The sequence below is a fragment of the Cohnella phaseoli genome, from assembly GCF_003386235.1.
In the GTDB taxonomy this organism is placed as follows: Bacteria; Bacillota; Bacilli; order Paenibacillales; family Paenibacillaceae; genus Cohnella; species Cohnella phaseoli.
In genome coordinates this window covers 173,015-230,685 of sequence record NZ_QRDZ01000009.1, presented here as the reverse complement: position 1 = coordinate 230,685, position 57,671 = coordinate 173,015, and the positions used below count along the sequence as shown (strand labels likewise).

At 53.6% G+C, this 57,671-nt stretch carries 50 protein-coding genes and 1 pseudogene (1 of these 51 cut by a window edge); 10 read left to right on the top strand and 41 right to left on the bottom strand.

Annotated elements, in window-relative coordinates:
• Positions 1–351, top strand: the 3' portion of a protein-coding gene (locus tag DFP98_RS13910) for a lytic polysaccharide monooxygenase (protein WP_246016524.1). It extends 993 nt beyond the left edge of the window; 351 of the gene's 1,344 nt are visible here — the last part of the coding sequence; the start codon falls outside the window, past its left edge; the stop codon is at positions 349–351.
• A 72-nt stretch (positions 352–423) separates the two neighbouring features.
• On the opposite strand, the gene DFP98_RS13905 is transcribed toward DFP98_RS13910, so the two are convergent.
• The 6 genes from DFP98_RS13905 to DFP98_RS13880 form a co-directional block, all read right to left on the bottom strand.
• Positions 424–1,095, bottom strand: coding sequence for a response regulator transcription factor (locus DFP98_RS13905; protein WP_181917675.1), 672 nt, complete (start codon positions 1,093–1,095; stop codon positions 424–426).
• On the bottom strand, positions 1,088–2,644 hold the full coding sequence (locus tag DFP98_RS13900; RefSeq protein WP_116061199.1) for a sensor histidine kinase: 1,557 nt from the start codon (positions 2,642–2,644) through the stop codon (positions 1,088–1,090). Before DFP98_RS13900 ends, DFP98_RS13905 begins: the two co-directional genes overlap by 8 nt.
• A 55-nt stretch (positions 2,645–2,699) precedes the next feature.
• Positions 2,700–3,548 (bottom strand): carbohydrate ABC transporter permease, encoded by an 849-nt coding sequence (locus tag DFP98_RS13895; protein WP_116061198.1) that lies wholly within the window; start codon positions 3,546–3,548, stop codon positions 2,700–2,702.
• Positions 3,549–3,563: 15 nt separating this feature from the next.
• Positions 3,564–4,532 (bottom strand): carbohydrate ABC transporter permease, encoded by a 969-nt coding sequence (locus DFP98_RS13890; RefSeq protein WP_220377095.1) that lies wholly within the window; start codon positions 4,530–4,532, stop codon positions 3,564–3,566.
• A 61-nt stretch (positions 4,533–4,593) separates the two neighbouring features.
• Complete coding sequence (locus DFP98_RS13885) at positions 4,594–6,000, bottom strand: ABC transporter substrate-binding protein (RefSeq protein WP_116061197.1); 1,407 nt, start codon at positions 5,998–6,000, stop codon at positions 4,594–4,596.
• 150 nt (positions 6,001–6,150) lie between these two features.
• Positions 6,151–10,230 carry a CBM96 family carbohydrate-binding protein gene (locus DFP98_RS13880; RefSeq protein ID WP_116061196.1) on the bottom strand — a complete coding sequence of 1,360 codons (4,080 nt, stop codon included), beginning with the start codon at positions 10,228–10,230 and terminating at the stop codon, positions 6,151–6,153.
• 245 nt (positions 10,231–10,475) lie between these two features.
• Between DFP98_RS13880 and dgoD the strand changes: the two genes are divergently transcribed.
• The 3 genes from dgoD to DFP98_RS13865 are packed head-to-tail and all read left to right on the top strand — an operon-like array spanning position 10,476 to position 14,418.
• Positions 10,476–11,636, top strand: coding sequence for a galactonate dehydratase (dgoD, locus tag DFP98_RS13875; protein ID WP_116061195.1), 1,161 nt, complete (start codon positions 10,476–10,478; stop codon positions 11,634–11,636).
• A gap of 30 nt (positions 11,637–11,666) precedes the next feature.
• The gene (locus DFP98_RS13870) at positions 11,667–12,419 is read left to right on the top strand and encodes an SDR family NAD(P)-dependent oxidoreductase (protein WP_116061194.1); all 753 of its coding nucleotides are present in this window, start codon (positions 11,667–11,669) and stop codon (positions 12,417–12,419) included.
• A 19-nt stretch (positions 12,420–12,438) separates the two neighbouring features.
• Positions 12,439–14,418: a DUF6259 domain-containing protein gene (locus DFP98_RS13865; protein WP_116061193.1), complete on the top strand. Its 1,980-nt coding sequence runs from the start codon at positions 12,439–12,441 to the stop codon at positions 14,416–14,418.
• 94 nt (positions 14,419–14,512) lie between these two features.
• Here the strand turns inward: DFP98_RS13865 and DFP98_RS39750 are convergent.
• The 17 genes and pseudogenes from DFP98_RS39750 to DFP98_RS13780 all read right to left on the bottom strand — a co-directional run.
• Positions 14,513–14,725 (bottom strand): annotated as a pseudogene (locus DFP98_RS39750) (hypothetical protein); the annotation flags it as partial.
• A 57-nt stretch (positions 14,726–14,782) separates the two neighbouring features.
• Positions 14,783–15,148, bottom strand: a complete 366-nt coding sequence (locus tag DFP98_RS13855; RefSeq protein ID WP_116061191.1) for a GntR family transcriptional regulator — start codon at positions 15,146–15,148, stop codon at positions 14,783–14,785.
• The gene (locus DFP98_RS13850) at positions 15,145–15,801 is read right to left on the bottom strand and encodes an ABC-2 transporter permease (RefSeq protein ID WP_116061190.1); all 657 of its coding nucleotides are present in this window, start codon (positions 15,799–15,801) and stop codon (positions 15,145–15,147) included. Before DFP98_RS13850 ends, DFP98_RS13855 begins: the two co-directional genes overlap by 4 nt.
• On the bottom strand, positions 15,794–16,648 hold the full coding sequence (locus tag DFP98_RS13845) for an ABC transporter ATP-binding protein (protein ID WP_116061189.1): 855 nt from the start codon (positions 16,646–16,648) through the stop codon (positions 15,794–15,796). The genes DFP98_RS13850 and DFP98_RS13845 overlap by 8 nt, the downstream gene beginning before the upstream one ends.
• A gap of 145 nt (positions 16,649–16,793) precedes the next feature.
• Positions 16,794–17,759: a class 1b ribonucleoside-diphosphate reductase subunit beta gene (gene nrdF, locus DFP98_RS13840; protein WP_181917681.1), complete on the bottom strand. Its 966-nt coding sequence runs from the start codon at positions 17,757–17,759 to the stop codon at positions 16,794–16,796.
• Complete coding sequence (gene nrdE / locus DFP98_RS13835) at positions 17,747–19,840, bottom strand: class 1b ribonucleoside-diphosphate reductase subunit alpha (RefSeq protein ID WP_116061187.1); 2,094 nt, start codon at positions 19,838–19,840, stop codon at positions 17,747–17,749. The genes nrdF and nrdE overlap by 13 nt, the downstream gene beginning before the upstream one ends.
• Positions 19,815–20,210, bottom strand: coding sequence for a class Ib ribonucleoside-diphosphate reductase assembly flavoprotein NrdI (gene nrdI / locus DFP98_RS13830; RefSeq protein ID WP_116061186.1), 396 nt, complete (start codon positions 20,208–20,210; stop codon positions 19,815–19,817). Before nrdI ends, nrdE begins: the two co-directional genes overlap by 26 nt.
• The gene (locus tag DFP98_RS13825; protein ID WP_116061185.1) at positions 20,207–20,431 is read right to left on the bottom strand and encodes a glutaredoxin family protein; all 225 of its coding nucleotides are present in this window, start codon (positions 20,429–20,431) and stop codon (positions 20,207–20,209) included. Before DFP98_RS13825 ends, nrdI begins: the two co-directional genes overlap by 4 nt.
• 213 nt (positions 20,432–20,644) lie before the next feature.
• Positions 20,645–21,292 carry a hypothetical protein gene (locus DFP98_RS13820; protein WP_116061184.1) on the bottom strand — a complete coding sequence of 216 codons (648 nt, stop codon included), beginning with the start codon at positions 21,290–21,292 and terminating at the stop codon, positions 20,645–20,647.
• A gap of 146 nt (positions 21,293–21,438) precedes the next feature.
• Positions 21,439–22,029: a YdeI/OmpD-associated family protein gene (locus DFP98_RS13815; RefSeq protein ID WP_116061183.1), complete on the bottom strand. Its 591-nt coding sequence runs from the start codon at positions 22,027–22,029 to the stop codon at positions 21,439–21,441.
• Between the two features lie 113 nt (positions 22,030–22,142).
• Entirely contained in the window at positions 22,143–23,969 is a 1,827-nt protein-coding gene (locus tag DFP98_RS13810; RefSeq protein WP_116061182.1) for an APC family permease, read from the bottom strand.
• A gap of 444 nt (positions 23,970–24,413) precedes the next feature.
• Positions 24,414–28,517 (bottom strand): S-layer homology domain-containing protein, encoded by a 4,104-nt coding sequence (locus DFP98_RS13805; RefSeq protein ID WP_116061181.1) that lies wholly within the window; start codon positions 28,515–28,517, stop codon positions 24,414–24,416.
• 161 nt (positions 28,518–28,678) lie between these two features.
• Complete coding sequence (locus DFP98_RS13800; RefSeq protein ID WP_246016523.1) at positions 28,679–29,821, bottom strand: cysteine desulfurase family protein; 1,143 nt, start codon at positions 29,819–29,821, stop codon at positions 28,679–28,681.
• 49 nt (positions 29,822–29,870) lie between these two features.
• Positions 29,871–30,578, bottom strand: coding sequence for an FAD-dependent oxidoreductase (locus DFP98_RS13795; RefSeq protein WP_116061179.1), 708 nt, complete (start codon positions 30,576–30,578; stop codon positions 29,871–29,873).
• Positions 30,579–30,594: 16 nt separating this feature from the next.
• Complete coding sequence (locus DFP98_RS13790; protein WP_116061178.1) at positions 30,595–32,850, bottom strand: ATP-binding cassette domain-containing protein; 2,256 nt, start codon at positions 32,848–32,850, stop codon at positions 30,595–30,597.
• Positions 32,851–32,978: 128 nt separating this feature from the next.
• Complete coding sequence (locus tag DFP98_RS13785) at positions 32,979–33,377, bottom strand: SRPBCC family protein (protein ID WP_116061177.1); 399 nt, start codon at positions 33,375–33,377, stop codon at positions 32,979–32,981.
• Positions 33,374–33,703 (bottom strand): ArsR/SmtB family transcription factor, encoded by a 330-nt coding sequence (locus DFP98_RS13780; protein ID WP_116061176.1) that lies wholly within the window; start codon positions 33,701–33,703, stop codon positions 33,374–33,376. The genes DFP98_RS13785 and DFP98_RS13780 overlap by 4 nt, the downstream gene beginning before the upstream one ends.
• Before the next feature lie 317 nt (positions 33,704–34,020).
• Here DFP98_RS13780 and DFP98_RS13775 point away from each other — a divergent pair, with 317 nt between their 5' ends.
• On the top strand, positions 34,021–34,413 hold the full coding sequence (locus DFP98_RS13775) for a RidA family protein (protein ID WP_116061175.1): 393 nt from the start codon (positions 34,021–34,023) through the stop codon (positions 34,411–34,413).
• Positions 34,414–35,892, top strand: coding sequence for a M81 family metallopeptidase (locus DFP98_RS13770; protein ID WP_116061174.1), 1,479 nt, complete (start codon positions 34,414–34,416; stop codon positions 35,890–35,892).
• A gap of 86 nt (positions 35,893–35,978) precedes the next feature.
• Here the strand turns inward: DFP98_RS13770 and DFP98_RS13765 are convergent, their stop codons facing one another.
• From DFP98_RS13765 to DFP98_RS13740, 6 genes are all read right to left on the bottom strand, one after another.
• A complete protein-coding gene (locus DFP98_RS13765) occupies positions 35,979–37,718 on the bottom strand; it encodes a helix-turn-helix domain-containing protein (RefSeq protein WP_220377094.1) in 1,740 nt (579 codons plus the stop codon).
• Between the two features lie 213 nt (positions 37,719–37,931).
• Entirely contained in the window at positions 37,932–38,681 is a 750-nt protein-coding gene (locus DFP98_RS13760; RefSeq protein ID WP_116061172.1) for a ferric iron reductase, read from the bottom strand.
• Between the two features lie 3 nt (positions 38,682–38,684).
• The gene (locus DFP98_RS13755; RefSeq protein WP_116061171.1) at positions 38,685–39,716 is read right to left on the bottom strand and encodes an ABC transporter substrate-binding protein; all 1,032 of its coding nucleotides are present in this window, start codon (positions 39,714–39,716) and stop codon (positions 38,685–38,687) included.
• A gap of 153 nt (positions 39,717–39,869) precedes the next feature.
• Positions 39,870–40,538, bottom strand: coding sequence for a response regulator transcription factor (locus tag DFP98_RS13750; protein ID WP_116061170.1), 669 nt, complete (start codon positions 40,536–40,538; stop codon positions 39,870–39,872).
• Positions 40,538–41,698, bottom strand: a complete 1,161-nt coding sequence (locus tag DFP98_RS13745; RefSeq protein WP_116061169.1) for a sensor histidine kinase — start codon at positions 41,696–41,698, stop codon at positions 40,538–40,540. Before DFP98_RS13745 ends, DFP98_RS13750 begins: the two co-directional genes overlap by 1 nt.
• Before the next feature lie 32 nt (positions 41,699–41,730).
• Positions 41,731–42,507 carry a CPBP family intramembrane glutamic endopeptidase gene (locus DFP98_RS13740; RefSeq protein WP_116061168.1) on the bottom strand — a complete coding sequence of 259 codons (777 nt, stop codon included), beginning with the start codon at positions 42,505–42,507 and terminating at the stop codon, positions 41,731–41,733.
• A 182-nt stretch (positions 42,508–42,689) separates the two neighbouring features.
• On the opposite strand from DFP98_RS13740, the gene DFP98_RS13735 reads away from it, so the two are divergent.
• Complete coding sequence (locus DFP98_RS13735) at positions 42,690–42,929, top strand: hypothetical protein (protein ID WP_116061167.1); 240 nt, start codon at positions 42,690–42,692, stop codon at positions 42,927–42,929.
• On the opposite strand, the gene DFP98_RS13730 is transcribed toward DFP98_RS13735, so the two are convergent.
• Positions 42,926–43,132 carry a hypothetical protein gene (locus DFP98_RS13730; protein WP_116061166.1) on the bottom strand — a complete coding sequence of 69 codons (207 nt, stop codon included), beginning with the start codon at positions 43,130–43,132 and terminating at the stop codon, positions 42,926–42,928. The two genes, DFP98_RS13735 and DFP98_RS13730, sit on opposite strands and share 4 nt — an antisense overlap.
• A 216-nt stretch (positions 43,133–43,348) precedes the next feature.
• Here DFP98_RS13730 and DFP98_RS13725 point away from each other — a divergent pair, with 216 nt between their 5' ends.
• Both DFP98_RS13725 and DFP98_RS13720 read left to right on the top strand, forming a co-directional pair.
• Positions 43,349–44,140 (top strand): TetR/AcrR family transcriptional regulator, encoded by a 792-nt coding sequence (locus DFP98_RS13725; RefSeq protein WP_116061165.1) that lies wholly within the window; start codon positions 43,349–43,351, stop codon positions 44,138–44,140.
• An 80-nt stretch (positions 44,141–44,220) separates the two neighbouring features.
• On the top strand, positions 44,221–45,201 hold the full coding sequence (locus tag DFP98_RS13720; protein ID WP_116061164.1) for an alpha/beta fold hydrolase: 981 nt from the start codon (positions 44,221–44,223) through the stop codon (positions 45,199–45,201).
• A 20-nt stretch (positions 45,202–45,221) separates the two neighbouring features.
• Here the strand turns inward: DFP98_RS13720 and DFP98_RS13715 are convergent, their stop codons facing one another.
• The 11 genes from DFP98_RS13715 to glpX form a co-directional block, all read right to left on the bottom strand.
• Complete coding sequence (locus DFP98_RS13715) at positions 45,222–45,929, bottom strand: FadR/GntR family transcriptional regulator (RefSeq protein ID WP_116061163.1); 708 nt, start codon at positions 45,927–45,929, stop codon at positions 45,222–45,224.
• A gap of 19 nt (positions 45,930–45,948) precedes the next feature.
• Entirely contained in the window at positions 45,949–46,680 is a 732-nt protein-coding gene (locus tag DFP98_RS13710; RefSeq protein ID WP_116061162.1) for a LutC/YkgG family protein, read from the bottom strand.
• Positions 46,667–48,190: a LutB/LldF family L-lactate oxidation iron-sulfur protein gene (locus DFP98_RS13705; RefSeq protein ID WP_116061161.1), complete on the bottom strand. Its 1,524-nt coding sequence runs from the start codon at positions 48,188–48,190 to the stop codon at positions 46,667–46,669. Before DFP98_RS13705 ends, DFP98_RS13710 begins: the two co-directional genes overlap by 14 nt.
• 1 nt (position 48,191) lies before the next feature.
• Entirely contained in the window at positions 48,192–48,914 is a 723-nt protein-coding gene (locus DFP98_RS13700) for a (Fe-S)-binding protein (RefSeq protein WP_116061160.1), read from the bottom strand.
• Between the two features lie 173 nt (positions 48,915–49,087).
• Positions 49,088–49,855 (bottom strand): DeoR/GlpR family DNA-binding transcription regulator, encoded by a 768-nt coding sequence (locus DFP98_RS13695; protein ID WP_116061159.1) that lies wholly within the window; start codon positions 49,853–49,855, stop codon positions 49,088–49,090.
• A gap of 25 nt (positions 49,856–49,880) precedes the next feature.
• Positions 49,881–51,356 (bottom strand): rhamnulokinase, encoded by a 1,476-nt coding sequence (locus tag DFP98_RS13690; RefSeq protein ID WP_116061158.1) that lies wholly within the window; start codon positions 51,354–51,356, stop codon positions 49,881–49,883.
• 20 nt (positions 51,357–51,376) lie between these two features.
• The gene (gene rhaA / locus DFP98_RS13685) at positions 51,377–52,639 is read right to left on the bottom strand and encodes an L-rhamnose isomerase (protein ID WP_116061157.1); all 1,263 of its coding nucleotides are present in this window, start codon (positions 52,637–52,639) and stop codon (positions 51,377–51,379) included.
• A gap of 25 nt (positions 52,640–52,664) precedes the next feature.
• Positions 52,665–53,036, bottom strand: coding sequence for a sensory rhodopsin transducer (locus tag DFP98_RS13680; protein WP_116061156.1), 372 nt, complete (start codon positions 53,034–53,036; stop codon positions 52,665–52,667).
• A gap of 22 nt (positions 53,037–53,058) precedes the next feature.
• Positions 53,059–55,128 (bottom strand): bifunctional aldolase/short-chain dehydrogenase, encoded by a 2,070-nt coding sequence (locus DFP98_RS13675; protein WP_116061155.1) that lies wholly within the window; start codon positions 55,126–55,128, stop codon positions 53,059–53,061.
• A 78-nt stretch (positions 55,129–55,206) separates the two neighbouring features.
• Positions 55,207–55,536 (bottom strand): hypothetical protein, encoded by a 330-nt coding sequence (locus DFP98_RS38645; protein WP_220377093.1) that lies wholly within the window; start codon positions 55,534–55,536, stop codon positions 55,207–55,209.
• A gap of 121 nt (positions 55,537–55,657) precedes the next feature.
• A complete protein-coding gene (gene glpX, locus DFP98_RS13670) occupies positions 55,658–56,623 on the bottom strand; it encodes a class II fructose-bisphosphatase (RefSeq protein ID WP_116061154.1) in 966 nt (321 codons plus the stop codon).
• Between the two features lie 343 nt (positions 56,624–56,966).
• Between glpX and DFP98_RS13665 the strand changes: the two genes are divergently transcribed.
• Positions 56,967–57,638, top strand: coding sequence for a stalk domain-containing protein (locus DFP98_RS13665; RefSeq protein WP_116061153.1), 672 nt, complete (start codon positions 56,967–56,969; stop codon positions 57,636–57,638).
• Positions 57,639–57,671 lie beyond the last annotated feature (33 nt).

The window sequence follows — 57,671 nt, the reverse complement described above, 5'->3', positions numbered from 1 at the left end:
TCGACAGACAATGTCGGGGTGAAAGAATATCAAATCTTTAATGGCGGCGCTTACGTAGCAACGGTGCCTGCACCGTCCGTACAGCATACTGTGACGAACTTGACGCCCAATACTGCGTACGCCTTCATAGTAAAAGCCGTTGACGATGCAGGCAATATTTCGGCGGCAAGCAATACGCTGAACGTGACAACGCCTTCTGCCCCTACCACCTATCCGGCATGGAGCTCGACAACTGTCTATGTCGCAGGCGATAAAGTCACCTACAACAACGCCAACTATGAAGCGAAATGGTGGACGCTTAACGAAAAACCAGGCACATCGGCCGCTACTGTGTGGAAGGCGATTCCTTAACCTTATGTGATCCAGAGAAACGGCCAAACCGTATTTGAGTCGGTCTCGGACTGTCGAGCAAGTTTCGACAGTCTATTTTTTGTACACATCGAAAATTTTCAGCTCCCTGAGATTGGCGACAACCTCCTTCATGCTGCTTTGGTTGAATTTCTTCAGAATCTTGTTGACCTGCGTCCGGATCGTCACCTCTTCGACGGAGCGTTCCTTGGCGATATTCCGGTAGGTCAACCCGTTATAGATCGAACGGACGATCTCAAACTCCGAGGTCGTCAGCTTGGATACGATGTTCAGCGTGTAGATCAGACTGTCCTTCTCGTTACGCAGCTTGGCGAATTCGCCCAATATTTTTTCGGCGATCTCGGGCCGCATGAACAAGCTGTTGCGGTGCGCGCTGCGGATCGAATTGACAATGTCGGCGATCGAGCTTGTCTTCACGATAAAATCCAACGCTCCGGCTCCATACGCCTTAAACATGACATCGTCTTCCTCGTGGATCGTAAGCACGATAATTTTAATTTCGGGCAGTTCCCCTTTGATTCTCTGGATCGCACGAATGCCCGCATCCTCCGTCTCCATTTCGATATCCATCAGCATGATGTCCGGACGGACCTCGCGCGCCAGTTGCACTGCTTCTTCCCCGTCGGACGCGACGCCAACCGCCTCCATGTCCTGCTCCCGATCGATGATCATGCGAAAATAATCGCGAATATCCTCAATATCGTCAGTCACCGCTACCTTAATCATGTCTGCTCCCTCCCCATCCTGTATACCCACCATTCAGGCTCGTCGAGCCTTCTCCGTCAACGGGCAGCAAGATACGAAACGTCGTATATTTTCCTTTCTCGCTCGTTACGGTAATGAAGCCAAGATGCGCTTTGACGATCCGATTCACGTACGAGAGCCCGATCCCCCAGTTTTCGTGTTTGGATTTGGTCGTATAGAAAGCATTAAAGATTTGCTTCCGCGCTTTCTTCTCGATTCCCGTTCCGTTGTCTGTGACCGCAATCGTCGCCCAGTCGCCCTCCGCATCGATCTCGATGCGGATTTCGCCCTCTTCCCTTCGGGCAGCCTGAATCGCTTCGACCGCATTGTTCAACAGATTGGCGACCGCCTCCGTCATATGGTAGCTGTCAATATAAGAAGAAACTCCGAATTTCGCGTAACGCTTATCGATCCGAATCGCCTCTCCAACGTTCAACTTGCCCAGTGCATCCTCGACGACGTTCACGATTCGGCAGCGGCTGGGACGCACGTTAATCTCCTTGATCGCGTCGATCACTTTGGCCGACTGTGAGAGCGATGCCTCGCTGATCTGCTGCAGCCGTCGAATCGCCTTTAAGCCGTCCTCGGTTCCATAGGCGTGTTCCGCTTGTTCGGCCAATATTTTCACGGTAAACATCGTATTTTTGAAGGAATGAAAAACGCCCTTCAGATTATGATTCAAGCCGCCGACGTTGCGGTTGATCGAACGGATCTTGAATATCGTCGTCGCATCGATCCCCTTGAACAGAATCAGCGTAACCGCCGTGACCTGGACGGCAAGTAGCATGACGAGAGGCAGCAAGCGATAGTAGAACCCGGGCGCCTCGCGAGACGGAAACTGCAGCAGCCGAGCCGCATCCGAATACAAATAAAGCTGGTTGTACGGACCCAAAATAAAGATCGCGATAAACAATCCGTTCATGATCAGCAAGCTGATGACGAGAGAGAAAATTTGCTTCCTCTTAAATGAAATTCGCGAATGGCGATAATAGCTGAAGAGCAGCCAGACGGGCCAAAACAAGTAAAGCAATATCCAGGCAATATGCAACGCATCAGCCGCTTGCAGCGCCAACCTCAGCGTTCCTCCCCCATTGCCACTAGCCAGCCAAATGTAGAACGAGTATCTCGTTTCCGGTTCGTAAAACCAGACATAACCGATCGGCGGCAACGCAAGCAGGCCGGCGCGCAGCCACTGGCCGGCTCTCCCCTTGTTTCTTCTCCGGATGAATTCCAGAGCAAACAGAGGAAGCCCGACCAAGTAAACCGCGATTCCGACCAGTTGCAATCGCACTGTATCGTAGTAATTGATTTTCCAATGGCTTAAATAGAGATAGATTCGATAGTCCAGCGCATACAGGGCATGCGAAGGATACTGATAATTGCCGAGCTTCGCGACGTTGAGAATCATGCCGAGAAAGGATAGACTCATCCCGGTAATCATCAGCACGAACAACCAGGAATAGCGGTTGCGATAATTCCGCACAAGCATGAAAATGGATAGAACGGTTAGCAGCAAAATGGTGTAGATCATAGCTAGTCCCTCCCGGCCGTCCTTCTTCCAATGTAGCAGAGGAACAGCGCCGTTGTCACCCCTTAATCGCGCCGCTGGTTAGCCCCGCTACGAAATACCGGTTCAAGATCAAATAGACCGCAAGCATCGGCACGACGGACAGCATCGTTCCCGCCAGCATCAGGTTCCACGAGCTTGCCGCCTCTCCGGCGCTGCGAAGCGCCACAATGCCTACCGACAAAGGACGCTGATCGGGATTGCTTAGCGTAAACACCATAGGCAGCAGGAACTCGTTCCACGCGTATTTAAAGGTAATAATTCCGATTGTAGCGATTACCGGCTTCATCAGCGGTAGAATAATATTCCAGAACGTCCGGAAAAAGCTGCAGCCGTCAATGATCGCGGCCTCGTCCACCTCGTAGGGAATCGAGTTCACAAAGCTCCGGATGATAAAAATATTGGCGATATGCATCCCGAATATGCTAATGACGATAACGCCCCATAGCGATGTATTGAGATGCAGAATCTTGGCGATCTGCAGTAGCGGATACAAAGTGATGCTGCCGAACGACAGAAACATCGTCGCAGTGAAGGCTGCGAACAGCGTCGCCTTGCCAGGGAAACGACCTCTGGCGAATACGTAGCCGGCCATCGTCGACACGAGCAGCGTGCCGAATACGATAAACGCTGTCATGTAGACGCTGTTCCACGTATAACGCTTAAAGTTGGCCAGCGTCCACGCTTCCTTATAGTTCTGAAATGTCCATTCGATCGGCAGCAACCTCGAGGCGTGAGCGAGTATCTCTTGATTGGACTTGAACGATGCAAACAGAACGAAAACGAGAGGCATGAGCGCGAAGACAAGAACGATACAAAGAAAAGCGTACATCGCGAGTGTGGAAATTCGATTAACGGTCGTGTGCATGGATGCTGCCCTCTTTTAATAGATTTTGCTCATGCGACGGGTCATCCAGAAATAGGCGGCCGTGATCAGGCCGATCAGAACGGCGGTGACGAGCCCCATCGAAGCCGCGTAGCCGATCTGCAGCGCCTCCGGTCCTTCCCCGTAGCGGAAAAAGTATTTGAATATATACGTCATGACGACTTCTGTGGAGCCGCCTGGCTGTCCGTTCGTCAGCACAAGCACAAGATCCGTTACCTTTAAACTGCCGATAATCGCCAGCATAAGTACGACTTGAATGACGGGAGCGAGCATGGGCAGCGTAATTCTCGTGAATTGCTGAACGCGGCTGGCGCCGTCGATCTCCGCGGCCTCGTACAGATCCTTCGGTACGCTCTGCAGACCGGCCAGAAAAAACAGCATGTTGATGCCGAAATTCTCCCACACGGATGCGGTTGCAATGACAAACATGGACGTCCATTTGCCGCCGAACCAGTTGACCGACTCGCTGATCGCCCTCAGATCGAGCAATACATTGTTGACGATGCCCTCGAACGTCGCGAACAGAAAATAGAATAGCAAGCCGATCACCGCTACGCTGACAATATTCGGCATGAAAAATACGGTGCGGAACAGGTTGCGTCCACGCACCTTGCCGTTCAGAAGCACCGCCAGCAGCAGCGCCAGCGGAATTTCCACCGTCAACTTGCCGAACGCGAGCACGACGGTGTTGAGCAGACTTTGCCAATAGCGCTCGTCCCTCATAAAGATACGTTCGAAATTGCCGAAGCCGATGAATGTCGCTTGCACGCTGTCATAGTCGTACCATGCCCAACGGAGCACCCAGAACACGGGATAAATCGTAAATACGAGAAACCCGAGCAGCTGCGGCGAGAGCATGAGGTACGATTGAACGGCGATTCTGGTCATTTGGGAGGCGCGGCTGCGTCGGTTTCTGTTTGTGCCGGCGGATAAACCCTCCGTGTACGCATTCGAGCTTGGGTTCATCTTTCTGTCCTCCTTTAAGAAATCGGCGGAGCCAGGTCGCTGACCCGCCCCGCCAATCGTTTTACTTCACGCGAAAATCGAAATCCGGGTTCAAGAATGCGGAAGGATCGACTGTGCCGTCCTGGATGCCGGCCTCCAGCGCTTCGCTGTAACGCTTGTCCAGATCGGCCAGCGCTTCGTCGATGCTGACGCTGCCCATCCAGAGCTTCAAGAGCACTTGCGCATGAGTCTCGCCTTCAAGCTTAATCGTTGGCTGCCCGTGATGCATATAAATGTTTTCGTTGCGCCCGAATTCCGCCCAGCCTTTGGCTTCCGGCGCTTTGCTCGCCAGCTGGATAATGCGGTTGTCATAAGGCATATACTTGCCTTCCTCGTACATTCTGACAAGGAATTCATCGCTGTGCAGCCACTTGTAGACTTCCATCACTTTTGCGGAATTGGCGCTTTTCGCCGTCTTGGATACGCTGATGAAGTCGGAGACGGAAGCGAATTCTTTATACCGGTTCGCCGTGTCGAGAACCGGAATATCCGCTGCTCCCCACTCCATAGTCGCAGGGAATTGGTCGTTAAGTACGCCGACGTCCCAGGAAGCGCCCAGCTTCATGGCGACGCGGCCTTCCGCGAATTGCGCGCGGGCAGGGTCGTTGTCCAAGCCTTCCGGCCCCGGGAAGTAGCTCTTGTCCGCTTTAATGCCCATCAGCCATTCCAATGCCGGCTTAAAGCCGGCAAAATCGTACTTGCCCGTGAGCGTATTGTAATAGTTGTGTCCGATGCTCGACACCCACGGGAAGAACAGCTCCCAGTCGAAGTATGAGCCCCATTTCAACGGCAACGCGATGCCATATACTTTCTCTTGCGGATTCGTCAGCTTTTTCGCGTACTCGCGAACCTCCGCCCAAGTTTTCGGGGGCAGCGCCTCGCCGTTCGCGTCGACGATGCCCACTTTTTTGAACAGCTCCTTGTTGTACAACAGCTTTACGTTTGTGACGTTAAAAGGCACGGAGTATACTTTGCGCTCGACCGTGAAGGCCGGGTGACTCAGCATCCCTTCGTACTTGCCGAGGAATTCGGCGCCGCCTGGCAGCTCCTCGATCGGGATAATATCGCCGCGCTTAACGTAATCCACCTTGGGCCCGACAACATAGAACAGCTCGGGCGCTTGACCGGACGCCAGCGCAAGGTCGAGCGCCTGCTTGTAATCTCCGCCCTGCACGGTATATTCAATCTTGATTCCTTTTTCCTTGCCGATCGTATTATTGAATTCGCCGACCATCTCGGTCACAAGCTCTTTCGTATGTCCGCTGTTCGTCCATACTCGCACCGTCTCCATCTTCGTAGGCGCGGCCGATCCTGTCCCGGCCCCGGCGGATTCGCCGGCCTCTCCCGAGTCGCTGCCGCTGCAGCCAGCAAGCGCTGTCACCAGCATGGCGGATGACAGCACCGCTCCGATTTTTTTTAGCTTGTGCATGATTGTTTTGCTCCCCTCTAGTTTCTCTCTCACATTGTAAGCCAAGCTGCAGAGCCGGATAAGTATCAATTCATATACAACATTCGTTCCTTCCCCGCCTCTTCACAGAACAAAATGTTGTACAATTCCTATCCGGCCCCGCCGTTTATTTTATTTCACAAAAATATCGTCGAAGCTGGCCGGTTGGTTAGTTGTGCTCAGACCGATCGACCCGCTCCCGAACGTTGCATCCGTGACAGACGCAACGATGAGGCCGTTAAAGCTCAGTGTAAGCTGATCGCCTTCGACTTGGAAGCGCATACGGTGGTAGACGCCCGCAGTCGGATCGATCGAAGCCGATGTCGCCAGCACCGTGCTGACTCCGTTTACCCTCTTCAGAATGCGGAATCGATTGTCGCTGCGCGTGTAATAGGCGAAATAGTAGTTGGCCGCATCCGTATAGCGGGCATACATCGACACCCATGCGCCGGCATTCCACGAATCCACTCTAAAGCTCGTCTCGAAGCTGTAATCCCGCCATTCGCGGGAACCGTTCATCGAACGATTGGCGGACGGATCGCTCGCACGATAGGCATAGCCGCCTCCCGCGCCTCCGGACGATACGCTCCAATTCCCTCTGTCTCCCGTCCAGCCGTAAGCTTGGCTGTCCTCGAAGTCGTCGCGGAACCGATAGGGATTCGACACAGTCCAGTCGTCGATATATGCCGGCTGATCGCTTGTCGCTACCCCCGCCCTGCCGCTTGCCAACGAATCGTCGGTCGCCGCAAGCGCGCAGATATCGTCAATGCATCCTTGCAGCTTCTTCCCGTTCACAATCAGCCGGAGCTCGCGCAGTTCTCCTAGTTCCGGTGCAGGAACGAGGGATTCGGCAAGGATCGTTTCTGCGCCTTCGCGCCGTTTGACGAGACGGATTTTGGTTTCGGCCGGCGCGTATTCGAGTCGATAAAAGTTGTCTTCGTCCGTATATCGGGCGACGAGCGATACGACGCCCTCGGCGTTCCACGTTTCTGCGCCGATGCGCGCCGCAACCTCGAAGTCGGCCCATGCCGTGTGGCCGGTCACAACCAGGCTGCGCTGCGTATCCGTCAGCGACATGACGCTCTCGTACACGGCTTGCGTTACCGATGCCGCACCGGCAACGACGTTCCAGCCTGCGAGATTGCCATCGTTGAAGTCGTCCTTATGCAGCAGCTTATCGTACTCGTACACCCATGTGCCTGCCGAGGTGGCGATATAGACTTTGGCTGCCGTCGGATGAAATTTGACATGCCAGATGTCCGCTTTTCCGGGAATGTCCGGCACCTTCATCCAGGTTTGTCCGCCGTCGTACGTCTCGAAGAGTCCCGCCCCCTGCGCCCGTTCCACATAATCGGCGCCTCCGGCGACCAGATGGTTCGCGTTGAGCGGGTCCTGATCGATGCTGAACATCTCGATGTCTCCGTGCGGGTGCGCGAGCAGCCCGTTGCCCGCTGCAAACTTCGTCAACGTGGCACCGTCCAGCCGATATACGCCGTCATTGGCGGCAAGCCACACTCTGCCGGGCACGAATTTGTCGGCAAGCAGCTCGCGGATCATTAACCTGCCGGACGGATCCGAGGCCGGCAGGTCGGCGATCGCCGCCCAGGTTGCGCCGCGGTCGTCCGAACGGTACACGCGGTTCAGCACATTTCCGTTCTCGTCGTACTCCTTCTGGCTGTAAATCGTGTTCGCGGAATAGACGATATCTCCATTAAAAGGCGATACGGCCAGCACGTCCCGCGGCAGGAACGTCCAGGTCGCTCCGTTATCCAAGCTGATTCGGTCGTCCGCATAAATGATCTGAGATTGCTGCGGATGATAGGCGATCGAAGTCAGCAAATTGCCCGTTGTGCCGTTAAGCTGCTTAAACGATTGTCCGCCATCGCGGCTCTCGGCGATAAGCGACGAAGCATAGTTGCCCACCGAAATCCACAGATGATTGCGGTCATTCGGATCGCGCGTCATGGCGCTAACCGTCTTCGCGTTGGATAGCTCCGGCACGCGAATCTTGTTCGCCTGATCGGTCGTCAGCTCGTAGAACATCGGATACAGCGCCGACGAGCCGGGATCGACGGACTTGGCGATGCCAATGTCGGTCAGGCCGATCAGCACGTCGTTGTCGTTGGCCTCATCGAATAGAAACGCGCGGGCGCGAGCGCCGGAATAGCCTGAGTTGGAAATCTCGAACGTCAGCCCGCCGTCCGTCGATTTGAACAGCTGCGCCCGAAAGCTGACCCATACGGTGTCCGGATCGTGCGGATCAGTCGCCACCGCTTCGCCTTCCCAACCGCGCTCGCTCTGGTAAAATACCGGCTCCAGGCGCAAGGTCGGCTCGCCGCTCCAGGTTGCCCCCATGTCGTTGCTGACGCGAAACGGATACCGCATCGCATGCAGCGACAAATAGAGTCGCGAATGCCCTGCTGCATCCGGCGCGCCGAAGACGGCGCGCTTTAGCGAGCTGCCTGCCGGCAAACCCGCCGGAGGTGCGATCGGCTGCCAAGTAGCTCCGGCGTTATAGGTGACGTACATCGCGTTCGCCCCGGCGATTACGGCCCATGTGTCGCTATCGCTCGGCAATACCGCCAAGCTGCGAATATTGGCGGAGGACAATCCGGCGGATTTCAGCGTCCAGTTCGCTCCGCCGTCTTCGCTGGCGTACAGCCCGCCTCCGTAAGTGGCCGCGAGCAATCGGCCGCTGTCCGCATCGTAATTCAGTTCCGTGACGATCTCGCCGTCCAGTCCGATCGGCGTCCATGTCTCCCCGCTGTCGTCCGAGCGAAATACCCCTTCTTCATGAAAGGCCGCGTACACGATACGCTCGGAGCCCATCTTCGGACCGAACTGAATCAAGCTGCCGCTGGACCGAATCAAGTACCCGTCGGGCAGCCGCGAATAATATGCGCCCTGCAGCACCTGCCGCCAGCTGCGCCCGCCGTCTTCGCTCTTGTACAGTCCGGCTCCGGGCGTCACGACCGTCTCGTAGTCTGCGGAAGCGGCGGCGAACGCCAGCCTGTCGTTCTCCGGGTCGATCGCGGCGTCGATTACGCCTGTCGCGGAAATTCGGCTGCCGTCGTCGCTGATCCGCCAATTCGCCCCGCCGTCCTCGCTTCGCCAGACCGAATACGTATCGATCCCCATCAACATCAGATTGGGGTTGCTGCGAGACAGCTCCAGCGTCGTGATCAGCTGTGCGCCTTCTCCCCCTTTGATTCCTTGTGCGACCGATTCCGGGGAGGTCAGATGCAACTGCGCTAGCCAAGGCTTGTAGCTTGTCGTCGTCAAGCTGTCCTTCGCCTCCGGAGCAGTACGGAATGTTCGCACTACCTCCGCCGCCAGAGGACTTCCATCCGCATAACGAACCGTTGGCTTAATCGCGATTTTGTACGTTTTGCGATAGCTGAGCGGATCGGGAAGCGTAAACGTGTAGCTCCCCTGCTGCGCGGAGTACACCGTATACGGGACCGCCGTGTTGCCGGGCTCCCTGGTGACGACGATGCTGGACGGATTCATCGTTGCAGGGTCCATCGCTTTCTGAAACGAGATCGTGATCGTCCGTTCATTTACAGGCGTCTCCGGCGCTCCGTCGTTTGGCATGCTAGCCGCTACGACCGGCCAAGTTGCGACCAGCTCCGGCTTGTTCGCGGTATCCTCCCGCGAATTGAAATATACATCGTTGTTCCACGCCGTCGATTTCAGATAGAACGAATAGATGCCGTCCCCCTGTATCGCATTCGTCACATCAAACTCTATCCATGTGCCGCTGTGAGCGGGGTTGGTCACGGAGCCGATCGCCGCTCCGGGCGTCGGCCGTGTCTGCCATGTCACGGTCGACTCCGACCATACGCCGGGATCGGACATTTCGTACAAACTTGTCGTCCCGTTAGGCACTGTGCTGCCGGGATAGGTATAATACAAACGGAGTTTCACCGTATATCCCGGTCCTCGTTCGTTCATGCCCGAGACGTTAAACTTCAGCATCGATTCGCGAAAATCGACGCTGTTTTGCTTCACATGCAATCCCTTCACGGACGACCCGAAGTTCGTATTGGCGTTGCGCGATTCCACTCGCGCGTCTTCGGTCGGATACAGCTTTAAGGTGTCCGATATGCCCGAAGCGGCCTTCGACACCCCCGGAGGCCCCCCTACCGTCAGTATCGCCAACAATATGGCCCACACTGCCAACTTGCCGAACTTGCCCAAGAAGTCTCTCATAGTTAGCTTTTTACCCTCTTCCTCTCTTCGGATGATCGCGCTTTCATTCTTGGCGGGACGAACGCAAGCGGCGACGCCCCCATTATAGTCGCAGATTTGCGTTAAGGGAGGACGTATCTCTCATACATCTTTTCAGCGAAAAAACAGCCCGAAGCGGCGGCCATGATAGAAGAATTATCATACTACCCCGATTCCGGACAAGCCTTTAAGCTAATGAAGATACATGACGAAAAAGAGGTGCAGAGATGAAAATTACCGATATCCGCATTTTTGTCGTGGACGGCTATCGCACGAATTTTGTATTTGTCAAAGTATGCACGGATGAGGGGATCGACGGCATTGGCGAAGCGACGCTGGAATACAAGGAACAGGCCGTCGTTGGCGCCATCGAAGATTTGAAACGGTATTTGATCGGTCAGGACCCGTTCCGGATCGAGACGCACTACCATCGGATTTATCGCGATTCATACTGGCGCACCGGCCCTGTGCTGATGTCCGCGCTCAGCGCGGTTGAGATGGCGCTATGGGACATTAACGGCAAATCGCTCGGCGTGCCTGTACACCGTCTCTTCGGCGGCAAATACAACGACAAGGTCAAAGTCTACGCCAACGGCTGGTTTGCCGGAGCCAAGACGCCGGAGGAATTCGCCCGCAAGGCCGCAGAAGCGGTCGAACGAGGCTTCAGAGGCTTGAAATGGGATCCGTTCGGCAGCAGCTATATGGATATCGGCAATTGCGAGCTGGACGACGCCTTGGCCTGCATCGGGGCCGTCCGTGACGCCGTCGGCGGCGAGGTAGATTTGTTCATCGAAGGTCACGGCAGGTTTAACGTGCCGACCGCGATCCGCATCTCGAAGGAAATCGCCTGCTTTAAGCCGGTTTGGTTTGAAGAGCCTGTGCCGCCGGACAATCTCGACGCCATGCGTGAGGTAAGGAGCAAATCGCCTGTTGCGCTGGCCGGGGGAGAACGGCTATTCACGCGTTTTCCGTTTAAGGACGCGCTGGAACGAAGAGCGCTGGATTACGTTCAGCCAGATATCAGCCATGCCGGCGGGCTGTCCGAATGCCGTAAAATCGCCGCCTTGGCCGAGGCGCACTACGTGCCGTTCGCTCCGCACAATCCCAGCGGCCCGGTCGCCAATGCGGCTACGCTTCAGCTTGCGGCGTGCACGCCGAACTTCTTCTACCTGGAAATTATGGCGACCGACGTCCACTACCGCTCGGAGCTGACGGACGAAGCGCTTCGGTTTGAGGACGGGTATATGCTCATCCCCGACCGGCCCGGTCTGGGCATCGAGCTGAACGAAGAGGCCGCGGCCTCCTATCCTTACGCGCCGCACGATCTTCGCCATTACAGCGGCGAGTTGACCAACATCCGGCCCCCGCAATCGAAAGCATATTTCTGACGGGCGACAGCCCGGCAAGGAGGAATGAAGATGTTCGATTTAACCGGCAAGGTCGCGCTTGTAACCGGAGCGGCGCGCGGCATCGGCAGCGGAATTGCGATCGGACTGGCGCAAGCGGGAGCCGACATCGCAATCAACGATTTGTACGCCGACGGCGATGCCAAGGGACTGGCCGCGCAGATTCGCGGTCTTGGTCGCCGCGCGATTGTGCTTGCGGCCGACGTAAGCCGGGAAGCGCAGGTTCGGGCGATGTTCGAAGGGTTGGACGCCGCCTTCGGACGGCTGGACATTCTCGTCAACAACGCTGGACTGTCGCGTCCGGAGACAATTATGGAGACGTCGCTGGCCAGTTGGAACGAGCTGCTTGGCGTTAATCTGACCGGCTCCTTCCTATGCGCGAAGCTGGCGATGGAGCGGATGACGCGGCAGCGCTTCGGCCGCATCCTGCAGATCGCGTCGGTCGTCGCCCATCAAGGCGCGCTATACGGTCATGCGCACTATGCGGCCAGCAAGAGCGGTCAGCTCGGACTGACCAAGACGCTGGCGAGAACGGCCGCCGCATACGGGATTACGGTGAACGCCATCGCACCAGGCGTCATTGAGACGAAGCTGCTCCGGCGTACGCTGGGAGACGCGAGAATTCAAGCGCTGGGACAGGAAATCCCGCTTGGGCTGGGCAGGTTGGAGGATATCGCCGCCGCCGCGGTTTTCCTGGCCAGCGACGAAGCCCGTTATGTGACCGGCTTTACGCTGGACGTCAATGGCGGCCAATATTTGCGATAACGATGCGGAGGGACAGCATATGGATTATAGCTTGCAAGCGGGAGATTTAAGATTGACTTTAAGCGAGGATGCGCGTGCGGTTCGGTGGTCGGCTGCGGAAGCGCCGCTTCGGGAAGCCGCAGGCGCCGACTTCTGGCGTCTGCAGATGGATGACGGTGTAGCTCGCGATATTACCGTAAAATCCGGAAGCCAGATCGGAGGCCACGTCGTAACGGCCACAGACGGCGAAGGATGGGATGTCGTATATTCCGGTTTGAGAGACGAAACCGGCCGGCAATATGCCGTTGAGATGACGGTACACATTCGTGCAGCCTCCGGGCAACTGTTATTTTCCGCCACGATTGCCAACAATGACGCCGAGGCGCGCGTTAACGAGCTTAAACTCCCGTTCATCGATTTAAACTGCATCGGAGATACGATGCGCGAAAAGGATACGCTGTACCGCAGCTTCGGGAACGGCCAGCGCATCGTCGATCCCTGGAACGCGCTTGACCGAGCGCATTCGGAGTATATGTACAGCGACCATCACGAGATTTGGCTCGATATGACCTATCCGAGTCTGGCAAGCATGGCGTGGTTCGGCCTCGAGAGCGGCGGACGGTTTCTCTACGTCGGCCGGCACGACGAGATTTTCCGAACGTGTACGCTTGCGGCTGGCAAAGGCCCCCGCAACGGCGCCCCGCGCCTGCTGCTCGCCGTCTCCCACTTTCCTCTTCTCGCCCACGGAGACAAAGAGACGACGGCAGTATCGGTCGTGGCCTTTGAGAAAGGAGACTGGCGGACCGGTTCCGCGCTCTATCGGTCCTGGGCCGACTCATGGTATGCCGAGCCCCGGAAGCCGAAATGGGTGCGGGAGCTAAGCGGCTGGCAGCGCGTCATCATGAAGCACCAGTATGGCGAAGTGTTCTTCACCTACGCCGATCTGCCCCGCCTTTACGAGGAAGGTCGCCAAGTCGGCGTGGAGATGCTTTTCTTGTTCGGCTGGTGGAAGGGCTGCTTCGACAACGGTTATCCCGTCTACGAGCCCGATCCGGCGCTGGGCGGCGAGCAAGGGCTGAAGAAAGCGATCGCCGAGGTTCGGCGCCGCGGCGGCAAGGTCGCGCTCTACACGAACGGAGTGCTAATCGACGTCCAATCGGATTATTACCGTGAAATCGGCTACCGCATCTGCCGCAAGGACATCGACGGCAACGAATACCGCGAGCATTACCGCTTTGCCGGAGACGGCATGCTGCTGCGCAGCAATGGCTATAAAAGCTTTGTCTCCGCCTGCCAGTCCGCTCCGGAGTGGCGCGAGCAACTGCTGTCTGTCGGCCGCAGAAAGCTGGAATACGAAGCGGATTGCATCTTCTACGATCAGATCGGCGGACATTGGCCGCACCTCTGCTTCGACGATACGCATGCGCACGGCCGCCGCGGAGATCGCGAAAACCAATGGAAACGGGACAATCTGCGCGCCATTCGCGAATTATGCTCCGGCGATCAAGCCTTCGGCACCGAATTTGTCGTCGACTGCTACGCGCCATACTCTGATTTTCACCACAGCTGCCAGTATGCCAGCTTCAAAGACGAAGAATCGTACCCGGAGCTGTACCGTCAAACCTTCCCGGAGACGATTATGTCCAATCGCTTTATCCATGACGAGCGGACCGATTTCCGTCGTCAGCTTAATTACGCCTTCGTCTACGGATTCCGCTTCGACATCGGCATATATCGCTGCCGCGACACGATCGCCGCCGCACCGTTATATGCCGAGCACGTTTCCAGGCTTATCGCATTGCAGCAGCGCTATGGGAAATTCTTCTACAATGGGCGCTTCTCGCTGCAGACCGATCTGTCTCTTCCCGCAGGCATCGTCCATACGGAATACTTCCACGGAAACGAGCGGCTGCTCGTCTTCTGGAACGATTCCGCAAATGCGTTAACCTTCTCCCTGCAGCAGATCGGCATCGAGAACGTCAAACTAGCGGCCGGAGAGCTGGCTTTTCACCTGCTGTAATGCACCAAAACCCGCCTGTTCTCATCCCTAGGCGGGTTCTTGCTTCATTGGATAAGACTGTCGAGACAGGCGCTCGACAGTCTGGGAGTTCGGTCGCTTTCTTCAGGAGCAGCCCTTCGCGAACGGCCGGCTCATCGACTTGAATCATGCCGATGCCCGCGAACATATCGTCCCGCACGAACGACCAGTTCATAATCGTAATCGGTCCTGACAGCATGCCTTTTGCGGAGACTTCATGCAACGCGAAACCGTAAGACTGCACCCACCCGTTCCGGGTGATGTCAAAGCCCTCCAGCTTCTTGCCGAAACCTGAATGGGTAAACCCATTCTAAGGTGATTTCAGGAGCGTCTCGGTTGGACCCCTTTAATAAATCTTCTTCAATAGCTCAACAACCTCATCCAGGGTGAGGCCAAACGATTTGTAATAGGCAGCGTCGTTCTCCATTTGCTTTAAGATCATCTCATTGCGTATTTGCCGCGTCTCACCGGACGAGAATTCCGCCACAAAGCATCCTTTGCCCGTTATCGTATGAATCAGCCCGCATCTTTCCAGCTCTTCCCATGCTTTTTTAACGGTGATGACGCTAATACGAAGCTCTTGCGCCGCCTGTCGGATCGGCGGCAGACAATAGCCGCTCTCCAATTCGCCGTTCAATATTTGGGCGCTGATTTGTTCGAAAAGCTGTTGGTAGATCGGTTTTTCGGAGGTGTTCGAAATCGCTACATTCATTGCGCTTCCACTTTCTGAAAGCGCCGGACTCCAATTCGGTAAGCAACTATCGTAGAAGCAATGAAGATTAGCACTCCTGCAGTGAAAATGGAGGCGTGAAGCGCCGTATCGTTCATGCCGCTGCCCACGAAGATATCAGCTACATAGGAGTTTTGGATTCCGACCCATTGCGCGATTAAGGCAAATAACATTGCGACCGTAATGGATGCGATCGTCGCGTTACCGTACTTATAGGCTGTTTTATAATATATCGGTATAAAAGTAAGGTTGAAGAGCGCGAGCATAACGAAGCATATTCCCCAGAAGCCCATATTCGGCGCGAAAAAATAATAGATCATCTCCGGATACAGGCGAAGCGTAAATATCCCGAAGATCATCGCAATGACAAGATGCAATAATTCGAGAAGAACGATAACGGCTACTCTTGCTTTTACCATGTCCTTCTTAGTTACGGGCATCATGGTCGTAAAGATCAAGTCGTTCTGAACTTTAAGTCCGGCAAACATATTCGGAATCGTGAGCCAGCAAAAATACAGGGGGACTAGAAGATAGATCCAACCGGGAATCAGCATTAAGGCGCCTGTTAAAAGGGGCAGAAAGAAGAAAAAAGGACTTACTCCCAATTTCAAATCCTTCATGACTAGGTTATACATGCAGCTCCTCCTTTTTCGCGAAGTATATCATAATTTCCTCAAGATTTGGCGTAACGGCTTTAATTCCGGAAGTGGGAACGAAATCCCGGAAGTGAATCAACCCGGTGAAGCCGAACGAATTTACTTTGTAGGAAATCAGCCGCTCTTTCACCTGTTCCAGTTGGCTTTCGCTACCGTTTAATAGGCGATAAGACTCGACAAATTCATTCTTCTCGGCGCTGCCGACGATCTGGCCATTGGCGATAAACGTAATAAAATCCGCGCATTTCTCCAAATCGGACGTAATGTGGGTGGAAAAAAGAATGCTGATTTCTCCATCGGCGACAAGCTCTTGAAAAACATCCAACAGATCGTCTCTTGCGACCGGATCGAGTCCGCTGGTCGGCTCATCCAGAACGAGCAGCTTGGCGCCATGGGACAAGGCAAGGGCTAAGCCGTACTTTACTTTCATCCCCGTAGACAATTCGGCAACTTTCTTGTTCTCATCCAACTTGAATCTTCTCAGATAGCTTTTGTAGGTCCCATCGTCCCAATTCTTATAAAATTTCTTAATTACTTCGGTTAACGTTTTGATTTTGCTGCGGGTGTAGAAATCGATGCCGCCAAACGCGCACCCGATGTCTTGCTTCAATTCGAGTTCGTGCTCGGACATGCTCTTGCCCAATATGCTGACCTCGCCGCTATCGATATGAATCATGTTCAGAATCGATTTGATCGTGGTTGTTTTCCCCGCGCCATTGGCGCCGATAAAGCCCATAATATATCCCTTTTCCAGTTGGAACGATACATCTTTGAGCTGAAAGCCTTCATACTTCTTATTTATGCTTCTAATTTCTAATGCCAGCATAGCGTGCCTCCCCATCAAATTGTGCATGTTGTGTATGCACAATATATCACGAGCGGAGGGTAACGTCAATTGCATTCCAGTGCTGCCCGCACACAAAAAACGCCTTTCCCTGCAATAGGGAAAGACGTCTGCCGATCTTCTGCTCTTAAAAACGAAACGTATCGTCCGTAATCGGGGCCACCTTCGCCACCGCATAAGTAGAGCCTTTTTGCGAGAAGAAATCGTAGGTCGAGCCTTCGTTGCGAATACCGTTCATGACGATCGGATTGACTTCCTCGTCCGGGAACATCGTCTCGAAGCCGATGTTCATCAGCGCTTTGTTCGCATTGTAGCGAACATAGCTTTTCACGTCTGGACTTAGGCCGGTTTCGGCATACAAATCGTTCGTATAGTTCAACTCGTTATGGTACAGGTCCAACAAATACTCGTAAGCCCATACGGTCAGCTGTTCCTTCTGTTCGGCCGAAAATTGCTTAAACCGCTGCTGCGCAAAATAGCCGACTGCAACGCCGTGAATCGATTCGTCCCGCAAAATCAGCGAGATTACTTCGGCGCTGTTCCGAAGCGTGCCCTGCCCGCCCAAGTAAAGCGGAAAGAAGAAGCCCGAATAGAACAGAAACGATTCCAGCATGACGGAAGCGAACATCGCCTTCCACAAGGAGACCGGATCGCCCTCTTCAACCGCAAGATAGACGTCGCTGATCCGTCTGGCCTTGTACTGCAAATATTCGTTATGCTTCACCCATTCGAAGATCGCATCGATCTCGCTGTTGGTGCACAATGTGGTGAAAATGTACGAGTACGACTTCGCGTGAATGGCTTCAAACGAAGCAAACACCGTATAGAGCGCCTTCTCCTGCAGGTCCGGAGCGTGGCGGGCAATCTCGTTCATCCCGATATTGGTCTGAATCGTATCCAGCAGCGTGAGGCCGCCGAACACCTTCTTGTACGTATCCTGGTGCGCGAAATCCTGCCACTGCTTCACATCTTTGCTGACGGCGATTTCTTCGGGAAACCAGATTTGCTTCCACTGCTGATCCCAGAAGATCTTGGTCAGCTCCTGCTGGCTCTGGTTCCAGTTGACGGCTTCAAACACTTTTAGATCGAACACGATACACACTCCTCGATGGTCTGCAGACGCTGGCGCACATAGTACACCGTCTTGATTCCCTTCATCCAAGCATAGATGTACAGACGCGCCAATTGCTCGGTCGTCCATTGATCCGTCACGTACAACGTCATCGAAATTCCTTGATCGATATGGCGCTGCGCAGCCGCATACAAATCGACCATGCGGTATTGATCGATCTCGTAGGCTTCCTTGTAGAGCGAAATGTTATCGTCGTTCAAGAACGGCATCGGGTAGATGGTGCGGCTGTCGGCATAGTCCCGAATTTCGACCTTCTCCGTACAAGGCGCAATCGAAGCCGTACTGTTGCGAATATAGGAGATGCTTCCCGTAGGCGCGATGGCCAGACGGTACGCGTTAAACAGGCCGTGCGTCATGACCTGCTCCTTCAGCTCGGCCCACATCTCCGCCGTAATCTGCGGAACGCTGCCCAGCGCTGCGGCGACCTTCTCCGGCAGCTCCGCAACCGTTTTGACGACATAGGAATCAAAGTAGCTTCCATTGGCATAATCGCTTTGCTCAAAGCCGTAGAACGTCTCGTTTCTTTCTTTGGCGATCAACATCGAGGCGCGCAGCGAATAATAATTGAGCGCCTCCATGAACGTATCGATGAAGAGAACGGAATCCTTCGACCCGTATTCCAGCCCTTGCGAGATCAAATGTCCGTGCAGGTTCATCACTCCGAGACCAACGGAGTGCATGCTGCGGTTCGCTTTCGTGACGGACGGAACATTGCGAATATCGGTCATGTTCGACACATTCGTCAACAGCCGCATCGATGTTTGGATCAATTGCTCGAAGGACGCTTCCTTCGTCGCGTTATGAATGTCGATGGATCCCAGGTTGCACGATACGTCCATGCCGATTTCGTTCTCCGTCCCGTGATCGTGAATGATGCTCGTTTCCTGTACCTGCAAAATCTCCGTGCACAGGTTCGACATTTTCACGCGGCCGATATTGCGCAAAGCATGATTTTCGTTCACATGGTCGATGAACACTTCGAAAGGATAGCCCGATTCGAACTGCGCCTTCTTGATTTCCGTATATAGCCTGCGGGCGTTGATCCGCTTGATTTTCCGTATGTTAGGGTTGTCCAACAGCTCGTAGTACATCTCGGTGATGCTGATCTCGGACATGCGTTTGCCGTATTCCTTGTAAATATCGTACGGGCTGAACAGCACCATGTCCTTGTCGCGCTTCATCAGGTCGAAGAAGATGTCCGGCACGATAATTCCCGTCGACAGCGTCGCTAGCCGAATTTTGTCGTCGGCGTTGGGCTTCTTGGCCGAAATAAAGTTCTCGATGTCGGCATGGAAAACGTTCAGGTAAATCACACCGGAGCCGTTCCGCTGACCGAGCTGATTCGAGTAAGAGAAAGAGTTTTCCAGCAGCTTGGCTACCGGCATAACGCCGCTTGCGCGGTTGAGAATGCCCTTGATCGGATCGCCCAGCGGACGCAGGTCGGTGACGTTAACTCCGACTCCTCCGCCCAAGCGCGAAAGCTCCAGGCAGTAGCCGATATTTTGGGAAATGCTGTTCATCGAGTCGTCCATCGTCAGCTTAAAGCAGCTAACAAGCTCGCCGCGCGCCATCTTGCCGCTGTTCAAGGCGGTCGGCGTCGCCGGCTGATAGGACGACATCATCGCTTCCACCGCATGCTCGGCCAGTTGTTCGTCTCCCTGGGCCAAGTACAGCGCGATGATCACAATGCGATCCTCGTACTTCTCAAGAATTTCTTCGCCGTCCCGGCTCTTCATCGCGTAGCTCTCGTAAAACTTGCTGGCGCTCATGAACGAAGGGAAACGGAATTTGTATGCATACGCCTTCTCGTAGAGATGCTCGATGAATTCCATCCGGTATTGCTTCAGGAAGCCGGGCTCATAGTAGCCTTCATCGACGAGATAGCGGATTTTTTCTTCTGTATCGATAAAATAGCGCAATTTTACGTTTACGTGTTCCAGGAAGTAGCGACGCGTCGCTTCTTTGTCCTTCGCAAGGTCGAGCTTGCCCGTCCTGCTGTACTGATTAAGCACCTCGTTATTTAACTTCAAGTAAGACTTCATCGGACTTTCTCTCCTCCCGGAAACATTGCTCGTAATAACGGCGGATCGCCTCGTAGTCTTCGGCAAAGCCTCGCATGTCGACTTTGCGGACTAGCGGAACCTGCCACTGTCTCGCAAGGGCGTCGCCGGCCGCTCCGAATACGCGATGGCCGAAGTTGCTGTTGCCGCTCACGATTACTCCCTGGCAAAGCTTGCCGCACCGCTCCATAAATCGAGCCACCGACCGCGGCACATCGCCAAACCCGTCCGTGTAGGTGAACAGCAAAAAAGGCTTCGCCAGCTTGATGTCCTCGGCGATTTCGATTGCAGGCAATTGAAGCCGCGAAACGATATACCTCACGTTTCCTGTACGGCTTGCAAAAGCGATCATACGCTCAGGCTCTCGAGCTGCTTAACCATTTCATTCGTATCGAAAATGAACTCGCCGTCTACCTCCAATACCGGAACGCTCATCGCACCGGCCGCGACAAGCTTTTCGAACGCTTCCGTATCATGATCGACGTTAATGATCTCAACCTCTACTTCCGCGCGCTGCAGTTCAGATTTGATCCACATGCATTTCGGGCATACCGTTCTCGTATAAAGCTTCATTTTTCTCGTCTCCTTTGATATGTATATTGCAAAGAAAAAGAACACCCCCGTCTCCGTGGGTATTCTACCGAATAGCAGCTTCAATTCCGGCAACGACTCTATGAAATTGAATAAACCAATTGTAGCACACGCGCAACGACATTCCAAGATACAGTATGTATAGACACATTTATCTCTGAATTGAATCAACATCTAGATTTTTATGAGCGATATTTATTTTAGCAGGTTAACTATTCGCTCGTAATCGTATAGATTATGAGTTTTGAATTCTAATTTCTGAATGCGGCTTCCTTCTTTGAAACTATAAACAAAATAGTCTTTAATCCGCTCATAATCAGAAGAAAGATCGCTCTTGTTAATCACCTTAACGATCTGCGCTTCGGACTCGGATTGGAACGCGGACCTCTTTACGACTTGGACTTCGGAGGCGGTGATCCAAAGCTGGCCTTTGAAGCGTTCGCCATCGAGGACAAGGGTTAAATCCTTGATCTTCCCTTCCGACACTTCACTTGGCGGCTGAGCTTCAGAAGCGTTCGAAGTGGCGGCTGTTTTTTCGCGAGATGCAGCCGTTCCGTTAGTTCCAGTTATTTCGCTGCTGATTTCTCCTTCACGCTTCAAGGATTCCGCTGACGCAGACGGCGGTGCGGCACTTTTGTCCAGTAGCCTTTGCAAGAGATGGACGATTTCAGACAAGCCGATAAAGAAAAAGCCCGCGATAATCGCCGATAGCCACCAGTATAAAGCGACGATAAACCGAAATCCTCCGTCCCCCTCCTGCGCTGCAACGATTCCTGTAATAAAGCCGGCGGCAAATAAAAATACGCCAATTCCCAGAAGACACGTCGAGACCGTGTTTCTCATCTGGCGGACCTCGCTTTACGTTTTCTATGAAGCTATCGCTCCCACATGGGCAATATATATCCTATCATAGTCTCGAGCGACGCTCCATATAAAAAAACTCCGCGAAGGCGCGGAGTTCATTTTTGGCGAATTCCGTGAAAATGGGGCTAATCGTCCATCCCTTTGCCATCGAGAATGTGCGGCAAGTACTTTTCGATTCTGGATTCCCGAGTTTTGGACTGCTTGGCTCCCGAAAAATAAAGCAAGTACCCTCTTTGGCGTCCCGGCGTCAGCGCTTCGAAAGCGACTTTCAGATCGGGAATTTCAACGAATTTATTTTGTAATTCTTCGGGAATGGCATATTCCGTATTCTTTTTAAATTCGATCTGCAGCCCGGCCTTTTCGACCTCGATCGCTTCATCGATATACGTCTTAATAATAAGCTGCATCTCGTCGATCTGTTCCACGCTGGTAAAACGAAGCTGACGCGCCGCCTGCACGTTCTCCGTTTGTTGGATGAGGATCTTATGGGGATCCTTCAACAAGGCGCCCTTATGAAACAGCAGCGCGCAGTACTCTTTAAATCCGTGAATGAGCACGATATTATCATTCTTATAGGTGTAGCAAGGATGCATCCACTTGAAGTCTTCGGTCAGCTCGCAGTCTAGAACGATCTCTCTAAGCTTCTGGAATTCATCTTTCCACTGTTTAGCCTTGCTGAAGAAGGGATCAATTTTTGAGTTCTTTACGCCTTTCATAATCGAGATACCCCCTCTGTCTTTTCCTGTCCCTCCGAATGGACCGATCAATGGGACACCATTTGGTGACCATTAGATTATATGACACCTTTCGATTTCTTGTAAACCGCCTATTACTTTTTCAAGTGATAAGGAACGGTTGTCACAATTACATCTTTGCGGTGGAGCAAGTAGGTGCGGATCATTAAGCTCGTTTGGTTATGCAAAATATTGTGCCATCCCTTTTTCGGAATGAACTGGGGAATAATGACCGTAACCTGGTAGCCCGATTCGCCGGCTTTATGCTGTACAGCGTCGATAAATCGACTTAACGGCTGAATAATGCTTCTATAAGGAGAATGAAGGCTCACCAATCGAATGTCCGGCCTCCACTTTTTCCATTTTTCCGAGAACCGTACCTCCTCTTCCCTTTCAAACGGAACGTACACGGCAATAATTTGATCGGCTGCAAGCGATTGGGCGTAGTTAAGGGAATGTTCCACAACATGGGTAATTCCCGATACCGGCACGATAACCACGTTTCCTTTAATCGGAGGAACGGGCTCGCATGTGGCTAAACGCAGCTGATCCCCTACAGCTTCATAATGCTTTCTGATACGGTAGAAAAGAAGCAGAATTAACGGCAGAAACACCAGAACAGCCCAAACCTGAGCAAACTTCGTTAAAAAGAACATCATAGTGACGGTGAAGCTAATCAGCGCTCCGGTGGCATTAATGAGTAGTCTAGGGAACCAGCCCTTCGGCTTTTGCCGAATCCATTTCAGGATCATGCCAGTCTGGGACAGAGTAAAAGGGATAAACACGCCAACGGCGTATAACGGGATTAACTGTTCGGTTTGACCCCCGAATGCGACGATTAGGACGATCGACAGGACGCCAAGCATAATAATACCGTTGGAATACCCCAATCTGTCGCCTCTAACGGTGAACATTCTCGGAATAAACTTATCCTTGGCGAGATTAACCGCCAGCAGCGGGAAGGCCGAATACCCTGTATTCGCCGCAAGAATCAAAATCAGAGCGGTTGTTGCTTGAATAAAGAAGTACATGAAATGACGCCCGAAGGTCGTTTCGGCGATTTGGGAGACAACCGTAACCTGAGCATGCGGCGAAATTCCGTAGTAATAAGCTAGAAACACAATACCCGAGAATAAAAGTGCCAGCAAAACTCCCATGGACATCAATGTTTTGGCCGCATTATGCGGAGCGGGTTCCTTGAAGTTGGGAATCGCATTGGAAATCGCTTCGACCCCGGTCAGTGCCGAGCTTCCCGAAGCGAACGCCCGCAGGAGCAGAAACAGGCTGATCCCCGCCACCGGTGTGCCGATAGAGGCGTGCAGGTCGGTCGAGACCGCGCCTGTGGCAATGTTATAAAGCCCTACACCGATCAGGATGAAAAGAGCCAGTACAAACAAATATACCGGATAAGCCAATATGGAAGCGGACTCCGTTACGCCGCGCAAATTCAGAATGGTGATCAAAATGACGAACACAACGGCGATGACGACCTTATGCTCATGTAATGAGGGGAACGCTGAAGTAATGGCATCCGTACCTGCGGACACGCTTACCGCTACGGTTAAGATGTAATCCACTAACAGGGAACCGCCGGCGATCAATCCGGAGAAAATCCCTAAATTTTCTTTAGACACGACATAAGCGCCGCCGCCATGCGGATAGGCATGGATGATCTGACGATAAGACAGGATGAGGGCGGTTAATAAGATCAGCACGCCAATCCCAATTGGGATGGAGTACCAAAATGCGCTTGCGCCGACCGTGACGAGCACCAGCAAAATTTGTTCGGGACCATAAGCGACGGAAGACAAGGCATCCGAAGAGAGAATCGCCAACGCCTTTGTTTTCCTAAGCTTCTGTTCCCCTAATTCCTTGGATTTCAGCGGCCTTCCTAGCAGCCATCTTTTCACTTGAGATCCCATTTGCGCCACCGCCGATTGTTATTCTTATAAAATGCGCTGGTACTTCACTTTCAATTCGGCCGTGACGATCAGACTGCGGGAATTGATCCTTTTGCAGTATATTCCTTGCTTATTAGGCAATCAAACGCCGTTTTGAGGCAAAGTAAGCGGGTGTTGTGCATTTTCGGACATTTGGCGTGATGGAGTAAGGCTCGCGCATTTATTATTCTGCATTTATCTCTTGGTGACACAGCAAATGAAAGTATAACGCAGGGATACAGACCTTGAGATGAATAAAATCTGTTGTATACGCTTACTAAGGGAAATTTGAATAAAAAAAGAGCTCGCTTTTCACTTAGGAAAAGCGGACTCTTCGATAATGCACTTGCCCCAGAATCGTCTGATCGGCACCGGGGGTGGATGACAGCTTTATGTTTTTCTCATCGGCCGCCTGTCATTCGATGCTTACTTCCCCATCGCCTCCAGTAATTTTAATAAAACAGTTACCGCCTCAGCCCTCGTCGCCTTAGCCGCCGGAGCAAACTCGCCGTTCGGGCTGCCTTTCATAATCTCTTTCGCTTGAATAGAGACTATTGCTCCTTTCGCCCATTCAGGGATGGCTAAGTCATCCTTGAATTCGGTTGCGAGCCCCTTTTCCGATGACAGACCTAGAACCTTGGCGACCATGATCGCCATCTCCGCTCGGGTGATCGCCGAGTTCGGACGGAACGTTCCGTCCCGATAGCCGTTAATGTATCCCGCTTCTACGGCAAGCGCTACGGCGTTTTTCGCCCAACGGCCAATCTTGGATGCATCGGTGAACGGCAATTCGCCTCCCTGGTTCGTTCGCTTCAATGCGTTCATCAGCATCAATGCGAACTCTGCGCGGGTGACGATCCGATTCGGTTTGAACGAGCCGTCCGAATATCCCGCGATAATCCCTTCTCTTACGGCTTGTAAAATACTCGATTCCGCCCAGTGGCCGGCAATATCTGTTAACTTCACCAAAGGCTCTTTGTTTGTCTCCTGATCAACAGGGCTTTCGGTGGCGAAAACGGCGAATTTGGCCAATGAACGCACCTTGACAGAAACTTTATCTCCGCTTACTTGGCCGTTCGGTACCTCCATCCATCTCTTTTTAGCCTCATCGTATAAAAATATAGCGGGCGTCTGTCCAGCCGGAAGCTTGGCAGAGTTGAACTTGATTGTAATCGTAACGGGATTTTTGAATTCATCCTTAAAGTTCTTAAGGACCTCGAATACTGAGCTTAGCAGCACATCGGGGTCCGAAAGCAGCTTTTGCGGGTCCGTTTCCCTATTGATCGTGATAATCACTTCTTTGTCGGAAGCGTCAACCGGAACAGTGACGGTGATCTCCCCAAACAAGCTCAATTCTCCGGATTTGCCTGGCTGAAGAATCAACTTGTTGCTCGGTGGAGTATAGCTTCCTCCCCCGTTCCCTCCTGCGGTTGGGTTAGACGGAGCTGACTTTACGGTGACGGTATAGGTCATCCGGGTTGTTCCGTCTTGAGCAGTGACGATAACTTTGTAGCCGGACGCTAACGAAGTCGCCACAGTCACTCCATCTGCTTCGTACACCTCAAATGTTGCATTGGTCGCCGGAGTGATCGCAGCCTTAAACGCCGATAGCGTCGTGCCATATGGCACATCCTTAACCGTCTCGGCTGCTGAGCCGTTTATGCTCACTGTTCCGATTGTTGAAGTCAGCGTCGCATCGCTGCTCGGCGGAGCTGGATCGACCGTAACGGTATACGTCACTTGAGTGGTGCCATCCTCAGCTGTAACGATTACCTTATAGTTGAATGCCAGCGAAGTCGCCACGGTCAGACCGTCCGCTTCATAAACTTCAAACGATGCATTGGCAGCCGGAGTGATCGCAAGTTTGAACGCAGACAATGTTGTGCCGTACGGTACAGCCGTAATTGTCTCGCTTACCGTTCCATTTGTGCTCACTGTCCCGATTGTTGAAGTCAGCGTCGCATCGCTGCTCGGCGGAGCTGGATCGACCGTAACGGTATACGTCACTTGAGTGGTGCCATCCTCGGCAGTGACGATTACCTTATAGTTGGATGCCAGTACAGTCGCCACTGTCACTCCATCTGCTTCGTACACCTCAAATGTTGCATTGGCAGCCGGAGTAATTGCAGCCTTAAACGCCGATAGCGTCGTGCCATATGGCACATCCGTAATCGTCTCGGCTGCTGAGCCGTTTGTGCTCACTGTTCCGATCGAGGAGGTTAGCGTCGCATCGCTGCTTGGCGGAGCCGGGTCCACCGTAATGGTATATGTCACTTGAGTGATGCCATCCTCGGCAGTGACGATTACCTTATAGTTGGATGCCAGTACAGTCGCCACTGTCACTCCATCTGCTTCGTACACCTCAAATGTTGCATTGGCAGCCGGAGTGATCGCAGCCTTAAACGCCGATAGCGTCGTGCCATATGGCACATCCGTAATTGTCTCGCTTGCCGTTCCATTTGTGCTCACTGTCCCGATCGAGGAGATTAGCGTCGCATCGCTGCTGAGTGTCACTGCGATCCACTGGGCATACAGCGATGTATTTTTTCTTACCTTATAAGAATCGCCCGGACTGTAACCCACGCCGCTTCCGTCCGCTTTCTCGTTCCAACCGGCAAAGGTATGACCCGTCTTGACGAGATCCATTGCCCCGGGCAAGCTGACCTCTGTTACAGGTACGTAGGATTGGCTAGCGGGAGCCGTCCCGGTTGTGCTATCGTTATCCTCATACTGCAAAGTGACAAGGCTGGATTTGAGATACGGATAGCCCCCGTTCATTACAGGATCAATTCCCCAAGTTGCTGCGAAATCCCACGCATTAACAGCATCCGCTTCATATGAGCTTTGACTTTGCATCTGGGCAGTAATAAGGCCAGCCCCGCCTTCCGATATGCTCAGTCCGCTCTTCTCAGTATCGTAAAAGCTATTGACAATGGTCGCTGAGCTTCCGCTTCCCACGAAACCGCCCGTGTTTGTACTCCCCGTAACTTCGCCATAAGAATAACTCGTCCAAATCTCCGCCGAGTCACTCCCCCCGGCTAACCCGCCAACAACATCGTTTCCGCTCACCTTACCGGCCGCGTAGCTGTCCACAATTTTCCCCCAGGAATTATCGCCGACCAGACCGCCGATGTTCATGTTGTCGATACCGCCGCCCTCAACGTCGCCAATGGCGAAGCTTCGAACGATCTCTCCCCCCAAATCGCTTGGATTATTGCCGACTAGACCTCCAACGATATAGTTTCCTCTCACCGTCCCTGAAGCGTAACTGTCTTGAATCGTTCCGTAGGTGTTATCCCCTACAAGCCCGCCTGCGTAGTAACCGGTTTCTCCCGAATTCCGATTCACGTCGCCCGAAGCGAAGCTATTGCTGATCGTGCCGTTCATATTGACTCCAACCAGACCGCCCACATTAAAACCGTTCGTTCCCCCATCCACGTTTCCCAAGGCGTAGCTGTGGCTTATCTCCCCGAAGCTCCAGTAAGAGTTTACACCGGCTAGTCCTCCGACATTATTGCTATCCTCTAGCCCGCTGACCTCTCCTAACGCATAACTGAACAAAATTTTGCTATCATTGCTGTATCCGATCAGTCCGCCGATGGAGGTGCAGTTAGCATCGCCGCTCACGTTACCGGCAGCATGGTTGTAGCTCGTTGTCACTTTGATCTGAGTGCCAATTAATCCGCCGACATCCATATTTCCGCTGACGTCTCCGGTAGCGTAACTATAGCTAATGTCGCCTTCCTCGATTCTGCCGATCAATCCTCCAACCTCATCCGTACCGTACACTTTCCCCGAAGCATAGCTGCGCTGGATTTGCCCTTCCTCGGCATAGCCGATCAACCCGCCCACATTTCGATCTCCGCTAATCTCTCCCGTCGCGCAGCTGTCGTTCATCTCCCCCATGAATTCGCCGATAAGGCCGCCTACCTTTTTTTCCCCGGTAATCTTTACCGCTGCGCAGCTATTGGAAATCGTTCCGTCGTAGCTATAACCGACCAGGCCGCCGAGCAAGTCGACTCCTGTAATCTCGCCCGATACAGAAACATTGTCGATCGTTCCCTGATAGTTATCGCCTACAAGCCCGCCCACGAGACTGTCTCCGACAATGGATACGTCAGTCAGCTTAAGGTTGCCGATCCAGCCTCCGGTCGATAATGCCCCGAATAGTCCTAGGCTGTCCCCGTTATGATTCGTAAGCCTGCTGATGGTATGGCCGTCTCCATCGAAATGGCCGTAAAACGGGGTAACGCTGTCCCCGATAGAATTCCATCCTGCAGCCGCATATCCGCCTAAATCAATGTCGGAGATGAGCTTAAAATAAGTCCCCGTATCCAGATATGAACCCCGTACCTTATCCAACTGGTCGGCCGTTTCGATCAGATACGGATCGACTTGGGCTCCGGTTCCTCCCGCAAAATCGCCTCCGGCTGCATAAGCTTTGCCTTCTCCGAAGCTGTTTCCGAATACTGTGAACAGCAGCGCCAGCGTCAACAGCCAGATTTTCGCTTTTCTTGTCGTTTCCAACATCTCGCTTACTCCCCTCGAAATTCTGTTTCCTATCTTAGGGACAGTATAATGAAAGCGAATAAAAGAATAATAAAAGAATGTCGAATAAATCGACAAAAGCCGCAAAGCACAAGGCTTCGCGGCTTCCTCCAACACTTCTATTTTCTCGGGGCGGCGCCTATTCAAAGTCGCTGGCGGAACAATGCAATTACGCTCTCGATTTCTTCCTTCGTCGTATAGCGGCCTAAACTAAACCGAATGGCTCCCAACCCTTCATATTCGCTTAGCCCCATTGCCCTCAGCACAGGAGAAAGAGTCGCGCTTCCGGAATGGCAAGCCGATCCGGTGGAAGCGGCGATCTCTGGAAATTGTCTTAAAATGTCTTGACCGTTCCGGCCTAGAAAACTCGCGTTTAACGTATTGGGCAGACTGTGTTCGGGATCGCCGTTAAAGCGAATCTTCTCTCCGAAAACATCTCGTAAGCCTTCTCTTAAAATTTCTTTAAGTACGCGAACCTCCGAGGAAAACGCCTGTTCCGCAGCCAGCTCGGCAGCTTTGCCCAGTCCAACCAAATAGGGCACATTTTCCGTTCCCGCACGTCTACCGGATTCATGCCCTGCTCCATGCATGAAGGGTTCGATTTTCGTTCCTGTCCGAATGTACAGCGCTCCGACGCCTTTGGGCGCATACAGCTTGTGGCCGGCAATAGATAATAGATCGACTCCCAGCTCCTCCACATTCACGCGAATTTTGCCAAAGGACTGCGCAGCATCGGTATGCAGAGGAATGCCGTAACGTCTGGCGATATCGGAGATTTTTTTAATCGGTTGAATCGTGCCGACTTCGCTATTGGCATGCATGACGGATATTAGGATCGTATCTTCTCGGATGGCCTGTTCTATTGCTTCGGGCGATACCCTGCCCACTTTGTCGACCTGAACGTAAGTGACCTCCGCTCCAACCGTATGAAGAAAAGCGCAAGGGTTCAGAATCGCCGGATGCTCTATGGCAGTCGTGACGATATGACGGCCTCGATGCGGGGACGCATAGAAAACCCCTTTTAGAGCGTGGTTGTTGGCTTCCGTTCCCCCGCTCGTAAATACAATTTCGTCAGATGAGGCTCCCAAAGAGGCGGCTACCCGGGATCTTGCCAGCTCGATTGCCGGTTTGAGCGATTCCGAGGCCCAATGCGATGAAGAAGGATTGCCGTAGAATTGCTGCAAATAGGGCAGCATTTCTTCAAACGCTTCAGCGGCTAAGGGTGTACTGGCATTGTAGTCCAAATATAATCGTTTTACTGATGTATCGCATGATACTCCCGCCACTCCTATTTCCTCCTCCATCCGATATGCGGTAGCGCGAATATTAATCCAATTAATATCCGAAAAAGGAATCCTTCATAATGTTCTGTTTGGAAACCTCATTATTCTTCAAATAAGTCGTAGTGGAATCTACAAATGACTTGGATCCGGCAATCAAATATTTACCGTTGTTCTTGTGCAAGCCGATAAACTTATTCGTCTCCTGAGTCAAGTCGTCTCTTGAATCCAGATAAGTTACGCTTATCGAAGCGTTGTTCGCTGCCCGGTCAAGCTCATCTTTAAATACATACGATTTGCCGCTGTCTATATAGAGCAGATGAATTTGGTTCCCGCCTTTATTCCCTTCCGCCTCTATTTGTTTGAGGATCGACCGAAAAGGCGTAATTCCGATACCGCCGGCAATGAGGAGCGAAGGGCTGTTATCCCGGAGAGAAAAAGCCCCTAAGGGCCCGCTCATTTTAACTTTCATTCCCGGAGTCAATTCCAGCAAAGCTTGCTTGAATTCGCTTGGATTGTCACGGATGACCGTTGTTATTCTGACGACATCCTCAACGGGAGCAGATGCCAGACTGAATGGTCGCGTAGCCTTCTTAACGTTCTTGTGGGTAATGCTGAACAAGCCGTACTGCCCCGGGTTCCAGGTCAAATCTTTCCCTTTTTCAAACAGAAACGAATACACCTCGTCCGTTTCCTTCCGGCTTTCAATAAATACTAATTCTCTCTTTTTTAGCACGGCTATAAAATCCGCGAAAAAGCCCATTCCCGTCTTCTCCCTTCTATTTCAAATATTTTCCTGTAATCGACTGCTCTGCATGGACGATCTGCAAAGGCGTACCCTCGAATACGACTTCTCCTCCCTTGCTGCCGCCGTCCGGTCCCATATCGATGATCCAATCCGCTTGGCTGATCACTTCGAGGTTGTGCTCGATTACGATCACTGTATTGCCGGCATCTACCAAGCTGTTCATGATCCCCATGAGTTGGCCGATATCGGACATGTGCAAGCCGGTTGTCGGCTCGTCCATCACGTAGATACTGCCCTTCTTATGCAGCTCGCTGGCCAATTTAATCCGCTGGCATTCTCCGCCCGAAAGCGTGCTAAGCGGCTGACCCAATGTAATATAGTTCAGACCCACGTCGCTCATTGCCTGAAGCTTGCGCACGACTTCTTTTTGCTGGAAAAATTGCAATGCTTGCTCGACGGTCATCTCCAGCACGTCTGCGATCGACTTCTCGTTCAGCTTGTACGCAAGCACCTCTTCCTTGAAGCGTCTGCCTCCGCAAACTTCGCACGGCAGGTCCACGCTGTCCAGGAAAGAAAGATCGATAGACACGACGCCCTGGCCTTGGCAGTTCTCGCAGGCTCCCTTGGAGTTAAAGCTGAACAAGCCCTGATTGACCTTGTTCGCGGATGCGAATGCTTTGCGCACATCGTCCATTATGCCCGTGTAGGTCGCGGGATTCGAACGCGTGGACACGCCTACCGCCGATTGGTCGATAACGATCGCGTCGGGATGCTGGCTGAGGAATACGTCGTTTATTAACGTGCTCTTGCCGGAGCCTGCCACACCCGTAACGACCGTCAGCACCCCGGTTGGAATATCTACGCTTACGTTCCGCAAGTTGTGCAGCGCGGCGTTCTTGATCGAAAGCTGGCCGCTTGGCTGCCTGTTCTCTTGCTTCAGATGGAGCGGCCGCTTCATATGAGTACCGGTTAACGTAGCCGCCTCCAGCAAGCCCTGGAAGCTGCCTTCGTATACGATGTTGCCGCCGCGGCTGCCGGCATGAGGGCCTACGTCGACGATATGATCCGCCACCTTGATCACATCGGGATCGTGCTCGACGACAATGACGGTATTGCCCTTGTCGCGCAGCTTCTGAAGCAATTCGTTTAGCCGGTGTACATCGCGGGGGTGTAAGCCGACGCTAGGCTCATCGAAAATATAAGTGACGTCCACCAAGCTGCCGCTCAGATGCTTCACCATCTTGACCCGCTGCGACTCTCCGCCGGACAACGTATCCGTCTCGCGATTCAGCGTTAAGTAGTCAAGTCCGATATCCACCAGATGCTGCAACCGATCCGTCAGCGATTTGACGATGGGCGCAGCGACCGGATCGTCGATCTCTCGGGCGACTCGAATCAGCTGACCGACCTCCATGGCGGACAGCTCCGCGATGTTAAATCCGTTGATTCTGCAGCTAAGCGTAGCCGGGCTGAGCCTTGCCCCGCGGCATCCAGGACAAGGTCCCTCGGAAATGTACGGTGCAACGTTTTTTTGCGTGCGCTCCGATTTCGCCTTCAAGTCCTGTTTGATATATTTGTTAGTGAACTTCTCAAGGACGCCTTCTACCGTAATATTCATAGCCTTGCCAGCGAAATCCATCTGGACTTTCCTGGCCTTGGCGTACAGCAGCTGTTCCAGCTCTTCCTCCGAGTAATCGCTAAGCTTCTTATCGAAATCGAAATTTCCCGACTGCACGATCATGTTCCATTCCCAGCCGCCTATCGAATAGTCGGGCAGCATAAGAGCTCCTTCATTAAGCGATTTCGACATGTCCACTGCCTTGCTCATGTCGACGCCCAACTTGCGGCCGATCCCGTTGCATTCCGGACACATGCCTTGCGGATCGTTGAACGAGAACATATTGACATGACCGACATAAGGCTGGCCCACTCGAGAGAATAGCAGACGCAAAATGGGAGAGATATCGGTAATCGTCCCCATGGTGGAATGCGAACCGCCCCCTAGACGCTTCTGATCGACGATAACGGCCATGCTCAGATTCTCGATCGCATCCGTATCCGGCTGCGGAACGCGGGGCAGGAAAGTTCGCACGAACATGCTGAAGTTCTCGTTCAGCAATCGTGTGGATTCTGCGGCGATCGTATCGAAGACGATCGAAGATTTGCCGGATCCGGATACCCCGGTGAAGATCGTGATCTTCCGCTTGGGAATCCGCAAAGAAACGTTCTTCAGATTGTTTTCCCTGGCTCCGGATATGACGATATACTCCTGATTAATTTCGCTCATGTACAACACCCTTCCATTACTGTTGGATTGTCCGAACCGAGATGAACCGGCTGCTTACGTCGCGCAGCCGGTTCATCTCGCCCCTGTGAATGTTTCCTGGTTCTTTCGCCGCAATTGCCCGTTGACGATTATTGCGATAACAGCTTCTCCAATTCTCCGCACCATGCGCTCCAGCCCTGCTTTGCTCCTTGTACGCCATACGGATTCGAGAAACCGGTTTGATCGAGATGGAGATTCACCTTCCCGTCGCTTAACTCCTCCAGCGTCCAGACGACCGTATGCTTCTCCCCTCCGCTGGCCCAAGAATAGGATAAGCGGCTTGGCGGTTCTACGATAAGCACTTCGCCCTCGATAATGCCGTCCCAATACTCGTTCGGCTGGGCGCGGAACTGAAATTGATGGCCTACGACGGGCTTAAAATCGTTTTCCAATACCCACTTGGCAAGCTGCTTGGAGTCGGTCAGGGCGGACCAAAGCTTCTCGATCGTCGTCGTATATTGAAAATCCAGGGATAAGGATAGACTCATTCTTCTTCCTCCTCTAATAGCAGATTCAAATTAAACATATTCATGTTCCAGAACTTCCTGTAGAAATCCAGCCAATCGTGAACTTCTCTGAGCGGAGCTGCGTTTAGTCTATATCTCGTTTCTCTGCCGACTTTGCGATCAAGCACCAGCCCGGCCTCTTTGAGAATCGTCAAGTGTTTGGATACCGCCGTCCGGCCCATATCGAACTGTGAAGTCAGCTCGTGAAGAGGTTTCTCTTCAGCTTCTGCCAGCATACGAATCAGTCGTCTTCTGGTCGGGTCTGCAATCGCGTCGAATACGTCTCGCAGCGGATTGTTCTCGTTCACAACACCCTCTCCTACGCAGTATTCCCAAGGAACAGCCGTCAATTTCTCCGACTGGACCTGACTGATTGGACACCTTTTGGTGACGTTTTGATTATAGGACACCGTTTGGTGTCGTGTCAACGTATTTTCCTACGGCTGTCCATTCTTCATACATGTACCTTACGATACGCCTCTGGACAGCTTCTTACAATTAAAGCATTTACAAGTTTAAACCATCATGCTACATTAAATGAAACCAAGGTTTTATTCATCGAAACGACCTGTTGCAAGCTATTAGTCGACAGCATTCATCCCATTCGTAAAGGAGTCTATGACCCATGTCCCAACAAATTCATACGGATCAAGCACCATTATTTCCGCTTCCTTTCTCGCAAGCTCTGCGCGCAGGCGATTTCGTTTATGTGTCCGGACAAGTTGGCGTCGATCCGCAGACGCGCGAGATCGTCGGAGATACGATTGAAGAACAGACCGCGCAATGTTTGCGCAACATCGAGATCATTTTGCAGGCGGCGGGACTGACTTTGGATCATGTTATTAAAGTGAATGCTTTTGTAAGCAAGCCGGAGGATTTCGCCGGCTATAACCGCATCTACTCCGAAATGTTCAAACAACCCTACCCTGCCCGCTCCTCGATTCAATGCGGAATCGGTCAATACTTGGTTGAAATCGAGGCCGTTGCTTTTGCGCCATCCATACGGGGTGAAGCTTAAATGGCATTACGCATCGCCGTCTCCGGACTTTTGCATGAAACGAATACATTTGCCCCGGGACTGACTCTTCTTGAGCATTTCAACAATGAGCGAAGCGTGACAAACGAGGAGTTCGAACGACGCTATTTGCATACCCGTACCTCTATGGGCGGCGTTATAGACGCTGCGGTGCAGCATGGCGCAGAGCTTAAAGTCGGACTCTATACATCCACAACTCCTAGCGGCATGATTGAAGCGGAAACAGCGGATAAATTAATCGACGATTTGCTGCGAACGCTGCCGCAAGAAATAGACGGATTAGTGTTGATTATGCATGGAGCGATGGTCTCCGAGCAGTACCCGGACTTCGAAGGCGAATGTCTTCGACGCTTGCGCGCCAAGGTCGGCGATCGCTTCCCGATTGCCATGACGCTTGATCTGCACGCTAATGTCAGCGAAGATATGACGCGCCTCGCAGATATTATCGTGGGCTACGATACCTATCCGCATGTCGATATGTACGAAAGAGCTGTGGAAGCGTTCGGCCTGCTTGCGGATACGATCGGAGGCCAAATAACCCCGACTCGCAGCAGCAAACATACGGGCATGCTGATTGTGCCGCAGGCGATGATGACTGAGGAAGGTAGCATGAAGCTGATTATGGAGCGCGCTTTCAAGCTGGAGGAAGACCCTCGCGTTCTAAACGTAACGGTCATAGGCGGATTCCCCTATAGCGATGTGGCCGATGCCGGCATGACCTTTATCGTGACCACGAACAACGATCAGCGGCTTGCGGACCAACTTGCGGCAGAGCTTGCACGGATGGCTGTAGATAGAAAAGAATCTTTTGCAATCGAGCAATTGCCGCCCAAGGAAGCGGTCGCGGCAGCTCTGGCGGAGCAGGAAGGCCCCGTCATTCTGGTGGAAGGTTCGGATAACGTGGGCGGAGGAGCTCCTGCCGATGCTACGTTTGTGCTGGAACAGCTCGTGTCTGTTCAAGAGAGCGCCTTAATTGTCATTCGTGATGTTGAAGCGGTCAATGAGGCTTTTCGTCTTGGCGTCGGAGCTTCGTTCACCGGACAAATCGGCGGTAAAAGCGACCGACTCCACGGCAAACCTGTCGAGGTGAGCGGCAAAATCAGACTATTGTTCGACGGCAAGTACCGTCATCTTGGCGCTTATATGACCGGACATATGGCCGATATGGGACAGACCGCCGTTGTGGAGAGCGGAAACCTTACGATCGTGCTGACGGAGAAACGCGTCGCCCCTTGGGATATCGGGCATATCAAATATGCCGGAATCGTCGCCGAACAGTATAAGATTATCGTCGCCAAATCGGCGATCGCTTGGCAAACGGCTTTCGGCTCTATAGCCAAAAAGACGATCTACGTCGATTCTCCCGGGTGCTGCAGCGCTAATTTGCATCATTTTGAATATAAGCATCTGAACAGACCGCTTTATCCGTTCGACGAAGTCCCTAGTCACGTTCGAGTATGATCGAATCATCGACAATACCGTCCAACAAAAAAACGATTGCTGCGTACGATGTGTACCGCGATCGTTTTTTTGCACTTCCGTCGAGCCTACGCTAGCAAAGATTGAGCCACATCATCGACGATACGGTTAATCCCCATCGGACCATAAGAGCCGATCCAGCTCGACGCGTCCACCGTATAGACATGCCGCTTCTTCACTGCGCTTAACGAATTCCATACGACGCTGCGCTGCATGTCGCTTACCCGCTCCTTAAACATCTCGTTGCTAAGCAGAAAATAATGATTGGCGTTTACTTCGGGCAACGACTCCAGCGAAATGTGGTATGCGGTATCGGACACGAAATCCCCGGCAATAAAAAACGGCGCGGGCAGTCCCAAATCCTCATATAAGATGGCCCCCGTGCGATGAATGACCGTATGAAGACGAATAAACGTGTCGCGCGGCCGAATGAGCGCTACGCGCTGGCCCTGCAGCTTAGCGGCCAGCTTGTCCGACAATCGCGCCGTCTTGTCGCGGTACTCCTGCAGCATTTTGTCCGCCTCATGCCGCTTGCCTGTAAGATCGCCGAATAGGCTCAGCATTTTGCGCCAATCCTCGTTTCGATGGAACATCAAGGTTGGGGCAAGCCGGCTTAACTGTCCATAAAGCTCCTCATGCATCTGCGTGCATACAATGAGATCGGGCTGCAGCGAGGCAATGGCCTCCAGATCGGGCTGCTCGCACGTTCCCAGCGCTCTGAACTGCCCTAAGCGGATCTGCAAATAATCGGGAAAACAGCTGATCACCGAGCCTCCAATCCCCACGCTGCCTGCTGGCAATTCATTCAGCGTAATCAACTGATCCGCATATTGAACATCAAGCACGGCAATGCGTTTTGGCGACCTCTGTAAACGAAGCTCCCCTTTGGCGTGTCTAACGACCAACCCGTCGTTTGCTCTATAGCTGGATACGGCTCCGTCGCGGGCTGCTGAAGCTGGCAAGGCATGCACTTGAATAGCAGCGGCAGCTCGGCGGTAATCCTGCGGCGCCGTTCCGTAATATTTCTTAAAAGCATTGCTGAAATAGTACATATCGCGGTATCCGACGCTTAAGGCGATTTCCTGAACGGTTGCCGAAGTATGCTGAAGCAGCTGTGCCGCGTGATCCATTCTGACCTTAATGACATACTCCATCGGTCCGAGCTGCTTCTGTTGCTTGAACCACCTCTGCAGCTGCCTTGAGCTGCAGTGCACAAGCTCCGCCATCGTTTCCAGCTTTAACGGCTTGTTGTAGTTCGCGTCAATATGTTTCGCAACAAGACTAACCGCCTCTGTAGGCGTTTGATAGCCTTCCGTCTGCAGCTGCTTCAGCAGCTCGTAGAGAAGGCTTTGAAGAAGCGCATGGGCATGGAAGCTTTCAAGTCCTTGTCTTGCGCTCCACTTGTGCTCGATTTGCTCCACAATCTGATGATGCGACAAGCGCTTGGCCGGACTGAATCCGAACGAAAGCTGCAGCGCATGGCGTTCCTCATAGCGAAAAGCCGGGTCTCTTGCGGCAGAATGCAGCAGCTCGGCGCTATAATAAATCGCAATATATTCAATCGGCTCCGCAGTCGCCGCAAGATTGATAACGGCATCCTTGCCTGCGTGGCACACAAAAAAGGGAGCAACCGTATAAGAAGTCCCGTCTACTAGCAGTTTTCCGTGACCGTTACGCGTAAAAAACAGCAGGTTTGCAGGCAAGCTATAATTGCGCAGATCGTTGCCCGGCAGCACGCTTAGCCGTTGAACGTCAAGCAATCTGATTGCGGTATCGTTCCATAGCGACAACTGTTGCAGCAGCTCCATCTCCCACATCTCCAAACCGAGTTTCATTATGGAATCGTTCTATCTTAGCCTTTTGTTCTCTTCTATCATTCTAATTGATAACGATTCTCACAGTCAATTCCTATGCGCTATAGTCCGAACCGGTAATCGTATGGTCAATTTATCAACTCCGTTTCGTTGAAAAAACAGTCCGGCTGTTGTAGAGAACAACGCCGGACTGCCGGTTACAGCTAATTATGGTTTGGGGCACTTTAAGCAATATTCGGGCGCCATTTGATAATAGAGACAGCAAGTCAGACGCTTGCTTCGCCCCGTAATGCGATGTTCTGCATCCAGCTCCGTAAAAGAGCTGAGCGGATTTCTCCTCATCCCGAACTGCTCGCCCGAAGAGCCTATCGTTATAAAGTGGAAATCGTCCTGCATTCGCCGCCATTGCTCTCCCTCTTGAGCTTCGTGGTGTACATACACCGGATTGATGCGCGCCATTACGTTTTCCCACAAAATCGCCTTCGATACCGAGCCTGCTGCGGCTAATCTTTTAATGATCGGACTCAGACTTTCGACGAATAATTGTCTGACGACCTCTGCCCGCCATGCGTCTCTCTTCCCGACTTCGGGTGCCGTAACCTGGACATCGGACAGGGCCATAAACGGAAAAGCGGTACCGGCAGCCGAAGCATTCGGATGAAAAAGTCGGCATTGGTCCAGCTCAACCTTAATCCCTTTATCGTAGTAGGTCATAGCGCTGAGAATCGGAGCGACGAGCAGATAGGCCACCCTTTTCACCAGCATGGAGGAAGCAACGCTAAGGCTCGGAGAACCGATATGTTCCTTAAGCCACTCCAAATACGCTCTGCACGGCTCCTCTATAAGCAACTCGCTTAAAGCCAGCGTTTTGACGCAGGACGATGGAGCATCCCCCATCTTCAAGCTGTAGTCGCCGGACAGTTCTTGCCAAGTATCCGAGGTCAAAAAAGGATCCATCTCTTACGGCTGCCCCAACAGAGCGGCCGCGGCCTGATCGACAATCAGATTGTTCGCGATCGGCCCGTAATAGGCAATCCACAAGGTACTGTCAATCCGATACACCCGATTGCTCTTCACAGGTTCCAAGGAGCTCCATACCTTCGTGCTTTCCAGTTCCTTGACTGCTTCCGCGAACATGGCATCCGACAACAAGAAATAATGGTCGGCGCCGATCTCGGGAACGGCCTCCAGTGAAATCTCATAAGCCGTGTCGTCTACTGCCGCTACAGATTCAGGAACCTTTAAGCCCAGATCCGTATAGAGAATCGAGCCCGTGCGATGCTGGGAAGTATGAACGCGAATCCCTTCCGTTCTTGGACGAATCAGCGCTACCGTGTCATCCCCCAGTTTGTCGGCAAGCTGTTGCTTCAATTTTGCGGTTTTCTCCTCATAGGCTTGCTGAACCGTCTGCGCCTCCGCTTGCTTGCCGGTTATTTTCCCCATCGTCTCCAACGTCGCGCGCCAATCCTCATAGAAATCCAACACCAGAGTCGGCGCGATTTTGCTAACGCTGTCGTACACCTTCTCTTGGAAGTCCGTCATCAGAATCAAATCCGGGCCAAGCGCCACCAATGCTTCCAGATTAGGCTCATCGCGCGTGCCCAATACTTTCACGTTCTCTAACCGATCGCTCAAATATTCCGGGAAATCGGTATCGGAGCCGGCGGCCGTGACGCTTCCTGCCGGCTGTTCATTCAACGCAATCAACTGGTCGACGAACTTAGTATCCAGAACTGCAATAACCTCAGGTTTTTTCTCGAGTGTATATTCGCCCTTCATGTGCGTAATAGTCACGGGAAAAGCGCCTTTATCTTCAGATGCGGGAGGAGCGCTCTGAGCCTCGGTTGGCGAAGAAGACGGAGATGCCGCCGGGATCGTGCTTGGAGAGCTTTCGTTCTTGCCTTCGTTACTCCCCGAACCGCACGCCGTCAGTAAAAGCGCCAAACAAATGAACCCTATTGCGAATTGAGCCGATTTACGAAATCTTTTCACTTTCTAATCCCCTTTTTTAAAGTTTGTGATAATGATTCTCATTGTCGTAGCTAATTTTACTTGGTTTTCGGCTCAATTCGAATGAAAGTTCGCGACAGACCGCTTGTAATTTTGCGACAATCTGAACGGGTATCCTCTGCATCGTCGCCCTTTTTACTTGCCGTCGGATGCGGATAAATACCGCTCCAATATCAGGACCGCTTTGGCGCGGTCATTGGTACCGATCTTGGCATAGATGTCGCTTAAATAGTTTTTGACCGTACCCTGCGTCAAAAACAGCTTTTCGGCCATTTCCTTGGCATTGTGTCCCCTCACCAGCAGCCTGGCAAGATCAAGCTCCCTCGTCGAGAACTCAAGCTCCTCGCCGAGTTGGCCCAACCGCTTGTTTTGTTTGCGGATGTTAAGCGCAAGCTTATTCGCCACTTTCCCGGTCAATAGCAAATTGCCGGACAGCGCTTCGTGGATCGCCTGCACCAGCTTCTCCCCGTCGATATCTTTAAGCAAATACCCGGAAGCCCCGTTGCTTAACGCTTCTATAATATAAGCGTCGTCGTCGAATGTCGTCAGAATGAGAATGATCACGTGAGGGTAGCGCTCCAGTATCGCTTCTGTCGCTTTCACGCCCCCCATGCCCGGCATGCGAATATCCATCAGAATAACGTCCGGAACGACCTCGCGAAGCCGTTCCAACGCTTCTTCGCCGGATTGCGCCGTCCCGACGATCTTGATGTTCGAGCGCAACGAGATCAACGTCTCCAGCCCTTCAAGCAATATTTTCTGATCGTCCACTAACATAACGCTGATTTCCGCCGCTCCGTCCATTACCCGTCCCCCTTTGCGATCGGCATTCGGATATGAAGCTCAAACCCCTTACCGGGTTCGCTTTGCACGCTGAATTGTCCGCCGACCGCCTCGATTTTTCCCTCCATCGATTTCAGGCCAAAGCCGTAAACGATCGAAGCGCTCCCTTGCCCATTGTCCTTAACGTTCATATGAATCGTCTCCTGTCTCTCCACCACGACAATCTCGATTACGCTGGCCCGGCCATGTTTAAGCGCATTGGTGATCGATTCCTTAACGACATTAATCATTACATACTCTTGAAGAGAAATCAGCGCAGACTTCACCTCGTAACCCAAATGAAAGCGAACGCCAGTCTGCTTCTCGGTATCGATAATGAGGGTGCGAATCCCTTGCTCCAGACCCAGTCCGCCGGCAATCCCATCCGTTGCTTTCAACGTTTTGACGACCTGGCGGATGTTGCCGAGCCCCTGCTTTAATTGCTCGCGCGCGACGCGGATTTTCTGGCGGGCCTCCTCCGGGCGTTGGTCGAATAGCAGGCCTGCGCCCTCCAGAGCAACTATCGCTGTCGTCAAATTGTGTCCCACCGTATCATGGACTTCTTCCGCGATCCGAGTTCTTTCTTTTAAGGCCGCCATCTCCTCCCGCATTTTCGCTTCCTGCAGCAGCGCTTCGTTTAACCGAAAATTCATATCCCTTTGATTAAGCAGAAGCTTTGTGCTCCAGATCGGAATGACCAGACAGGAGTAGCTCAGCAGATCGAATGCATGCTGCCACAGGTCCGAGCCGTCCTTGGGCCACAGCACCAAATAGGTCACAAATCCGCCATAGGCAAAAGGAACCGCGTACCACGACTTGTAATGAAGAATGATATCCGCCGCGAAAAGAACGAAAACGATCGTCTCGATCCCTGTCCCGCTTTGCAGAAACAATACGAACAGAATGACGATTTCGGCCAATGGAGAGACGACTGCGATCGGATGATACTTGGGATGATTCAATACGCGCTCCCAATGTCTGGCGAAATATAGCGCGATTAGCACGCCAACGATCGCGGCCCCCTTCGCTTGCGAGAGGGCAACGTAAAGCAACAGCAAAACCACGTAAGCGCACGACAACCCGTAAAAAAAGACCTTCGATAGTTTTGTATCGCTAAGCGTTTGAACGGTTGTAATCTGCATGAGTCTCACACATCCTGTAACGGTAAATGGCTTCAGATCAAGCCTAGAACAACTGCAGCGACAGCCGCCAGCAGCGGGATGGCTTCCACCCCGTGAATGATGACGGACGGCCAGAAGCTGCGGTATTTGACGTTTAAGAAGCCGTAGAAGAGCGATCCGACGAGGAATAACGGGATTTCCGAAATTTTATGAAGGTGATAGGCAGCAAACAATACGTTGTTCATTGCCCAATCCCATTTTCCGAATGCTCCCCTCATTTGCGGCAGCAGCACTCCGCGGAAAAACAGCTCTTCCCCCAGCAAGTAATTAAACAAACAACTGATAAGCGCGATGCCAAGCAAGTACCAGGCGCCCTCAAATTCGGGAGTCGCCAAATTTTCAATCAACGTATAGCTCTTGGGTGCCAACGCAGGGAACAGCCGGTTAACCGCCTCTTCCATAAACGAAAACAAGCCCGAGCTTTCAAAGAAAAAAGCGTAAAGGATGATCGGAATCGTAAATGAATACGCGAGCTTGTAGGTTCTCTTCGTTTTCGGATGCACGGGATGATTCAGCCATAATCGCTTTTGGAGCTTCCGCCAAGTCAATCGGCCTAACTCTCTTCTCAGAATCAAGACGGATAGCGCGAACTGCCAGATCATGCCGAGAATCATAAACAGCCAATACAGAATGCCGGGATGAATGCTGACGACCGGCGCCAAAAGCGGCATCAACACGAATCGGAAGAAAGCCATCGGCAAAGCTACCAATGCCCATAAGCCTATTATTTTACTAACGCTGTATTGCTTTACTTCTGTTTCGTTACTCACTCTTCCAACTCCTCCTACGACGCTTTTATTATGCTATAACCATAATAAAAAAGACCGTCATATGATAATTGACGATCGTCATAAAAGCGAAAAGGTGAAATTGAAAATAAAAACTGTTCACTTTTATTCCTCTTTTCTCTCCAGCATAATGAAGCCATAACTGAGAGCAAGGAGTGAACCATATGTTAAACCATCTGAAAGAATTGAACGATATTCGTCAAGCGGAGATGGAGCAGTTGATCTGCGAGCTCGAATTGGCGCGCTCGGCTCGTGAAGCAGAGCGGGAACAAGGCAGATCGCGCCGTAACGGCGCGGTCTGGCTTCGGAAACTATTCGGATACGGGAGAAGGAGGCGCGAGAGCGACGACTGCCCGCATCTGGAATGCCCGCTGCGTTCCAGCCCCTCCTCACCTCGCCTCTAAAAAGCGCGTAAAGATGTCCAGCATTCGGCCGTCCCCATATCCTTATTATCCGCTTGCCCGACGACGACCGCCTTCTGAACCATCGGCTCGTCTCCGATGAGACGCCCCCTGCCCCCCTGCTCGGGCGATGCCGCTTGACACCCTGCCAACGCCAACGCCAAAGCAACTAAACCTATCATGACTATCGCACGCGCTTTTTTCATCCGTATTCCTCCACCGCCGCCTCCCGTGAGCAGCCGTTCTTGTCCTTTTGTACGCTAATAGACGCACTGATCGTAGAAAGGTTGCCCGTTCGTCGATGGTAACATTTATGAAGTCAAACCGCGCGAGTCTCTTGACATCTTTGCATGCTAGAAATATAGTTATCACATACTATCCAGTATGTTCCAAGCATAAAATAATGCAGAGGTGTGCGCGAGTTGAGATCATCCGAACGGATTTTGGAAGCCGTGAATCGGTTAAGCAGCCGACTGCCGAAGGACAAGATCACCTTTGCGGATCTTGCCCGGGAGACAGGGCTGCATTGGACGACGATTCAGAGATTTTTCGGCAGCAAAGAAGCGTTAAAGGCTTTTTTGGCGCGGAATCATGACGAAGACGAACCGTTGAAGGCCGACACGCGAACGAAAATTATGGAGTCGGCCAGACGAGTTTTCGCCCGACATGGATTCAACGGGGCCTCTCTCGATCTTGTCGCTCACGACGCGGGCATGACTAAGGGAGCCGTTTATTGGCACTTCGCCAGCAAAAACGACCTCTTCCTCGCTCTGTGCGAGAGCAGCTTGAACCGTCTGCTGTCCGGTCTTCCGAAGCAGGCCCAGGAAGTAGTGAGCTCAGTGAATCCGATCGAGTCGTTCAGACGGATACTGGAGGCGGAATTTAAGGCATGCGAGGAGGATAAGGGGGAACGCCCCGCCCTGTTCTTCGAGTTCGTCTCAGGCGCTCGCGAGCCTCGCATTCGCGACAAGCTGGCCGACGCTTTTACCACGCTGCTCCAAGGGACTACAGCTATGCTGGAGGAGATGCAGCGCAGCCGAAAGATTGCGGTTAACGCTAATCCTCAGGGCTTGGCCATAGCGCTCCATTCGCTCATCAACGGAGTCGTGTTGATGTGGCTGATCGCGCCCAACCAGGTTTCGTTCGAACAGGTATCTGCAGAAATCTCCCGGATGCTGTGGCAAGGTATCGGCGCGGACAACGCTCGAACGTAAACAGCCCGTAGCTTTACGGGTTTTTGTTTCAGCGAAACATACTTATGAGTATGTAAATATCGCAAAAGGAGAGATGGAGCATGTGGTGGTTAAGCTTGTTGGCGCTCATTATTGGGTCTGGTACAGGCATGTGGGGATATAGCAACTATCGGGTCAAGAAAGACGAAGCGAAGCATCCCCCCGCCGGCCGCTTCGTGGAAGTCGAGGGAATTCGGCTGCACTATATCAGTCGGGGAGCCGGTCGCCCTGTCGTTTTTCTTCACGGCGGCATTCTGTCCTGCCGCGATTTCGAACGCGCGGCGGAGATCGTTGCAGGGCAAGGTTACCGGGCGATCGCCTTGGACCGCCCGGGTTACGGTCACAGCGGCAGACCGGCCGGCCCGGTGTCCGTGGACCGGCAAGCCGAACTGATTCATGCTGCCTTGAAGCAACTGGGGGTTGATCGGCCCATTCTGGTCGGACACTCCTGGAGCGGAGTCCTCGTTCTCACTTACGCCCTGCAGTTTCCTGATGACGTGACGGGGATCGTCGCTTTGAGCGCGGCAATGTACAAGGAAGGCTATCCCGCGGAGAACGGAGACCCGGTTTCCCGCTTGGCGACGATGCCGATCATCGGAAGCCTGCTGCTTCACACTTTGTTGCGCAGTCCTCTTGGCATACGGATGACGGACGGAATGCTGCGGCAAACCTTCGCTCCGGAGCCGATTCCTGCCGGTTATCGGGAAGACGTGCACGCGCTGTGGCTTCGACCCAAACAATTCAGAGCCAACCGCGAGGACATCCTGGCCTTCCCCCCGGCAGCGTCCAAGTTCAGCCTCGATTACGGCAGCATCAAGCTTCCCGTTGTATTTGCGGTTGGAGAAGACGATCCGTTCGACGTCGCAGCCCAGGCGGAGCGGCTAAAACGGGACCTCCCGCACGCGGAGCTCGTCCTGCTCCCCGAAGTTGCCCATATGATTCCGCAGAATCATCCGGAACTGGTGGCAAGTCTCGTTCATAGACTGGTCAGTTCCAAGCCTGGTCCCCTGGAAAAAACAAAGCGGCCTTCATCTTTGAGATAAGCAAGGGACGGCTTCAGCGATCAAATATATTTCGTCAAAATGTTCTCTACATGCTCCAAGTGGCGCTTCATCGTCTGAGCGGCCCGCTCCGGATCGCGTAGACGGACAGACTCGTAGATCGCGGAATGCTCCCGGTAGAGCTGTTCGGCCACCCGTTGATTGGAGTAGATTTCGACTCTGCGGATGTCGCGAATCGCAGCTTCCAGCTGACCGACGATCGATTCGAACAATCGAACCATAATCGAATTGTGCGTCGCCTTGGCCAACGTGAGATGGAACAGAACGTCCGTGCGTTCCCCTTCCAGCTCCTGTCCGACCGTCTGTTCCATCGCGTGCATCAACGCTTCGAATTCGGCCATATCGGCGTCAGTCCGCTTGACGGCAGCGATGGCGGCATTGGACACTTCCAGCGACTGCCGCGCTTCTAGCAGCTCCAGCAGAGTGCTGCGGTTTAGCCGGAGCGAATCTAGCTCGGGAACGGCCGCTTCGGCCGGAGCGTTGCGAATCACTCGGCAGCCGCCGCCTTGTCGGATCTCGATGAGTCCCATCGCCTTGAGCGCGCTTAGCGCTTCGCGAGTCGTCGAACGGCCCACGCCGAAGCTTTCCGACATTTCCTTCGTCGACGGCAGCTTATCGCCGACCTTGAATCTGCCGTCCAGAATCATCCCCATGAGCTGATCCTTGATCTCCTCGTAATGATTCCGTTTCGTTAACCGGGTTATCGCCATTCGCCTGCATGCCTCCCGCTCAACCGACGAGCAGCGCGTATACGATGCCCGGACCGTGCACGCCGATCGTCAAGTCGTTCTCAATATCCGACGATCGGCTCGGACCGGATATAAAATGAATGCCCGCAGGCAGGCTTTCTCGCCCGCCTTCGTCGAACGTTGACATCACTTCGCCGAGCCTCGTCTTCAGACGATCAAGCGGAATAATCGCGATTAGCACGGTCGGCAGCAAGCTAACGGAGCGCCCCTTGTCCTTGGAGGACAGCACAACCATCGAGCTAGTGTATGCCGCCGCATGATCGACCAGCACGACGCCAATGTCGGCTTCAGCCGAACGCGCCTTCCAGTTTTCCTCGGCGTCGGTGTTCCAGACCGAGATTTTAGCCTCTGGCAGACGCTGCTCCAATCCTAGCGCGGCAAGCTCCGGCTCGTTCTGACGAATGATATACTTCGCTCCGAGCTCGCTTGCTTTGTCCGTAACAAACTGCTGCACGTCTTCCATCGACGATAGCCGTTCTACGTGACCGCCCACGCTTTTGAAATTTTCCGTAAACCGTTCGATGCGTTCCTGCTCGTTCCATTCGTAGACGTTCCAGAAATCCGGCGATCCGCGAAACGGATGCTGCGGCGCTTCGGCCACCATCGGACGTCTCAGCTTGGAGGAGATATTGCCGATAAATTGACTTTGCTTAGCCCGAGACTTCTCTTCCATCTCCCTCAGCCACTGCTCCTGCGTTTTAACCGTGTCCATGACCGTGCGTCCCCCCTTTCTTGCGATTCGAAACCGCCTGCTCCATTAGCTGCTTGACGTCCGGTGACATCTCCTGAAGACCTGCGCGGATTTCTGCATCCAGCGTTGCCCACTGCTGGCGGAAGCTCTTCTTCGGCAGCGTCGGGGTAACCCGGTACGTATTCCAGCCTTTGAGCGGTCCGATCTTGAGACGGATGCCTCCATCGCGAGCGACGAACTTCTGCCCGATCTTGCCGAGCTTCAGCACCGTGCTCATCCGCCCGGACTTCGAGAACAGCGTTGCGAAGCCTTTCATTCCCGCATCCTCCAGCTTGTTGCTATGTCCGGCTTCTACCTTGCGCCTGCGCAGGTAGATCAGCATCTCGTGAAGCGGAATCTTCACGGGGCAAGCCTCGTAGCAAGCTCCGCACAAGCTGGAAGCGTTGGCGATATCGTCCCATTCGGCGATATTTTTTTGGAGCGACGGCGTCAGCACGGCGCCGATCGGGCCGCTGTACGTTCCGCCGTAAGCGTGGCCGCCGATATGCCGGTAAACCGGGCAGGCGTTCAAGCAGGCGCCGCAGCGGATGCAGTTCAGCAGCTCCTGGAATTCGGGATCTCCGAGTTGCAGCGAGCGTCCGTTATCGACGATAATAATGTGCATTTCGTCCGGTCCGTCGGCGTCCTCGGAGCGTCTTGGCCCCGTGATGCCCGACATGTACATCGTCAGCTTCTGTCCGGTCGCCGAACGAGGCAGCAGCGTCGCCATCACTTCGAGATCGGCCCATGACGGAATGATCCGTTCCATGCCCATCAGCGTAATTTGCGTCTTCGGCAGCGTCGTCACCATCCGGGCGTTGCCCTCGTTCTCGAACAGCACCATCGAACCGGTCTCGGCGATCGCGAAGTTGCAGCCCGTCATGCCGATATCGGCTTCGAGGAACTTTGAACGAAGCCGTCTGCGCACATAACCGGCCAATATTTTCGTATCCGCCTCCAGCTTCTCTCCCGCATCCTCGGACAGAAGCTCGGCAATCTGATAGCGATTTTTATGAATGGCGGGGATAATAATGTGCGACGGCGGCTCGTCGGCCAGTTGAATGATGTATTCGCCAAGGTCGGTTTCGATCGCTTCTACGCCGATTTTTTCCAGCGCCGCATTAAGATGCAGCTCCTCCGATACCATCGACTTCGATTTGACGACGGTTTTGGCGCTTACCCTTTCGGCAATCGCCATAGAAATATCGACCGCTTCCTTCGCGGTTTCGGCAAAATGCACATGAACGCCGTTCGCGCGCGCGTTCTCCACGAACAGGTTCAAATAATAATCGAGGTGAGCGATCGTATGAAGCCGGATTTGTCGGCCCCGTTCGCGCCAATCCTCCCAATTGCCGTGCTCCTCCGTCGCCTTCAGCTTGCCGTTCTTCAGCCGTTCGGTCGTGAATTTGACGGCCTTGCGCAGGAAGTCGTTGTTCAGCGCCAGCTCCGCGCGTTCTTTAACCGTTGCCCCGCCTTTAGGTCCGTGGCTCATCTTATTTCACCCCTTCATACAGCAGCTCGGCCAAATGCATCACTCTGACCGGCTCGTTGCGATAACGCAAATTGCCCGCGATATTCATGAGACAGGCCATGTCCAGTCCGACCAGCACTTCCGCTTCCGTTTCCTTGACGTGATCGCTCTTCTCGTTGACCATCGCGCCGGAAATATCCGACATTTTGACCGCGAACGTCCCACCGAAGCCGCAGCAGTCCTCCGCGTGCGGAAGCGGAACGAATTCGAGTCCTTGTACGCGACTCATCAGCGCCATCGGCTCATCCTTGATGCCCATCAGGCGAGTTCCGTGGCAGGAAGGATGATACGTTACTTTATGCCGGAACGTCGCGCCAACGTCTGTCACGCCTAGCACATTAACGAGGAATTGGGTGAATTCATACGTCTTGCTTTGCAGCGCCAGCGCCCTGTCCAGCATACTCGGATCGTTCTCGAACAGCTTCGGATAATGATGGATCATGCCCGTGCAGGAGCCGGACGGCGCAATCACGAAGTCGCTGTCTTCGAAGGCTTCGATAATCGTGCGGGCAGTCGTTCTCGCTTCGTTCCAATAGCCGCTGTTAAATGCGGGCTGGCCGCAGCACGTCTGAACCGGGGGGAACTCCAGCGTAACCCCGTACCGTGCCAGCAGGCGGATCATCGCCTCCCCGACCCGCGGGAAGATCGCGTCGCTCAAGCAAGTAATAAACAGAGAAACCTTCAATGTGCCGCACCCCTTTCGCTTCTATTTTTATATTATCAGGTTATCAGGTTGTCAGACAAGTTGAGAATGATTTTCATAAGGAAAAAGCGTTCCTAAGAACGCACTCGCCTCCACCTATTGCCGAGAAGCGAGTGCGCGTCTATGACAGGAACCGCTTGTTTGCGAGCCGCGCGCTACACCGTAACGACGGCGATCCCACGGCCTTCCAATTGCTCGATCGTTTCTGCAGGCATCCGTCTGTCGGTAATGATCATATCGACCTCCGACAGATCGGCGACATGAGTAAACGCCTGTACGCCAAATTTACTGGAGTCGGCGAGCAGAATGACCTCGTCCGCCATGCCGATCATCCGCTCCTTGATCCGGGCCTGCAGCTCGTTGGACTCGCTGATGCCGCGCTCCAGATGCACTCCCTTGCAAGAGAGAAACACTTTATCGACGTGGTAGGCATCCAAGGAGCGCTCCGCCAAGGGACCTACGAACGACAAGGAACGCTGGGCGAGAATGCCGCCCGTGGAGATGACCTGGATCTTCTCCTTGTTGCTAAGCTCCGTCGCGACTTTAATCGAATTGGTCAGCACGGTCAGGTCGATGTCGGGCACGTCGGCCGCCATATACCAAGCGGTCGAGCTGGCGTCCAGCAAAATGCGGTCGTTCGGCGAGATGCGCTTGATCGCCTCCAAGGCGATCCGCTTCTTCTCGTCCGCGTTCGTAATTTCGCGCACGGCATAAGGAATTTCCGGATGCAGCGCGGTCGTCTCCTTGACGCTGACCGCGCCTCCGTGAGAGCGGCGCAACCGACCCGCTCGTTCGAGCCGGTCCAGATCGCGGCGGATCGTCTCCTCCGTTACCTGGCACAGCTCGCTCAGCTCGGATACCCGGATGCTTCCTCTTTCGTTGACCAAGCCTACAATTTTCTCATATCGCTCCGCAACCAGCATGTGTACCCTCTTTTCGCAACCGAATTTAGTCCGACAGCCCCGTTAGCGTCCGGAAGCGCTTGTATGCACCAACCCATAGCTCCGAATCGCTTGGCTCGTACGTTTCCACAGGGAACGACTCGCGTATCGCCTTGCGGGCTTCCCAAATATCGGCGAAAGCGCCTTGAGCGATCCATTGAACGGCAAGATTCCCGATTGCGCTTCCTTCGGAAGGTCCGGCCCATACCGGCTTGCCGATCGCATTCGCCGTCCATTGGCAGAGCAGCGTATTCTGAATGCCGCCTCCGACCATATGCAGACCGCCGAAGCTTTGTCCGGACAACCGTTCCGTCATTTCGAACACGTAGCGATATTTTAACGCCAAGCTCTCCAGGATGCAACGTACGATTTCGCCTACGCCGTCCGGCTCCGCTTGATTCGTCCGCCGGCAATATTCCGCGATTCTCGCCGGCATATCCCCGGGAGGCAGAAACAGGTCGTCGTCCGGATCGATGAACGTCGCCAGCGGCTTCGCGTTCGAAGCGAGCTGCACAAGCTCCGGGAACGAATAGGATCGGCCTTCTCGCTCCCACTCTCTCCGGCACTCCTGCAAAATCCACAGACCCATAATATTTTTCAGCAGCCGGAACGTATTGCCGAAACCGCCTTCGTTCGTGAAGTTGAGCTTCTGCGCCAGCTCGTGCAGCACGGGCTTGTCGACTTCCGTGCCCATCAGCGACCACGTTCCGCAGCTTAAGTAAGCGAACGACTTCTCCGTTGCCGGAACGGCCGCAACCGCCGAGCCCGTATCGTGTTCCGCTACCGCATACACGGGAATTGAAGCGACGCCCAGTTCCTCGCATACCGACGGCTGAAGCCGACCCGCAAGCTCCCCTGGCTTAAGCACGTTGCCGAACCAGCTCCGCGGCAAGTCGAGCAATCTCAGAAGCTCGGGATCCCAATCGTCCGTTACCGGATTGTACAGCTGCGTCGTCGTCGCGTTCGTGAACTCGTTGTGCATTTCCCCCGTAAGGAAATAGCGCAGCAGGTCCGGAATCATCAGCAGCCGGCTTCCTTCCTGAAGCACCGGAGATTTGGCCTGTTTCAGCGCGTAGAGCTGATAGATCGTATTAAAAGGAAGGAACTGAATACCCGTCCGAGCGAAAATAACCCCAGCCGGAATTTCGGCCATCACTCGTTCCATCGCTTCTTCCGTATGACGGTCGCGATAATGGTACGGGTTGCCGGCCAGTTCGCCGTTTTTGCCGATAAAGCCGAAGTCGACCGCCCAGGAGTCGATGCCCATGCTCTGCAGGTCGATGCCCCGATGCTTGGCCTTCAGCAAGCCTTGCTTGATTTCGTGATAGAGCCGCAAAATGTCCCAATACAGGCGGTCGCCCGCCTGTACCGGATCATTGGGGAAGCGATGCAGCTCCTCGACCTCGATCTTGCCGTCTGTCAGTCGTCCGAGCAGCGCTCTGCCGCTGCTCGCGCCCAGATCGAACGCGAGTATGCTCGACATCTCTCATCATCCTCGGTTAATTAATTGGCGCGCTTCAGCAGCACGTCTTGCTCGTACGCCTTCACTTCGCCCAGCCAGTCTTCGCGAACAGGCACGCCGTTCTTCTCGCAGTAGTAGTCCCATACCGCGCCGAACGGATACGACTTGAACTCCTCCGTCAGGGCCAGACGCGTCGTATAGTCGCCATCGAGCTCCGCTTTCTTGAGCGCTTCGATCGGATCAAGCATGGCGCGAAGCAGCGATTTGATCGTGTTGCGCGTGCCGATCACCCAAGCCGCCACACGGTTGATGCTGGCGTCGAAGAAATCGAGACCGATATGCGTCTTGCCCAGCAAGTCGCCGCGCACAAGCTCGCGACCGATGTCGATCAATTCGTCGTCGAGCGTAACGACGTGGTCGCTGTCCCAACGCATTGGGCGGCTCACGTGCAGCAGAATGCCGTCCGCGAACAACGACAACGAGCTCAGCTTGTTCGAGATCACTTCCGTCGGATGGAAATGGCCGGCGTCGAGACAGATCAGCTTATTGTTGCGCAGCCCGTAGCCCATATAGAACTCGTGGGAACCGACGACGTAAGCTTCCGATCCAAGCCCGAACAGCTTGCTCTCGACGGCATCGAGATGGTGCGCCGGGTTCAGTTCTTCCGCGAACACTTCGTCCAAGGCGTTCTTCAAGCGCTGTCTAGGCGCCAAGCGATCAGCGGGAACGTCCTTATAGCCGTCCGGAACCCACACGTTCGTAACGCAAGTCTGACCGAGCTGCTCTCCGAAGTAAGCGCCGATCTTGCGCGATGCTTTGCAGTGATCGATCCAGAAGCGGCGGATTTCCGGGTCCGGATGGCTCAGCGTAAAGCCGTCGCTGGACTTCTCGTGGGAGAAGCAGGTCGGGTTGAAGTCCATACCCAGCCCTTGCTCCTTGGCCCAATCGACCCATTTCTGAAAATGCTTTGGTTCGAGCTGATCCAGCTCAACCTTCTCGTCGGTGTCGGCGTAGATCGCATGGAGATTTACTTTGTGCTTGCCCGGAATCAAGGAGAAAGCTTTCTCCAGATCCGCGCGAAGCTCCTCGGGCGTTCTTGCCGCTCCGGGATAGTTGCCCGTAACGGAGATGCCGCCGGTCAAATCCTGATCCTTGTTCAGGAAACCTCTGACGTCGTCTCCCTGCCAACAGTGCATCGAAATTTTAATTTGAGCCAGCTTCTCCAGAACCTGATCGACGTCGATACCGTGCTTGGCGTACAGCTGTTTGGCCGCTTCGTAATTGTTAACGGTGGATTGTTGCATGCGCGTTCCTCCTCGGGCTTCGGTTTTATTTTAAAGGATAAGCAATGACGGACATGAGGGCATTCTCGGCTTGCGTTGAATCGAGCCGGCTGTACTGAACGATGATCGGGATATCGCTTACAACCTCCATCGCGTAAGGAACGCCGACCGGAATCGGCGTCCCTTCCTTGTTCAGCGAGCTCGTTCGAATATGCTTGGTTCTCCTGGCTCCGACGACGACCATGATGTCCTCCAACGGCTCGCGATCCTCGAAGAAAACCGTGATTTTGAGCAAGGCGTCCTCCGACGCCGTGTTGAGCACGCAGATGGATTCGTGGCTTGTCAGCTGCCCGGAGCTGATCTCGGGAATATAAGCGTCCGGAATGTACCAGACCTTCTCCCCTTGCGCCCTATGCATAGGAACGATCCCCTTCCGATGATTATCGAGTGAACGCTGCGGGAACGCCGCCGTCGATCGTCAGCATGCAGCCCGTCGTTTTGGCGGACTTGGACGATGCGAAGAATGCGATGCCTTCCGCGATGTCTCTCGGATAAATATTAACAAGCAGTGTCGTGCGCTTGCGGTAGTATTCTTCCAATTGATCCGGCTCGATGCCGTAAGCGGCGGCGCGCTCGTTGCGCCAGCTGCCGTTCCAGATCGCCGACCCTTGAAGAATCGCATCCGGCAAAATCGTGTTGACGCGAATGCCGAACTCTCCGCCCTCGGCCGCGATGCAGCGCGCCAGATGCGCTTCCAGCGCCTTGACGGAGCTGTAGGCGGTAGCGTTCTTGCCGGCGTATACCGAGTTTTTGGACCCGATGAATACCATGTTGCCGCCGATGCCTTGCGTCTTCATCAATTTGAAAGCTTCGCGGGCAACGAGGAAATATCCCGTACCGAGCACGTTCATATTCAGGTTCCATTCCTTCAGCGACGTTTCGTCGAACGGGCTGGAGGTAGCCAAGCCTGCGTTGTTGACGATAATGTCCACGCCGCCGTAAGCAAGCGCCGTCGCGTCGTAAGCCGCTTGCACCAGTTCCTCGCTTGTTACGTCGACTTTAACGGCCAGCGCGCGATTTTCTCCCCACTTGGCGTTGATCTCGTCGGCGACCTTCTGCGCGCCTTCGAGGTTCAGGTCGGCCAGCACGACGTGCGCGCCTTCCGATACGAGACGGCGTGCCGTTTCGCTGCCGATACCGCCTGCGCCGCCCGTGATGAATGCGACTTGACGGGAGAACTCGGCTTCCGGCGGAGCCAGCGACAGCTTATAAAGCTCCAGCGGCCAGTACTCGACGTTGTAGGACTCGTTCTCGGACAGCGAGACGAAGTTGCCAAGCGCCGTCGCGCCTCTCATAACCGCAATCGCACGGTGGTAGAGCGCTCCGCTCACTTGCGACATCGCCCAGCTCTTGCCGGTGTTGATCATGCCCACGCCAGGGATCAGAATAACGCGAGGCGCGGCTTCGAACATGACGTCGCCTTCGTTCTTATTGCGCTCGAAGTAAGCAGTGTATTGCTCCTTGTAAGCCGCAACGCCTTCCTTCAGCTTGGCGATCAGACCGTCGATGTCGTTCGCGTCGGGCGTCCAGTCGATGAACAGCGGCACGACCTTCGTATGAACGAGGTGATCCGGGCAGGCTGCGCCCACTTGGGACAGCTTGGCGGAATCTTGGCCGGAGACGAATTGCAGCACGTCGTCGGCATCGTCGAAGCTCAGAATCATCTTCTTAGCGTCGCTGACCGCGCCGCGGATCGTCGGCATCACTTTAGCCGCGATATTTTGACGAACTTCGGCAGGAAGCGTCTCGTATTTCGCGCCGCCGAATGTTTTTGCTTCGTCGATGCGGGCTTCGATGAACGCTTCCGCTTCGGAGATGATCTTGATCGTCTGTGCGTAGCAAGCCTCGGACGTCTCGCCCCAAGTGACGAGGCCGTGTTTCTCCATCAGCACGAGCTCGGCTTTCGGGTTGTTCAGCACGCCTTCCGCGATCATCTTCGACAGCGTGAAGCCCGGGCGGATGTAAGGAACCCAGACGAAGCGGTCGCCGAAAATTTCCTTCGCCAGCTCTTTGCCGTTATCGGCGCAGCACAGGCTGATAATCGAATCCGGATGCGTGTGGTCCACATGCTTAAATGGCAGGAAAGCATGCAGCAGCGTCTCGATCGAGGCGCGCGGATGCTTCGAATCGATCATGCAGTTCGCCAAGTAAGCGACCATGTCCTCGTCGGACATTTCCGGCTTTTCGAACAGCGGACGGATGTCGTCCATGCGCAGCCCCGTAAAGTTGCCCGCTTTCATCGTTGCCAGATCGGAGCCGCTGCCTTTGACGTACATCACTTCGACGTCGCGGCCGCGGAAGTCCTTCTCGATCGTTTTCGAAGATGTATTGCCGCCGCCGTAGTTGCAGACGCGGCGATCCGTGCCGATGATGTTGGAACGATAAACGAGCTGGTCCAGACCGGACTGCAGCTCGTCCGCTTTCGATGATTGCCACAAGCTTTGTACCATGGGATTACCTCCGGATGTTGTTTTTGTTTGGTTTTGAAATCATTCTATCACACCCGTTTGTTTTTGAATACTTTAAAATCAAACACAAACAAAAATAAATAGTGGTAGGCTCGGCCGTCCGCCTCTTACGGTCTGGCAGACCGTTACGCTCACATATTCGGCACTTTGACCGCCTCTTACGGTCTCGCAGACCGTTACGCTCACATATTCGGCACTTTGTCCGCCTCTTACGGTCTCGCAGACCGTTACGCTCACATATTCGGCACTTTGTCCGCCTCTTACGGTCTGGCAGACCGTTACGCTCACATATTCGGCACTTTGCCCGCCTCTTACGGTCTCGCAGACCGTTACGCGCACATATTCGGCACTTTGCCCGCCTCTTACGGTCTCGCAGACCGTTACGCGCACATATTCGGCACTTTGCCCGCCTCTTACGGTCTCGCAGGTGGTTACGCGGGCATATCCGGCCGTTTGGCCAAAGAAAAAAAGCATCCTAGTCGATTAACGATCAGGATGCTTTGGCTCACGCTCAAGATTGAATAAACTTTTTGTTAGGCAAGTAGTGCAAAGCCTTAATAAAACGAATCGTTCGCGTCTTCGCGCGCATCACGATCGAATGTGTCTCCGCCCGCTCGTCCGGCAAGTAGCGTACGCCGCCGAGGAACTCGCCCGGAGTAACGCCGGTCGCCGCGAAAATGACGTCCTCCGTGCCAACCATGTCCTCCATCGTCAGCACCTTGTACGGATCATCGATGCCCATCTGCACACAGCGCGAATACTCGTTGGCGTCGGATGGCATAAGACGCCCTTGAATTTCGCCGCCCAAACATTTCAGCGCCGCGGCGGCAAGCACCCCTTCCGGCGCTCCGCCGGACCCGACGTACAGATCGATGCCTGCCTCGGGGAATGCCGGAGCCATCGCTCCTGCGACATCCCCATCGGTCAGGAACTTAATCCGGACGCCGACCTTGCGCAGCGTCTTAATCGTCGATTCGTGACGAACGCGATCCAATATCATAACGGTCAACTCGGAGACGTTCCTGTTCAGCGCCTCAGCCGCCTTCTTAAGCGTCAGTTCCAGCGGGTCCGTCAGTCTCAGCTTGCCGACAAGCTGCGGGCCGACCGCAAGTTTCTCCATATACATATCGGGCGCATGCAGCAGATTGCCCTTATTCGCAATCGCAATAACGGACATCGCGTTATTCAGCCCTTTGGCCACGATCTCCGTTCCTTCGAGCGGGTCGACGGCTACGTCCACCTCAGGCCCGTTCATGCTGCCCACCTGTTCTCCGATATAGAGCATCGGCGCCTCGTCCATTTCCCCTTCTCCGATGACGACCGTGCCGCTGACCGAGATCGAATCGAACATCGCCCTCATCGCCGAAGTCGCCGCCCCGTCCGCATTAATTTTGTCTCCTCGTCCCATCCACGGCGCGGAGGCCAGCGCGGCCAATTCCGTTACCCTAACGATCTCAAGCGCCAATTCCCTCTCCATGATGACCCCTCCACATCAATATCACTCGCATTTAATATATATCATATTATTATATATGACACCATATATACAAGACTGTTTTTCGATTTAGTGTGTCACAATTAAAAAAAGCCGCATAAAGCTTTATTTATCACATGGAGTATATTGACGATTATTCTGTTCCGCGTTGGGACCGATGCCCCCTTTTCTGCCTAAGCCAATTCGGGTTTTTCGCCTTATTTTTATAATCAAATAGTCCCTTCTATGTTGTAAGCAGCAGAAATATTTAATATGATTGTTGGAGTTATTTCCAGCCCATGTTAACTTCGTAATCCCCAATACATCGAATTAGGAGCGTGAAAGCATGAAAAAGAAACTGCTCGCAGGAGTCATCGGCTTGTCCATGCTGGCCAGTATGGGAGCAGGCGCCTATGCTGCATCCAATCTACAAGAGATTAAAGCTTTCTTGAACAGCGGACTTAAATTCAAAGTGGACGGAGTGCCGGTTCAACTAAGAGACGGCAACGGCAGTACCGTACTCCCGATTACTTACAAAGGGACGACTTATTTACCCGTTCGGGCCGTGTCCGATGCACTTGGCGTTGCTGTAAACTACGATGCGAAAGCCGGTACGGTGCACCTAGGCGAGAGATCCGAGGGCGTAGCGATTTTGGACGGCTTCGAAGATATGTACCAGACGAAGGATCCGTCCAAAACGTCCTACAACGGCAAAGACTATAAGGAAGTCTATTTGAATAACGCTACAGGCTCGCGCTCCGGCTCTTTCATGCTGTACCCGAAGAAGAAGTATCAGAAGCTCTATCTTCAGGTCGCTGCTGTCGGTAAAGATATTGAAGAACTGAAGATTCAGGAGAGCGGGTCTTTGAAGGAGCTGCTGCAAACCTCGGTAACGATGGATGAAGGGTTGAAAACGATCGAAGTGGATATCGGCGGAATCGAGGCCTTGTACATCAATGCGGACTTAGTCGACGGCGGAGCGATGTTCGTTCCCCTTATTGCGTCCTACTATAAGTAAACTAAAATAGGGGAACCCCTCTCTTGGCTCCCC

Coding starts and splice junctions, on each gene's coding strand:
- DFP98_RS13720 (WP_116061164.1), top strand. CDS start 44,221: ATGTGGTGGTTAAGCTTGTTGGCGCTCATTATTGGGTCTGGTACAGGC.
- DFP98_RS13695 (WP_116061159.1), bottom strand. CDS start 49,855: ATGCTGGTTGCGGAGCGATATGAGAAAATTGTAGGCTTGGTCAACGAA.
- DFP98_RS13880 (WP_116061196.1), bottom strand. CDS start 10,230: ATGAGAGACTTCTTGGGCAAGTTCGGCAAGTTGGCAGTGTGGGCCATA.
- DFP98_RS13790 (WP_116061178.1), bottom strand. CDS start 32,850: ATGAGCGAAATTAATCAGGAGTATATCGTCATATCCGGAGCCAGGGAA.
- DFP98_RS13855 (WP_116061191.1), bottom strand. CDS start 15,148: ATGAATGTAGCGATTTCGAACACCTCCGAAAAACCGATCTACCAACAG.
- DFP98_RS13760 (WP_116061172.1), bottom strand. CDS start 38,681: ATGGATCCTTTTTTGACCTCGGATACTTGGCAAGAACTGTCCGGCGAC.
- DFP98_RS13885 (WP_116061197.1), bottom strand. CDS start 6,000: ATGCACAAGCTAAAAAAAATCGGAGCGGTGCTGTCATCCGCCATGCTG.
- DFP98_RS13820 (WP_116061184.1), bottom strand. CDS start 21,292: ATGAGAAACACGGTCTCGACGTGTCTTCTGGGAATTGGCGTATTTTTA.
- DFP98_RS13810 (WP_116061182.1), bottom strand. CDS start 23,969: ATGGGATCTCAAGTGAAAAGATGGCTGCTAGGAAGGCCGCTGAAATCC.
- DFP98_RS13710 (WP_116061162.1), bottom strand. CDS start 46,680: ATGGACACGGTTAAAACGCAGGAGCAGTGGCTGAGGGAGATGGAAGAG.
- rhaA (WP_116061157.1), bottom strand. CDS start 52,639: ATGCAACAATCCACCGTTAACAATTACGAAGCGGCCAAACAGCTGTAC.
- DFP98_RS13825 (WP_116061185.1), bottom strand. CDS start 20,431: ATGAAGCTTTATACGAGAACGGTATGCCCGAAATGCATGTGGATCAAA.
- DFP98_RS13865 (WP_116061193.1), top strand. CDS start 12,439: ATGGATTATAGCTTGCAAGCGGGAGATTTAAGATTGACTTTAAGCGAG.
- DFP98_RS13785 (WP_116061177.1), bottom strand. CDS start 33,377: ATGAGTCTATCCTTATCCCTGGATTTTCAATATACGACGACGATCGAG.
- DFP98_RS13730 (WP_116061166.1), bottom strand. CDS start 43,132: ATGAAAAAAGCGCGTGCGATAGTCATGATAGGTTTAGTTGCTTTGGCG.
- DFP98_RS13870 (WP_116061194.1), top strand. CDS start 11,667: ATGTTCGATTTAACCGGCAAGGTCGCGCTTGTAACCGGAGCGGCGCGC.
- DFP98_RS13850 (WP_116061190.1), bottom strand. CDS start 15,801: ATGTATAACCTAGTCATGAAGGATTTGAAATTGGGAGTAAGTCCTTTT.
- DFP98_RS13680 (WP_116061156.1), bottom strand. CDS start 53,036: ATGCATAGGGCGCAAGGGGAGAAGGTCTGGTACATTCCGGACGCTTAT.
- DFP98_RS13665 (WP_116061153.1), top strand. CDS start 56,967: ATGAAAAAGAAACTGCTCGCAGGAGTCATCGGCTTGTCCATGCTGGCC.
- DFP98_RS13745 (WP_116061169.1), bottom strand. CDS start 41,698: ATGCAGATTACAACCGTTCAAACGCTTAGCGATACAAAACTATCGAAG.
- DFP98_RS13735 (WP_116061167.1), top strand. CDS start 42,690: ATGTTAAACCATCTGAAAGAATTGAACGATATTCGTCAAGCGGAGATG.
- DFP98_RS13845 (WP_116061189.1), bottom strand. CDS start 16,648: ATGCTGGCATTAGAAATTAGAAGCATAAATAAGAAGTATGAAGGCTTT.
- DFP98_RS13770 (WP_116061174.1), top strand. CDS start 34,414: ATGGCATTACGCATCGCCGTCTCCGGACTTTTGCATGAAACGAATACA.
- DFP98_RS13815 (WP_116061183.1), bottom strand. CDS start 22,029: ATGAAAGGCGTAAAGAACTCAAAAATTGATCCCTTCTTCAGCAAGGCT.
- DFP98_RS13750 (WP_116061170.1), bottom strand. CDS start 40,538: ATGGACGGAGCGGCGGAAATCAGCGTTATGTTAGTGGACGATCAGAAA.
- DFP98_RS13675 (WP_116061155.1), bottom strand. CDS start 55,128: ATGGTACAAAGCTTGTGGCAATCATCGAAAGCGGACGAGCTGCAGTCC.
- glpX (WP_116061154.1), bottom strand. CDS start 56,623: ATGGAGAGGGAATTGGCGCTTGAGATCGTTAGGGTAACGGAATTGGCC.
- DFP98_RS13805 (WP_116061181.1), bottom strand. CDS start 28,517: ATGTTGGAAACGACAAGAAAAGCGAAAATCTGGCTGTTGACGCTGGCG.
- DFP98_RS13775 (WP_116061175.1), top strand. CDS start 34,021: ATGTCCCAACAAATTCATACGGATCAAGCACCATTATTTCCGCTTCCT.
- nrdE (WP_116061187.1), bottom strand. CDS start 19,840: ATGAAGTCTTACTTGAAGTTAAATAACGAGGTGCTTAATCAGTACAGC.
- DFP98_RS13690 (WP_116061158.1), bottom strand. CDS start 51,356: ATGTCGAGCATACTCGCGTTCGATCTGGGCGCGAGCAGCGGCAGAGCG.
- DFP98_RS13890 (WP_220377095.1), bottom strand. CDS start 4,532: ATGAACCCAAGCTCGAATGCGTACACGGAGGGTTTATCCGCCGGCACA.
- nrdI (WP_116061186.1), bottom strand. CDS start 20,210: ATGATCGCTTTTGCAAGCCGTACAGGAAACGTGAGGTATATCGTTTCG.
- DFP98_RS13795 (WP_116061179.1), bottom strand. CDS start 30,578: ATGGGCTTTTTCGCGGATTTTATAGCCGTGCTAAAAAAGAGAGAATTA.
- DFP98_RS13765 (WP_220377094.1), bottom strand. CDS start 37,718: ATGGAGCTGCTGCAACAGTTGTCGCTATGGAACGATACCGCAATCAGA.
- DFP98_RS13705 (WP_116061161.1), bottom strand. CDS start 48,190: ATGAGCCACGGACCTAAAGGCGGGGCAACGGTTAAAGAACGCGCGGAG.
- DFP98_RS13900 (WP_116061199.1), bottom strand. CDS start 2,644: ATGATCTACACCATTTTGCTGCTAACCGTTCTATCCATTTTCATGCTT.
- DFP98_RS13905 (WP_181917675.1), bottom strand. CDS start 1,095: ATGATTAAGGTAGCGGTGACTGACGATATTGAGGATATTCGCGATTAT.
- DFP98_RS13715 (WP_116061163.1), bottom strand. CDS start 45,929: ATGGCGATAACCCGGTTAACGAAACGGAATCATTACGAGGAGATCAAG.
- dgoD (WP_116061195.1), top strand. CDS start 10,476: ATGAAAATTACCGATATCCGCATTTTTGTCGTGGACGGCTATCGCACG.
- DFP98_RS13895 (WP_116061198.1), bottom strand. CDS start 3,548: ATGCACACGACCGTTAATCGAATTTCCACACTCGCGATGTACGCTTTT.